The sequence below is a fragment of the Rhizobium sp. ZW T2_16 genome, from assembly GCF_044987325.1.
Classification (GTDB): Bacteria; Pseudomonadota; Alphaproteobacteria; order Rhizobiales; family Rhizobiaceae; genus Neorhizobium; species Neorhizobium cellulosilyticum.
The window spans coordinates 1-57,671 of sequence record NZ_JBJDRG010000009.1; the positions used below are offsets into that span (position 1 = coordinate 1).

Genomic DNA, 57,671 nt, shown 5'->3' on the forward strand with positions numbered 1-57,671 from the left:
CCCGGTCGCGATAGCCGTTACGCTGGGCCAGTCGGAAGCCATTCTTCTCGCCATAGCCCGCACCGGTCTTCGTGCCGACCTCCAGCGCCATCAGCTTCTCGGCAGCAAAGCCGATCATCTCGCGCAGCAAATCGGCGTCGGCGCTCTTCTCAACGAGTGAGCGCAGGTTCATCATGTCGTCGGTCATCGGTGGTGTCCCTCAGGTTGGCTCTAAGCAACCCGACCCTACCGGAAATCACCGATGGCTATGAAATCCAGCTACACCACTCCATGGGACACGATCCCCATTTCCTCCAAATACCGCGACGCGCTTGCTTCAAGGTGGCTGATCCGCAATTCGATCTTGCTGGAGGTGAAGTTGCGATCCCGGTTGTTGACGGCTTTGAACTTGCTTCCATCGATCGCGACATTGCCGCCGCTCAACACACCGATCTGGCGGCATAACTCGACAAATCTGGCGCAGGCCTTACGAATTGCCGAGCCGTTGTCCTTCCAGAAGTCGGCTATGGTTTTGTGATCAGGCACCAGCCGCCCGGTCAACCACATCACCTCAACATTACGCCCCGCTTCACGTTCCAGCCTCCGACTTGAAGGGATGCGGTTCAGGTAGCCATAGATGAAAAGCTTCAGCAACACCGAAGGGTGATAGCTGGGACGTCCGGTTTGCGCAGGCGACATGTGGCCGAAACCTGCGCCCGCCAAATCCATCGCGTCAACGAACGCCTCTATCACTCGAGCGGGGTGATCGTCGTCGATCCAATCATCGAGGCGGTCCGGAAACAGCGTAACCTGATCACGACTTATGCCTTCGATATAGCCTGACATTGCCACCTCCGATCGACGAAGATGATTCTACATCAGGACCGGGTTTTCACACAGCCTCGGCCCAAAGCCGCCATCAGGCCTCCAGTATTCTGCAACCGTCGGCGTCGCAAATGATCGCCTGATCGCCCTCCATCCGCTCAATCCTGAAGCAAAACCCCGCTCAAGAGCCTTGTTGAACACCTCCCGCGGTCGCGCTCCCGAGGGCGCCACCTTGCCGTCGATCACGAAGAGCGGCACCCCGGTTACGCCGATCTCCGGGGCGGTCTTCAGATTCGCTTCAATATTGGCGTCGATGTTGGGGATGAGAGTGCAACGGCGATTTCTTCGGGGCTCAGACCGATGCTTTTAGCGATCCGCTCGATCACGGAGCGCTCGCCAGTGGCCTCGCCGTCATTCATGTAGGCCTCGAAAAAGAACCTCAGCCACTTTGGCGCCCAAGCCTTGTTTCATGCCGCCTCCATATGACTTTTGTCAGGCGGATTGCCCAGTAGTGAATTCTGGGAATAACCCTAAGCAAGAGTCATTTGATGTAGAATATCAGGCTGCCATTCATAGTTCTCTCAACCCATTGAATATCATCTGGTCTGATATTTCTTGCCCTCAGCTCTGCTGCAAGCCATTTGTTCCCTCGCACACCAGATCGATAGCTTCTATTTCTTTTTTGTTCCAGGCTTGGGATGGTGCCCTGTTTCATGCTGCGTGTGGTAATACAAAACGGTGAAGCGTTTACCATGAAACTTACTGACGGATTCAGGCAGATTTTCTGCCCAATTCATTCTCCGATGTTCTTTCCGTGTCATCTCTTGCGCGTTGGCAGATGGTTGCGCCAGGATCAAAAGTGACAGGGCTATCGCAAGATTAAGAACCGATATCCGCTTCTTCATTGGTTGCTCCTTCCCATGGCGTTCTGATTAAGCTCAAATCAGGAAGCACCATGGTGGTGGCTTCTGCGATAGATTTTACCGGATCTTACGCAATTTACTCTGGCTGCGAGGTGAAGAGGGGGCTTTTAATGGGAAAGTTCCGACGGGCGAACACTAGATCGGGTCCAGTCCTCTCACTTCGTCATGAGGCCAGCCTACTGCGGCCACGTGGTGTGATCACCGCTTCAGCGCCAATCAGCGTTTGGCATCGCGTGCCTGTCCAGACGCCCGCAAATCTTCCAGGCTTTTTCCTGCGCAACTGCCACCTGAGAGTGCGTCACCAACCGCCTTTGCCTGCCCGGTCACTGTGATCGTTCCAGCCAGTCGATCGGAGGCCGTAAAGGTTGCCGTTCCGTCTTTAGCTATCCTTGATAGATAGAACACATGATAGGTGTCCTTATTTTGGCAGGTTATGACGAGCGGAAAGTCGTCAAGCGGTCCCTGTGCGTTGGCTGCCGGGCAATGCACGAGCGAGATGGTCGCAGCCGCAAGAATGGAGTTCCTGAGGGAGGAAAAACGCGCCTGTGTATGGTGATATCGCATTGTCTTATCCTCACAAGATTGACGGGGGCAATTTATCTGCGTGGTTGTCTTGCCTCTCCATTGCGGGCGGGCGAGAAATATGCGGGCCAACACTGTCCGGCCCAATGGACACTTACGGCTGAGCTGTCTGTCCTTTGGCGGCACGATAGGCCTGAAGATAGCCGCGCGCGACGGAGCGGATGCCGCGCCCGATGGCTGAATAGGATTCGTCCGGTAGGTTGGCGAAAGACACGCGTACAGACCAGTTCGGCGCCTCGAAGCCAGAGCCGTTCAGAACAACGATACCGTGATCCTCGGCAAGCTTGAACGCAATGTCGAGCGGGTGCACGTTCTGCTTGACCCAGTCCGTGACTTCATCGCCGACATATTTTCGCGCCCAGTATTCGTAGTCGATGACACCGTAATAGCGGTCGAAATAGGGGCGGGCGGCAAACTCGATGCCCATGCCATCCATAAGCATTTGGAAGCGCTTTTCACATATCGCCATACACGCTTTTTGATAGAGTTTGTTCTCGTCCATCATCTCCACAAGACCGAACAATGACATCATGACCTGTTGTGGCAAGGACAGGCCGGCAGTGTGGTTCAGCGCAACATCGCGGCTGTCGGCTACAACTCGGTCGATGAACTTGATGTCGCGCGGCTTCGGCGTGAGCGCCTTGTAGCGGGCGTCCATGAGCTTCTGCGTCGCTTCCGGCATCACCCGGATTGTCTTGTCGAAAATATTGTCTTGGGCGACGGCGACGACGCCGAGCCGCCAGCCGGTGCAGCCGAAATATTTGGAGAAGGAATAGACGCCGATCGTGTTGTAGGGGAGATGTCCCATGACGGACTCGAAATTAGGCACAAAGGTCCCGTAGACATCGTCCGTCAGGATCATCAGGTCGGGCCTCTTGGTGCGCACGAAGGAGACCAGCCTTCCCATGGAGTCTGGATCGATGGCGACGGCGGAAGGATTGCCCGGATTGACGATGAACAGCGCCTTGACAGTCTTGTCTTCCAGCGGTCGCAGATCGTCGTCTGTCAGCTGGAAACGATCTTCCGCTTCCGCCGAAATATGGATCTGTTTGAGGGCGTAATCTTCGAGATGCGGCATTTCGAGATAAGGGGTGAAGATCGGCGTTACGAGCGCGATCGTATCGCCGGGATTGAGCAGGCGAGCATTCTTCAGTGCCTTGAAGATATAGCACATAGCCGCCGTGCCGCCCTCGACCGGGTAGAGATCGAACTTTGCCGTCGGGCGGTGACCTGCACACATCGCCCACATCAGATATTCATGGGTTATGGCCTCATTGTGCACTAACGACCGGTCCGGTACCGGGTAGTGATCGCCGATAATCGAGTCCGTCAGTTCGTTGACGAACTTGTCGGGATCGAACCCGAATTTCATGATTGCAAAATCGACGGCAGCTTGCAGCGTATCGGCTCCCGGTGTCTCGGGATCTGACTTGCGCCTTGAAGTCCACGTCTTGAGACGATCGTAGCAGCCGCTGGTTGGTGGCATGCCGGCCACCCCGGCTTCAGCATCGAAAAAGGTGCGCTTGGATTCCGTGAGGGCGAATTGGCCGAGAAGAAAAAATGCCTCGCGTGCTCGGGTGGCGATCCAGTTGGGATTTCCTCGCCCGGCATTGAGGTAGGCCTTTCCGGCCTTGTCGACCTGCGCAAGTCTGATCAATTCATCCTTGATCTCGAACGGGCTCAGTTCTTCGAATTTCGCATAAATGCTTGCGTCACCCATAATATCCTCCTCGCCAACCCGAACGGGTGGGACGTTTCAGTTCGTGGATCTGTTGAGCGGTTCCGGATGGAAATGATCATCTCCGAAGCCACGGCATATGCGCGGATATGCGGTCGGGCGAACCCGGCCTTACGAAAACGAGCGCCGGCGATCGCTAGGATCTGCGCTTGAACACGCCGAGATTGATGAGCTGGACCCGGCGGTTTACGGATGCGTCTTTCTTACTCCCCTCGATCGGCAGATGCTCTCCGACACCGACGGCGTAAAGCCGCGACGGATTGACTGCAAACGTGGTCGCGAGGACCTCCTTGATCGCATCGGCGCGTCGGCCACTGAGATCGAGATTATGTGCGTCGCTGCCTGTGGCGCTTGCGTTGCCTACGACGAGGAAATTGTAGTCCCAGAGGTTCGGATGATGCAGCGCATCCGCGATCATTCCAAGCGTTCGGTAGGATGTTGGCTGGATAGCAACTGAATCGTTTTCGAAATTGATCTCGACCACCATCTGCGGAAGCTTTGCTAAACGTCCCCAGTTGGGGAGCGCGGACATTGGCTTGTCGCCGCCATTGACTGCTTCCTGGCGCAGGATCTCGATATCGATTGCCGGGGCTGCGGCGGTAAGCTTGCCGAGGCCCTTGACGATCCGCTCCTGGGAAACTTCCTGAGCGAAAGCTGGCTCCGGCACCGCCATGGGCAAGGCCATTATGGAAAGCAGCAGAAGTGCGGCTCTGGAATTCATAGGCTGCATGGCATCATCTCCAACCTGCGTCAGTGATCACCTGGTAGCATTCCGGGCTGACACGCTTTTCCTTCTTGACCAGGCAGGCAAGAACGAAGCCGTCGCCTTTGACGCCGGCGCATCGCGCATTCATGTCTCGCTTGCATGTCTGTTCGTAGGAGGACTGGGCCTCTTCGCGCTTGCTGATGGATTGGAAAACCTGAGCAAAGGAACCTTTGCAGCCTGCCGAGACCTTGGCGGCATTCTGTTGCAGGCACTCCAGGATCCGCCCGTTGCCGAGATTGAGGCCTTTGCAGAGCTTTTGAATGTCGCCTCCGCAGGTGTCGGCCAGCCTGGTGGTTGCTTCGGCATAGCTGAGCGTCTGCGCCGCAGCGGGCATGCCAAAACCGGCCGCACCAGCCACGATGGTGACGATGAGCATTCGTCTGTTCAGCATCTCGCGCTCTCTTTCTGTCGGTGATCAACGCATTTGAAGCGTGGCACGACGAGAGCCGTTCGGGGACGTATTTTACGGTAGTAGACGTGTCATGCCGGCTATCCCTGGCGGTCGAGGTAGCGGGCATGGCCTCGATGAGCCTATACGGCCATCCCGTTCCTATCGAACGAGCTGCTGAGGCTTGAGGTCTTCGTCGAGTGTCGTTTCCGCGGGCGGCCGTTTTGTCTTGGCTGACAACGGCCGCTCGACGATCGTCGCCGGTGCGGCCACGGCGCTTGCGGCAACGGTACCGATATTCGTCACCGTTCCGCCGACAACTGCGGTGATACCCTGACCGAGCGTGACATTGGAATCAGTCAGGGTTTGTCCCATGATAAGGCGTTGCCCTATCAGCTGCACGATCTCGGGGCTCTCGGCGAATTTTCCGTGGTTGAGCCCGTCTTTCGTCTCCACTTTCGTGAGGTCGATTGCGGTGATGCCCCCTTTTTCTAGCCGTGAGCGATAGGGCTCTTCGGCTGGATTGATTGCTCCCAGTCGGGACACGCGTCCGGTTATGAAGCTGGAGGCTGCAAGTGCCTTGTCGTCGCTCGACATGAAGATCGTGAAGCGCGGCCGCGGTTCACCCATTTCTACATATTGCTTTGCGAATACCTGAATATCGATATCGGGTGAGGCAAGGATCACGTTCTTGATTTTCGGATCAACCCGGCCGTCTCTAATTCCCATCTGCCGCAGCGCTTCCATCGCGAGCCATGAGCCCATCGAATGCGCCAGCACGGTTATGTCCTTCACACTGGGATCGCCGGCAAGCGTCCGCAGCGCCTGTTCCAAGCCTGAACGGGAGTAATTTGTGCTTTCCTTGTCGTATAGATAGCCAGTGATTTCCGCGCGTGACGGCCAGGTAAACAATATGGGGGTCGCCTGCATGTTGCTGTCGTGGACGATCTGGGCGAGGCGAAAGACGGCATCGCCATAGGTGTTGTTGAAGCCATGGATGAAAACAAGGGCATGGCTGCCGTTCGCCTGTTGCCTGAACCAGGCGCGGCCCTCGGCAACTGTCTCCATCTGCCTGACATTCGTAACGGCAAAGTCCGTCCTGGGGTCGGGAGGCAATTTCTTTGGCCACTGGACACTGCCCTGCTCACGGCCATTGGGAATTGAGACGGTAATCTCGGTCAAATGCGGTTTCGAGCCACGTTCGCCTTCGAACAGTGTTGCTGTCGATCCGGAGGGTTGGCGTGTCGTCGCGACAAGCATATCGACCTTGCCGGCGACTTTTGTGCCGCCGATCGGTGTCGGAACCGGTGCCATTACTCCTTTCGGATGCCCACAACTCGTCAGAAGAACGATCAGGGCTGCCGTGCCATATTTCTGCATGTGTATCCCAGCGAAATACCCTGATACTGAGTGAGGAAGCTACCATGCAGGTTCGAAGGTGCCCTGTAGCATCGCGTATCATCTACTGTCGTCGACCTGGCTGATGCAGAGATGAGTGAGATCAGTTGGAGGTCGGGTTCGCTGTGAGTGCCAATCCGGCTGCCCGCAAACCAGCGAAAACCTTTTCCTGATCTTCGGGCCTGGGGAGTCGTGCCGTCACTTCCCGTTTTATGTTTGGCATCAAGTTCTGCGCATTCGCATTCAGCCAATCCAACTCCTGGCGGGCCTGTATCGTCTTTCCCGAGGCGCCAAGTATCGAGGCCAGTACCATTCGATGCATGGGGTTATAGGTCAGGTCTGACATCCGCGACCAGAGCTCCGCGGCCTGAAGGTCTCCCCTCATGAACGCACAAAGCGCCATCCCCGCTTCGTAATATCCCGCTGGGCCGGCACCATGACTGACCGCCTTGCTGACAAGATCGCAGCCGGTGTCCCATTTCCCACTCATGGACAACCGCAAGCCATACTCGCCGACGACCTCCGTGTCGTTTGGGTTCAGGGCATAGGATGCTGCGCCCGCTTCCAGGGCGGCAGGGATATCGTTGCTGAAGAAATAGGACAGCATGAGTGCCTGTAGCACACGAGCATTTTGCGAATCGATGGCGAACGCACGGTTGGCGAGTTCAGAGGCCCTTTCTAGCGCATCTTTTGGCGCAACGAGTCCGAGTTTGTAGGCGAAGCGTACCTGGTCAAGATTGGTCAGCGACAGCATCGCGAGCGACGTGGCATCTTCCGGGTATTTCTGTATCAGGGCTGTTAGGCACTGTTGTGATGTCGCCAGGGCGGCTTTTGTCATGATCCTGCGATAACTGTAGTACGAAAGGGTACAGTCATAAGCCTCCCAGCCTCCGGTCGCCGCCACATCGGACGAAAAAATGACGCCGAATGGTTGCGCTACGGCCGTTGCAATCTTTTCGGCGACTGCAGTTTCCGCCTCCAGCACGCTCTGGATGCTGAGATCCGTGTCATAGTTGCTTGCCCAGATGACAGCATTGTCCGACTGGCGAACCAATCGTACGCTGGATCGAATTTTGTCCTCGTGTTTTCGCAGGTTACCCTCAAGCAGATATCTCGCATTCGAAGGTTTCCCTTTTTCTGCAGCTGCGTCGATCACCACGATCTCTTTGAATTTCACGAGCTTGGTAATGAGTTCATCGATGGTGCCCCGCGACATCTTCGACAGGTCCCTGTCGTCGGCAGGATAATCGAATAGATCGACGGCAATGGTCGCGCGGCCGTCACCATTAGTCACGAGCGGGTTACGCAAATCGTGGAGGAAGAAAGTGAGCCCGGCTAGCACCGCACCTGCGGTCAGTCCCGCGATGAAGAGGCGGCTCACTATCAGTCGGCCGTCGGACGACGGAAGATCCACCAAGGGGTGCGGGGCCGGAATAGTTACGCTGCTTGGCGTAACTGCGAGCGGACCATCCGGGTTTTCTTCGATAAAACCTCCTCCCCTCTCGAATGTCGGAACATATCCGCCTTTCGGGATCGTGATGATGACCGGCTCTCGCGGTCCCGCCATGAGATAGTAGCGCTCCAGTTCACGGCGAATGCGGCCAGCTTCTATCCGAACTGCAGGATCGCTTTGCGCATCGAAATTGCGCCTTCCGAAGACCACATCCGCGATCGTATATGCTTTGAGATATATCGAACGTCCCGAAAGCGTTTCAGAGACAACGAAGCGGAGAAATTTGCGTGCGCGTTCCGGTAGATTTACTCGCTCGCTGGAAAGTATTCGTTCAAGCTGTGTGTTTATTTCTTCCGCGCAGGGCTCAATAAAAATCGCCTCAGTGGGTCTTGTATTTTCCATCGCTCCCCCCTCGTACTTTGAAAGTACAGCTTTCTACTCGCGACGCTTCTACATAAGCACAACCTTAAATAGATGACAATATGTCAGTTGTCGCACTGCCGCCATGGACCGCGATTGGGGATGTCAGCGCGACGACCTGGAACTGCTGTCCATCTGCTCTTTCGTTCGACAAAGGCGCCAAGCTGCAGGCAGCAGGCGCCTTGAATCTTCCGGCCGTCATCTACGGGGCGGACCTATATTGATCAATTGCAGTTCAGTGGCCTGTCAGAACCAATGTCTGCACCGGGAGGAAAAGAGCCTGCATGCGCAGGATCATTGCATGCACAAGACCGACTGCATCGATTGCATGCAGGAAAAACCATTGCACCACGCCGATATTCTCGTCCGCGAGAGCCTCGTGATTATTGGTATAGGCATTTGCGATGCAACTGCTGCCGGGTGGAATATTGTCCAGGCCGCCTTCGTAAAGAGGCTGCAGGAAAACCGTCAGTGTTCCGGGCTTGCTCAGTTGTTGGACGTCAAGAAGTTGGTCGGTCGGGCGCAGCTGTCCGGCGGCGATCACGTCCTGGACCTCGGTCACGACGAGAGGGATAATGGTGAAAGGCTTGCCGATGCAGGTCGCCTCTGCGATCATACCCTTCTTCATGACTTGCGCTTCGATCTGCCCGAAACCCGCGACAAGATTACCCCGTCCTGCCTCGGCCGGCACGAGAATGCCCGCCGGACGCAGCATCGTGTTGACCACGTCTCCGACGCGGAGGGTAAACTGCTGTATGGTTCCGGTAACGCCGGCGTAGACAACTGTCTTGTCCAGTTCCACCTGTGCCTGGGCTAGAGATGCTTCGGCGCTTTGCTTTTGCGCCGGCAAAAGGACGTTGATCTGCGTGATGAGAGTTTGCTTCTTTGCCATCGCGGCGCCGAGAGTTCCCTTTCGGGCCTCAATGGTATTCGCAAGCCGCTGAACTTCCCGCCGCGCAACGGCATCCTTTGCCAGTAGTTGGACCTTCATTTCGTATTCGTCGACAGCAACCTGTAAGGAGCCCTGCGCCTCCTGTATCTGTGAATCTGCCGTCGCCAGTTCCGTTTGCGCCACATGCGCTTGGGCATCGATCTCCGCGACTTGTCGTCGAGCAGTTTCGACTTCGGCTTTCTGTTTTGAATCATCCAGCCGGAAAAGAGGTGCTCCAGCGGTAACCTTTTCGTTGATCCCGACATAGATCTCGTCAACACGGCCGACCGTTTCGGGCAGAATGGTCACTGTGCGAAAAACAGCGGTTACGCTTTTGGTCGAGGGATGGAAATAAAAGATCAGCGTGATCAGCGAGATGGTGAGCAACAGGCAAGCCGAGATACCCCAGCGAAGTTCATACCACATGGTGTAGAGCGTAATTTCGCGACCGATGAGCTTATTCTGCCCAAAGCGCCGATAAAGGTAGTCCGGGAAAATTGTCAGGAGGGAGCAGAGCATCAGTTCCAGCATTGTCAAACTCCCTCGCTACCAGGTTTGTTTTTCAAATTGGCGTCGTCCGGAGGTGGCGTAATTTCCTCCTCGGGTCTGTCGTCAAGCTCCATGCGGACATCGCGACCGGAAAGCTTTCCGAGCGATTCCGCGATTGAGTAAAGCGGCGTGGAAAAGTCCGGGATCTGGATGAAGGCGAGCAGCAGGCCAGCGATCCAGAAGAGATGATTGTGCGTGAAAAGCGAAATCAGGGCGAGAACCGCGACAACCTCCATCTGCACCTTGCTGGTGCGATGTGCCAGTCGTTCAGGCACGGCGTGAAGCTGGAAGTAGAGGTTGCCGATGACCAGAATGGCCACGATCAGGAAGACGACAACGGCGACGAAGAGGTAATCAGCCTGGCCTGGCTCGGTAATGAACGCTGGCAGGTGATCGATCGCCGCCGGATGAATGTCTTGCGCCATTGCGATTTCCTTTAGCAGAATAAGTCATAATCAAAACGGGACCTGCCGAAGGTGCTTGATCTGCCGTCTCTCGCGACGTCGACCAGCCGTAGGACTCCCGCGAATAGGCGTCTGCACAAGCGACCTTGGGGTTCATAACGACGATACGCGCCTAGTGGGGTTTCACGCTCGTAACATCGTGTAATTTACGGCGGATTCGCTTCTGGTTTTCCGGCATTTTCCCCGCCGCTGTTAGGGGAAGTAGGAGAATTGACTGACTGGTGGATCCGTATCGGTTTCGTTGCGGATAACCGAACAACATCGCGAGGCCGATAAGGACACTGCGGCCTCAACAGATGCACTTGAACGCCTGAGGGTATCTTGCCGCCTCAGCCGTTTTTCGTCCTGCAGGACGCGTCAAGGGCGAAAAGTAGGATCGCGTAAACTACGCCCCAGCGCCGATTTGGCGGTTTATATGTGCCCTGGGCTGCCGCAACGTCCGTTGCTGCCGAACTGCGTCGAGACATAGAGATTTATCCTCTGTGTCCCATACTTTGTGACGCGAACGCGACCTCTCCAGCCCACAAGATCTTTCATTAAACAGGATGAGGTTGACGAGTGATGAAATCGAAAAGCTTCACGTTGGTCGCCGGGCTGTCCGCGCTGACACTTGTCTCGTCATATCCCGGCCCGCCTGCCTTTTCCCAGGCGCCGGTGCCCCAGCCTAATCCGGCCGCGACATCCGTTCAGGCGCCTGCGCAACCCCCCTTGTTGTCGGAGGACCAGCTCGAAATTCTGGTGGCGCGGATAGCACTCTATCCGGACGAACTGGTTGCTGCGATTTCCGCCGCTTCACTCCTCCCGTTGCAGATCGTCGAGGCTGATCGGTTCCTGCAGGCCAAGCAGAAGAACAAGGACTTGAAGCCGAATGAAGGGTGGGATGGAAGCGTTATCTCGCTTCTCAACTACCCCGACGTCGTCAAGATGATGAGCGATGATCTTGCCTGGACACAAGCACTTGGAAATGCGCTGACCTATCAGCAAAAGGACGTGCTTGTGGCCATCCAGCAGCTTCGAGACGAAGCAATGGCCAAGGACTTGATCAAGACGGATGAAAAGATCACCGTCGTCGTCGAAAATGAAAACGTCATCATTCGCCCCACGGATCCGGAAAAGGTCTATATCCCACAATATCCGCCGCAGATGCTCTATGAGCCGGGCTATGCCGCCCAGCCGGTTTATTATTCCGATAGTTATTACGACAACTACTACTATCCCGGCGCCGCATTTTTCGCTGGGGCGGTCACAGGCATCGCCTGGGCAGCCATCGTCAACTGGGACGACTGGGGCGTCTGGGGCGGAAGATGGAACGGCGGCGATGTCGATATCGACTGCAATAACTGCTTCAACGACCGGAATTTCAACGGCAAACTGAAATGGAACGACGTTGATTGGAGCAAGGTAGATCGCAGCAAGCTGAATATCGGCAAGGACCAGTTCGCAAATTTCGATCGCTCCGCGATAAAATCCGGTCTGGTTTCGGACAATCGTAATTCCCTCAAAAATCAGGTCCGTGATCGCAAGGCTAGCGACGGAATTGCAAACAGGCAAAACCTGTCCCGCCCCGACGACGTTCGCCGGAAGACTGCTGAGGGGCTGAAACAGGGAACCAGACCCGCAACCAACAGGGCTGCCGAAAATCGGCCCGCAGCAAACCGTAGCAACCAAGCGGCCAGTCGGCCGGCCGCAGAACCGCGTCGCAGTTCGCAGTCCGCTCCGAAGGCCAAGCAGGCGAATAAGCCTAAAATGGCCGCCCGGCCCGACAATCGCGCGCGGCAACCGAATGCGCTCGGCAATGTCCAGTCGGGACGGCGGGAATCCGTCGCCTCTCAGCGTGGAGGACACAGCATGGGCGGCGGACAGCGTGGCGCCCCGCGCGCGGCACCCCGTGGCGGCGGACGCCCCATGCATCACGGTGGCGGTCGCGGCGGCCGCGGCGGCGGTGGTGGCCGCAGATAAACGTTCCTAACAGTGTTTGGAGACAGATCATGAGGCAGAAGATTAGTTTATTGGTTGGACTGACTGTCATGGCCGCTGCAGTAGCCATCGCGACACCGTCAGAGGCCGCGCAGAAGACAAACCTTCAGGAATTCAAAGGCGAGATACCACCATCCTTCGTGGAGCCCTCAGCCGCGATGGACGAATTCGGCAAGGTGCTGAAGGCGCAGGATGTCGACGGCTTGGCAAAGCTGCTTGGGCTCAATGCCAGCAAGCTACGTGACAGCAGCGAGGCCATGACGAGCCTCGATCTGATCCGCGAGGGGGCAGCGAGACAGTTGCGCCTTCAGGACGTGAGGGGATTCAAGGTCGTTGCCGTCGGAGATATCCTGTGGCCTTTGCCATTTCCGCTCTCCAAGCAGGCCAACGGGCAATGGTCGTTCGACACGGAGATAGGGCTGGAAGAGATCGTTAACCGACGGATTGGCGAGAATGAACTCGTCACGATCGATACCATGCGTGATTATGTCGACGCCCAATACGAATATGCCCGGATAGACGAAGACGGGGATCAGATTGTCGAGTTCGCTCAACGGCTGATCAGCTCGCCCGGCAAACGCGATGGACTATATTGGCAAGCCAACGACGATGAAGAGGAAAGCCCGGCAGGGCCGATGCTCGAATCTGCGGCCTTCAGCAAGGCCAAGCAGGGTGAAGGGTATTACGGTTACCGATACCGTATTCTGACGGGGCAGGGACCGAATGTGCTAGGCGGCGAGTACAGCTATATCGTGAATGGTAACATGACGAACGGTTTTGCACTGATCGCCTGGCCGGTTACCTATGGCGTCACGGGCGTCCAAACCTTCATCGTCAACTACTCTGGGGTCGTATACGAGAAGGACCTGGGAGACGAAACGCAAGAACGTGCGTCGCAAATCCGGTTGTTCAATCCGGGTGACGATTGGGATATCACGATGGACTAGCCTCTGGTGGATGCGGTTCCGTAAGACTTAAAACAAAAGCGACAGCGCGGGATCACGCGCTGCCGCGTTCTGCGCAATGGGTAGCTTCCGAGAGAGACTTACCGCTATCGTGCTCCATGCGTTGCCCGGCCCGAAGCGGGTTGCTGAGATACTTTCAGGCTTTTGATTGCGACACTGGAACTATCTGGCGCCTCGTCGAATTTTGTCGGAGAGGTTGAACCAAGGCAATCGGGATGCAGTCTTCCAATGCCCGCAGCGGGCGCAACAAACTCATGTTGAAATTGCCTGCACTGCGAGATCAGCTCCGCAGCCATGTCAGCGACACGATTGCCGATCTTTTCGAATCCTACGACCTCGCGACAATCGCGCTAGATCGTCTACGATTGGAGCGGCCAACTGACGTGAAACGCGTTCATGAATACGAAGACCTCTGCCGTGAAATCGAACGCGAAGTTTCTCGCTATTGCTCTGAGATGAGTTGAGCATGTTGGGTGCGTGTTGATTTCAGCTTCCGGGTAGATTTTCCGACCCGATCTCATCGGCTGATTTTATGATAGAGGTGGATGGTTGTGAAACGGGCGGTTGCGGCCATGCCCAAGCGACGATCAAATCATAAAATACGCCCAAAACGATCGGACCGATGAAAAGTCCCACGAGCCCGTGGGTCAGCGTGCCGCCAATAACCCCGACCAGAATGACGGGCATGGGCGTCGAAAGTCCTCTGGAAATCAATATAGGTTTCAAAATATTGTCCACCAGCATGACCGGCACGATAATTGCCGTGAACAGAGCGGAGACGTTGAACGGCCAAGAAAACCAAATCCAGACAAGGAGCGGTAACAGGATGAGGGCTGGCCCAATCTGTATCAGGCACAAAATGAATACGCCGTAGGTTAAAGCCCCTCGCACCGGCACACCAAAGGCCATGAAGATCAATCCGCATAAGATGGCCTGGAGCAGTGCGACGCCAATCACGCCGCGCGAAACGTTCCTAACCGTCGTGCCCGCCAGTTTCGCGAATCCTACACCTCTTTCGCCAGCGATGCGGCTTGCCAAGATCTGAATGCCCGAGGCGAGGCGAGGCGCCATGGTCAGGAAAACACCACACAGAATTACCGAAACGATGAAGCTGAGGATCCCACCGCCGATTGATAGAACCCTGCCCAGAATGACCCCACCCGCCTCACGCAACGGCTGCTTGAACGACAGTATCGCTGCGGCCACGTTGGTGGCAGCCTCATTCCAGGCAGAGTAGAGTTTTGTTCCGACGATCGGAACCTCATTCAGTCGCTCTGGCGCCCTCGGTATGTGGAAGCCGACGGCATCCGAAAAAAATGTCTGCAGGGTATCGACAAAGTTCACCGCAGCGAGCGCCAGAGGGCTGATGATCACGATAAGACATGCGGCGACGAGAGTGGATGCTGACAGGAACTGCCTTCCCCCGAGGAGCTTGGTCAAAAGGTTGAACAACGGATAGAGCGCCACTGTCATTATTGCCGCCCATATAACGATCAGGGCGAAGGGCGCGATCAGTTGCGCCGACCAATAGGTGAAGGCCGCAATGACCCCGATCCGGACGATATCGCTTACGCGCGCCTCGATCGATATATGGCTTGCCGCGACGGGATGCGGCTCCTGCTTATCGGCTGGGGCAGCGGCGTTCATGATCTGGCCTCGCTGGCTGACGAACGGGCTCAATTACCGTGGCGTGCTGATCGGCTGATGTCAGGCACGATATGTCGAGGACTTTGATCTTCGATATAGTCGTTCGGCCGCTTCTGGCGTTTGCCGAGATCAGGGATCTTGAACGCTATTCTCTCATAGGGAATGGATGAGAGAATGTGGGCGATGCAGTTCACGCGGGCACGCTTCTTGTCGTCTGAGGGGACTATCCACCAAGGCGCGTGCTCGGTGTCGGTCATGCGTAGCATTTCGTCATAGGCCTGAGTGTAGTCCCACCAGCGCCGGTAGGATTCGACATCCATCGGGCTCAGTTTCCACTGCCGCAGCGGATCTTCGATACGCTTCTTGAAACGGCGTTCCTGCTCTTCCTCGCTGACGATGAGAAAATACTTCAGGAGCAGAACGCCGCTTTCGACGATTGCGGCTTCGAAACGTGGTGCGAGCTCCAGGAAACGGCGCGCCTTCTTCTCGCTGCAAAAGCCCATGATCCTGTCAACGCCGGGCCGATTATACCAGCTGCGGTCGAAGATCACGATCTCACCGGCGGCAGGAAGATGCGCAATATAGCGTTGCATATAGATCTGAGACTTCTCACGCTCTGTCGGAGCCGGAAGCGCGACAACCCGAAACACTCTGGGGCTGACCTTCTCAAGGATACGTTTGATGACGCCGCCTTTGCCGGCCGCATCGCGTCCTTCGAATATGATGACGACCCGCATGCCAGAATCCTTGACCCATGCCTGAAGGTGAGCAAGTTCCACCTGGAGCCTCTTGAGCTCCTTGTCGTAGTTCCACGACTTCTTTTCCTTTTTTCCGATCTCGTGATCCGCGTCATGCAACTGGTTCATCCTAGCCTCCTGTACTGCCTGAATATGCCGGGCCATGATGAGGCCGAGCCGTGATCGGAAAACGCAGTCCAGACGGCAAAACCATTGACGGTGTTGAGAGTGGGCCTCAGGAAGAAATGAACAACACGGCCAAAAAATAGCGGTATGCTGTCGCGTCGATTGCGAGCCTTCGGTTAATCTAGTGCGGCCCGTTTCGCGTGGCTCGTAACTTCCCGTAATCTCTGTGTTACGGCGTGTCGCGGCGAGCTAACGGTCGTGAGTTCGACGATCGCATGCCTTCGATCGCATCGGATCCGGCGATGCAATGACGCGATGGCTGTCGGACAGGTCAGGCGGCCGAGGAGAGGTCTCCCGTCGGAGGCTTGGTAATTTCGAGTATAATACGTCACGCTTTCCCGAACCGCGCTACGATAATCAATCTGTCGCAATCGAAGCCTTCGTGGGGGTGTGATGGGATCCAGCTCAGATAAGGCACCACATTCGCGCGGACTTGCCGCAGCTCGCGAACGATTTCCGGATTTGCTGAGACAGATAGATAACCTGTTCGAACTCGATGAAGAGTTCAGGGTTCTTTGCGAGGACCTTGCGGATGTCAAAACCGCTCTGAACGAATGTCGGCATCTGCCTGCCGTTATCAGAGATGCAAGGCGGCTCGAGTATGAAGAGCTTATCGACAGCCTTGCCAAGGAAATCGAACAGGCCCTCTCACGAGCCAATGTCATCCTGTTGCGGCCGCCGCGTCACTAGCCGCATGCACGATTTGCGGACAGGCTCTCTGGCTCGGGGTGCGCGCTTGTAACCAGTGTCAGCCGCCGCGGTATAATACCGTATTCTACTTCGCGAACACTCTCCGGTGAGCGACCCTGAACTCGGCGCTCCACCCACAAGCGGTTTGGAGCAAAGGAGAGCCGTCCGGGTGCATTCAGAGGGAAACGACCTCCCATGCCCCTGTGATCAACCGAGAGAGGGACCGATGGTTGACTGGTTCGTAAACACGCTCCGCACCTATCCTGAAATTGCAATCTTCCTGTCGCTGGGCCTTGGCTATTACTTCGGCTCATTCACCTATAAAGGGCTGGGTCTGGGTGCCGTCACTGCAACGCTGATTGCCGCGGTTCTTATCGGCCAGCTCGGCATCACCATTTCCCCGCCATTGAAGTCGACATTCTTCCTGATGTTCCTTTTCGCGATCGGGTATGGGGTTGGCCCCCAGTTCGTGAGAGGGATCGCGAAGGACGGAATTCCGCAGGCAGTCTTTGCGGCCGTGGTCTGCCTCTTCTGCCTGGGGGCTGCCTATTTCGGCGCACTCATCGCCGGTTATGACATAGGCTCCGCCGCCGGGCTCTATGCAGGTTCCCAGACGATTTCGGCCTCGATGGGGCTGGCGACGGATGCCATCAACCGTCTTGGCCTTCCGCCTGAACAGAGCAAGGCGATGCTGGATGCAATGCCTGTCGCCTATGCTGTCACCTATATTTTCGGGACGGTGGGCTCCGCCATTGTTCTTGCGCTGATCGGGCCATCCCTGCTGGGCATAGATCTGGAAGCGGAATGCAAGCGTTACGAACTCGAGCATGGCGGCAAGAAGGCTCTGGGTGGTGCAGGGACTGCATGGCATCATTACGAGCTGCGCGCCTACCGGGTGAAGGAGGGGGGACGAGCCGCGGGCCTGACCGTACTCGAGGCAGAACGTATGCTTCCGTCCGAACGCGTATTCATCGAACGCATCAGGCGCGATGGAAAGGTGCAGGACGCAACCGTCGATACCGTAATCGCCGCCGGCGACATTCTCGCCGTGGCAGGTCGACGGGAAATCCTCGTCGATCTCATCGGCAGTGTGGCGGAGGAGATAAACGACCAGGAACTGCTCGCAGTCCCGGCCGGCGGTGTCGATGTCTTCGTCACCAACAAGGCGGTGGACGGCAAGACGCTTGCCGAGCTTGCATCCATGCCGCTCGCCCGCGGCGTCTTTCTGCGCAAGATTGTTCGCGGTGCAACTGCAACCGAAATTCCTATCCTGCCGAACACGCAGGTGCAGCGCGGCGATATTCTGACGATTGTCGGGCGCACACAGGATACCGCTGCGGCAACAAAGGCTCTTGGACGGCCGGACGCACAGACGGACATTGCCGACGTGGCTTTCATCGGCGCCGCTATCGCAATCGGCGCTTTGATCGGGGCGATGACCTACAAGGTTGGCAGCGTACCCTTGACGCTTTCGACATCCGGCGGGGCATTGATTTCTGGCCTTTTCTTCGGATGGCTTCGATCTGTCCGTCCGACATTCGGGCGCATACCTTCGCCTACCGTCTGGTTCATGAATTCCGTGGGTCTCAACGTTTTTATCGCCGTGGTCGGTATTTCGTCGGGACCTGGCTTCGTCGCCGGTCTGCAGCAACTCGGGTTCAGCCTGTTCCTCTGGGGTGTGATGGTAACGACGCTCCCGCTGATCCTTGCGATGTATGTCGGCAAATACGTTTTCCGGTTTCATCCCGCAATCCTGCTGGGATGCTGCTCCGGCGCGCGCACGACGACGGCCTCCCTCGGAATGATCAACGACCGGGCAAAAAGCCAAATTCCGGGCTTGGGCTACACGGTGACTTATGCCGTCGGAAACACGTTGCTGACCATCTGGGGCATGGTTCTGGTTCTGCTTCTGGCCTGAAGCAGACAGCAGGTCGAGGGTGAAGAAGTTCGTCACCCTCGGCGATGCGCAAGTCTTTGCATCTGCAGTTTCTTTCATCGCGGGCGGCGGGAAGTGCGGCACGGTTCGACCAGTGCCGCCAACCATAATCGGGAAACAACGGGAGCGTGAAATGTCAAATCGAAACGTACAGATCGACCAGTTCCTCCTCCTCCATTCGGCGCGTGCAGACAAATGGCGCGAACTGACGACAATGGCCGATGCCTGGGCGAAACAGCAGGGTGACAGGTTGAAGCTGGAAGCAATCTTGAGCGCCCTGGAGGCCGTGGAGGAATATCACGCCTATCCGGGGCCACAGCTTCTTGCAGCGCTGCGGGAAAGTATCGCGGCGAATGATGCCGGCGGTGCTGCACGATTGGCCCGGCGGATCTCCAACGGCCTGCTCACAGATGCATATCGCAGCCGGTCAGCGGAATGGGACGTTCACGACGAAATGTCGGCGTCTGAGGTTCCCGACATCCTGCCGCCCTCGACGAATGATGCCAGTGAACGGCGTCCCTATTTCGAGGTCCTGTTCGTCAACAGTCAGCCGGCTGCCAGATGGCCGGCCTTTGCACGTGAAATACGCCGGTTGCGGCGGCGCGAGGATGCCTTCATCTACGAGCCGGTGATGGTTGGCTCCTTTGAAGATGCCATCTGCGCGACGATCCTCAACCCCAACATCGTTGCAGTCGTTCTCGCGGAAGGTTTTCCCTATCGCTCGCGTCACGATGCGCCGATCCTGCGTTCCGTACTTGATCCGCTCGGCGAGGTGGAGAGTGCAGACGCTTCTGCCCTTCGTCTCTCCAGTGCCCTGCGGAGGCTTCGCCCGGAACTCGACGTCTATCTGCTTTCCGATCGCGAGGTGGAGAAGATCGCGGGCGACCCCAACGCGAAGGGCGTGCGACGCGTCTTTTACGCGGTCGAAGAGATGCTCGAATTGCACCTTGCCGTGTTGGAAGGTGTTTATGCACGCTACGAGACGCCATTCTTCGACAACCTCAAGAAATACGCCCGCCGGCCGATCGGCACATTTCATGCTTTACCGATCGCCAGAGGAAAGTCGGTCTTCAAGTCGGACTGGATCCGCGATTTCGGCGAATTCTACGGCCTGAACCTGTTTCTGGCCGAAAGCAGTGCGACGACTGGCGGACTGGATAGCCTTCTGGAGCCAACGGGCAATATCAAACGATCTCAGGAAATGGCGGCAAGGGCGTTTGGCGCTGACCACGTCTTCTTCGTCACTAACGGCACGTCAACCTCCAACAAGATGGCCGTGCAGGCGCTGTTGGCTCCGGGCGATATCGCCGTCGTCGACCGCAACTGCCACAAGTCGCATCATTACGGAATGGTTCTGTCGGGCGCGCAGCCCTATTATGTCGAAGCCTTTCCTATGACGGAATATTCGATGTACGGGGCCGTGCCGCTTGCAACGATCAAGCGCGCGCTGCTGACCTTGAAGGCCGAGGGACGGCTCGATCGGCTTAAGCTTCTGGATTTGACCAACTGCACGTTCGATGGCCATATGTACAATGTGCGGCGGGTGATGGAGGAATGCCTTGCGATCAAGCCGGATCTGATTTTCCTGTGGGACGAAGCCTGGTCGGGTTTCGCCCGCTTCTCGCCCTTCCTGCGCCCAAGAACAGCGATGGGTGCCGCGGAGGAAATCGAAGACTGGCTGCGTGATCCGGCGTCTTTGAAAGCATTCGAGGCGCAGAAAGCGCAACTAGGCGAAAACCCAGGCGATGATGCCCTGCTTGCGGCGCAGCTCATTCCCGATCCGCGTCTTGTCCGGTTGCGTGTCTACCAGACGAATTCGACCCACAAGTCGATGTCGGCTATTCGGCAGGGGTCGATGCTTCTCGTCAAGGACGTCGACTTCCATACCGTCGCGGCACAATTCCGCGAGGCCGTGTTTACCCACGCATCGACGAGCCCCAATCAGCAACTGATCGCAAGCCTTGACGTTGCTCGCCGGCAGATGGAGCTGGAAGGCTACGGGCTGGTGATGAACGCGATCGAGATTGCACTCAAGATCCGGCGTAGCGTCAACGAGCACAGGCTGATCTCGAAATATTTCAGGGCGCTCGACGCCGATGATATGATCCCCAAATCCTATCGTCAGTCGGGGTTTGAGGGATACATCCGCGACGGCACCACCTGGGCGGATGCCGTCAAGGCAATGCACGAAGACGAGTTCTATCTCGACCCGACGCGTATCACGCTTGTTTGCGGCACGGCCGGCTTCGACGGCACGCAATTCAAGGGCCTGCTGGCCGAGAAATACGGCATCCAGCTCAACAAGACGTCCCGCAACAGCGTGCTGCTGCAATCCAACATCAACAACACCCGCAGCGATGTCGCGCATCTGATCAGGGTTTTGGTTGAGATATGCCAGTCCATCGAGGAGCGCCTCTCCGATGGCGGGGAAGGCGAGCGCACTGCCTTTGCTGCGCGCGTGAAATCGCTCATGACGGACGTACCGGATCTACCCAACTTCAGCCACTTCCATGAGGCGTTTCGTCACGATGCAGGCCGCGACACGCCGGAGGGCGATATCCGGACGGCGTTCTTCAAGGCCTATGATGCGTCGGTATGCGAATATGTGCCACTGTTCGGTACCGAATGCGACAAGCGTCTCAAAGACGGGCCGGAAATGGTCTCTGCCAATTTCGTCATTCCCTATCCGCCCGGCTTTCCGATCATGGTTCCGGGCCAGGTCCTGACGCAGGAGACGATCGACTTCATGCGTAAACTGGATGTGAAGGAAATCCACGGCTTCGAAAAGGCGAGGGGGCTGAAGCTTATCCGTTCAGACGCGATCGCGGTGGCTGAACGACCACGAAAGAGCAAGGACGAGAAGCGATCGCATTGAGAATGGTACCGGATCTTCGGCGTCGGGCATTCTGGCCCGGCGCGTTCCGGGAACAGACAGGGCTGGTTTTCAATGGTCTGGACCGAACAATTCCTTATCAAGTATCCGGAACTTGCGGTGTTTCTCGCGATCAGCATCGGCTATCTGATCGGGACCTTCAAGATTGCAGGCTTTAGCCTGGGGCCTGTGACCGGTTCACTGTTTGCCGGTATCGCGATCGGACAACTGGCCGATGTGCCGATTGCCTCCATGGCAAAGTCCTTCCTGTTTCTCCTTTTCCTCTTCGGAACAGGTTATTCGGTCGGCCCGCAGTTCATGAAGTCGATCAGGCGGGACGGGTTGAAGCCTATGCTGCTCGCCGTGGTGGTCACCGTCACCGGGCTGGGCCTGGCGATCACTATCGCCAGGCTGCTGGATCTCGATCCCGGCTTCGCGGCTGGTCTTCTCTCCGGATCGCTGACGGAAAGTCCGGCGATCGGCACTGCCGCCGAGGCGATCAATGCATTGCCGTTACCCGATGCGGAGCGCGAACGACTGGTGGCGCATATCGCTGTGGCCGATGCGGTATGTTACGTTTTCGGCGCCTTAGGCGTGATCCTTTTCTGCAGTGTCGTCGCTCCCCGGCTGCTCGGGATCGACCTGCCCGCCGAGGCGCTGAAACTCGAACGTGAACTGGGTATCGTCCGCCGATCCGAGGGGGTGGCGTCCGCATGGCGTCGGTTCGAGTTGCGGGCATATCGGGTTGCCGAAAACGGACTGGTCGCGGGTCTTTCGATCGCTGCCGCCGAACGGCAGGCTTCGGGCGAGAGACTGTTCATTCATCGGCTGCGTCGAGGCGATGCCCTGATCGATGCGACACCCTCGATGGTGATCGTTCCTGGCGATGTTCTTGCCGTCTCCGGGGAGCGCGCGAAGCTCGTGAGATTGATCGGTCCGCATGCCGAGGAGATCGAGGACAAGGCTCTGCTCGATATGCCGGTCGTCTCCACCGACGTCATACTGACCAACCGCGATCTCGATGGGCGTACGATTACACAATTGGGAGAGGGAAACCTCGCCCATGGCCTCTACCTGCGGGGGGTTACCCGTGGTGGAAACGAGGTGCCGATCGCGCCCGGCGTTACCGTGCAGCGTGGCGATATTGTTGGACTTGTCGGGCCGGAAGCGGTGGTCGAGAAAGCTGCCCGGCAAATCGGGACAGTCATATCCGCAACGCAGACGACGGACTTTTTCGTTCTGGGACTGGGGATTTTCCTAGGTGGGCTTGTCGGCGTCATCGTGACGTTTCCAGTCGGCAGCATGCAGATTTCGCTCAGCACCAGCGTCGGTGCCTTGTTGTCAGGCCTGCTGGTCGGACATTTGCGCACGCGCTTCCCGCTTTTCGGCCGGATACCGGACGCTGGTATCTCGCTGATGACCGGCCTGGGGCTTTCGGCGTTCGTGGCGATGATCGGTTTGCATGCCGGACCTGTCTTCTTCTCGGCGATTGCTGAAGCGGGATTGGGTCTTCTCTTAGGAGGCATGATCGTAACGATAACGCCATTGATCGTCGGGCTGTATTTCGGCCGCTATGTCCTCAAGATGAACCCCATCCTGCTTCTTGGCGGACTTGCGGGGGCGCAGACAATGACGGCGGCCATGGCGGCAGTTCAGGAACGTTCCGGTAGCACAGTCGCGGTGCTCGGGTATACGCCGGCAGTGCCGCTCGGACACATCCTGCTTACGACCTGGGGAAGCGTAATCGTCAATGTGATCGCAGGTTAGGGATCACCGATGCCGGACGATCTCGTGAGCGAATATCCGGTTTGGCGGGAGAAAGGCAATTTCCGCCATGATTGTAAGGAACGGTAACGATGATCGGGCCATCATCCTCTGGCAGCACTGCCGATCTGTCCCCCGCAGGAGGCATCCGGCGAGATGTCATCGCTGGCTTGACGGCGGCAGCTGTCGTCCTGCCGAAGGCTATGGCCTACGCGACGGTTGCCGGATTGCCCGTGATCGTCGGCCTTTATACGGCATTCGTGCCGATGATCATTTATGCCTTTCTCGGTTCGTCGCGGGTGTTGAGCGTCAGCTCGACGACAACCATCGCAATCCTGACCGCAGCTGAGCTGCAGTTAGTTGTACCCGATGGGGATCCAAGCGAGCTCATCGTCGCTACCGCGACCTTCACGGCTTTGACGGGCGCGCTGCTGCTCATTGCATCTGGTCTGCGGTTGGGCTTTGTTGCCAATTTTATCTCGGTGCCGGTGCTGACTGGGTTCAAGGCAGGTATCGGTCTGGTAATCATCCTGGACCAGTTGCCGAAGCTCTTCGGGCTTCATATTACCAAGGCCGGCTTTTTCAGAGACATATTGGCGTTTGTGGAACAGCTTCCCCAAGCATCGGTAATCACTGCAATTGTAGGACTTACGGCGCTTTTCCTGTTGTTATTGGTAGAATGGATCCGTCCTCACTCTCCGGCGCCGCTTGCTGTCGTCGGTGGCGCCATTGCCGCCTCATGGATGTTGGGCCTGAGCGACAGAGGAGTTGCCATCATCGGCGAGATTCCACGGGCGCTGCCAACGGTGACCGTGCCCAATCTCGATCTGATCATGATGCTGTTGCCTGGGGCGATCGGTGTGGCACTGATGAGTTTCACCGAGACCGCGGCTGCAGGACGCGCTTTCGCAATTTCTTCGGATCCTCCAATCCGCCCTAATAGAGAGTTGTTCGCGATCGGTGCGTCCAATCTCGGAGGCGCATTTTTCGGTGCCATGCCAGCCGGGGGCGGGACGTCGCAAACCGCGGTCGTACGGGCAGTCGGAGGGCAAACCCAGCGCGCCTCACTGGTCACGGCCGCGGTTTCCGTTGCGACGATGCTGGTGCTCGCTCCCCTGCTGGGGCTTTTGCCTCAAGCAGCGCTTTCCGCAATCGTCATCGTCTATTCACTCGGTCTGATCCGGCCCAGTGAGTTCAGGAGTATACTCCAGGTTCGCAGGATGGAGTTCCGCTGGGCCTTGGCTGCGCTGGTGGGAGTGCTGTTCTTTGGCACGCTCCAGGGTATCGTTGTCGCTATCATCGTCTCTTTGCTCGGCCTATCCAGCCAATCCGCAAACCCACGGATACATGTAATCGGTCGTGCTCGCGGAGACAGGGTTTTGCGGCCCGTTTCTGACAAGGACGATGAAGAGAATATTGTGGATGGGCTATTGATCCTGCGCCCGGAAGGGCGGCTTTTCTTTGCCAATGTGCAGCAGGTTGCCGATCGAATCCGCGACCTAGTACTGCAAAGAAAGCCGAAGGTCCTGTTGCTGGATCTGAGCAGGGTGTTCGATATTGAATATTCCGCGATGCAGATGGTAATCGCGAGCGATCGAAATCTCGCGGATCAGGGAGTGACATTATGGCTCGCGAGCCTCAACCCCGATGTACTCGACTATGTCCGCGCCTCAGGCTTCGCTGAAAAACTTGGTACAAGCCGCATGTTCAAGCGGTTGGATGACGGGGTTCGCCACTTTCAGCACAGTATCGAGGCACCTGTCTCAAGCCCGATGAAGCCCGGTCCGCATCATAGCTGAAAGAGGGAGCGGAAACGCGAATATGTGATTGCCGATCAGCACTTTATACAGGAAACGGGGCATCCTTCATGTTCATGGTCATCCTTCTTTCTGCCGGCATACTGTTTTTCACCATCATCATTCACGGGCTGGTCGTGACATGTCTGTACAGCCTGTGCATAGGCGCGGTCAGAAATGCTCGAAACCTATCCGGCATAGCCCGGCTTTGCCTCACCTACGTCTTTGTCTTGGGGTTTGTTTTTGCCCATTTTTTTGAAATCTTCATCTGGGCTGTGGCCTACCGGGCATTGGGTGCGCTCGAAAGCATGGAGGAGGCCGTCTATTTTTCGGCCGTCACTTTTGCAACAATTGGCTATGGCGACGTCACGCTTTCCGGTGGCTGGAGGATCGGCAGTGCAATCGAAGGCGTGAATGGCATCCTCCTTTTCGGCTGGACGACAGCATTCCTTTTCAAGGTTTCGGGAACGCTCTGGTTCTCTGAAGACAGTGAGGAGCCGAAGGCGGGTCAGAGATAGACATCTACGGTGTCAATGAACGACAGAGGGCATGCCAGTTCGTACGGCTCGCCAGTAGGTTACGGTATTCTACGTATACGCAGGCAAGGTCCGCGATATCATTCGGCACAATAACTTTTACTGAGTAGCTATCCAGGACATACGGATAATGAAGTGGCTGGCGCTATCGCTGTTTCTGCTTTTAGCCGCCGCGCCTGCCTATTCGCAGCCGGCGCCCCCTCTGCCCGAAAAGATCGAAGCGCTTACAACACTGCTTCAGGATCCCGAGGTCCAGTCGTGGATCAAGCGGGCCGAGGATAAAAGCACGCCGCCTCCAAAACCATCTTCCGAACCTTTGATCTCGACGTGGGAAACGGCCATCCGGGCCCGCATGGACAGGATTGCCGCGGCAATCCCCCGGATCCCAACCGAAGTTCTGAAAGCTGCCAAACGCGTCAGGGGGGATGCTGTCTCGAACGGATACGCACCAGTCTTCCTGATGTTTTTCGGGCTTATCCTTGTCGGAATGATTGTCGAGCGGCTTTATCTCCGAATGCGGTCACATGCCGACAATGGCGTTTACGGCCTGCTGTCCGTTTTCGTTTTTGCCTTGCCGCTGGCCATCATATTCTTCGCCGTTCACTGGCCGCCACTCGTGCGTGTTGCTCTGCTCGTCTACCTGATTGCCTTCGTGGGCTTTCGGTTGGCTTCTGCATTGGTTGTGCTTGCAGTCCCAAGGGAGGGCCTGATACGGGCACAGCTTCTAGTGGGAGCCGCAGTGCTGGCGACCGCGAATTCGGTCGCCGGTTCCTTGATCGGTATCGATCAGGACGTGGTGGATGCCTTGTCCTATCTCAGCTCGATCCTCCTTCTGGCCTTGCTGCTGGAAGCTGTCTGGTCGGTGCGGACGCGCAGCCTGCAACGTAGGTTCACGTTGACTTTTGCCATCGTCGTCATCTGGGCGCTTTGGTGTCTGGGATTAAAGGGGCTTTTCTGGATCGGGTTTTTTGCGCTGATCCTGCCTGCTACCCTCCAGTCCGTGGGAAAGGCAGCACTGCGTCTGGTGCCGAATGCCACAGGGATGCGTAGCGTGCTTATCACACGCGGCGCGCGTGCCGCGATCATCGTCGTTGCCTTGGCCTGGCTCGTCTTTGTCTGGAAGATGAATCCGGAAGGGCTTGCGCAGCGGGATCCTGCGCTCTCGGCGGTCTTTTATGGGCTGTTGAAAAGTGTCGCAGTCGTGCTTGTTGCCGATCTTCTGTGGCACATGGCAAAATCCTGGATCGACGGACAGCTCGTCACAAGTGACGATGCAGGTTTAACAGCTCAGGAAACGTCGCGCCGCGGTCGTCTACGCACCTTGCTGCCGATACTGCGAAATGCGCTGGCGGCGGTCGGCCTGACGATAACCGTGCTTCTCGTCCTGGCGGAACTCGGGGTGGAGATCGGCCCGCTGATCGCCGGAGCAGGGGTTTTCGGGGTTGCGATCGGCTTTGGGTCACAGACCTTGGTGAAGGATGTTATCAGCGGTGTCTTTTATATGCTCGACGACGCGTTCAGGGTCGGAGAATACATTCAGGCGAAGAGTTACAAGGGTACCGTCGAGGGCTTCAGCCTCAGGTCTGTCCGTCTCCGGCACCACCGGGGGCCTATTTTTACCGTCCCATTCGGCGAACTCGGTGCGGTGGAGAACATGAGCCGGGATTGGGGTGTGGTGAAATTCCGCATTTCCGTCGGCTTCGACGCCGATGTCGAGAAGGCGCGGAAATTGACGAAAAAGATCGGTGCCACGATGCTGGAGGATCCCGAGTTCGGCCCAATCTTTATCGAGCCCCTGAAGATGAAGGGCGTCGAGGAATTCGGCGATTACGGAATGGTGCTGAGTTTCGGGATGACGCTCAAGCCTTCTCCGATGCAGTCCTTCATTCGAAGGCGTGCAAACCTTTTGTTGCGTGAGGCTTTCGTCTCGAACGGAATTCAGTTCGCACAGCCAACGGTGAATGTCGGAGGAGAGGGGGCTGCGGGCAATGCGTCAGCGGCGGCATTACAGGCATTGAACAAGCACACGCAGCTAGCCGCAACCATCGATGGAAGCCCGCCATAAATACGAGGCCGCTCTGAATGAACGGGCGTCAATCAGGAATGAAACAGGAAGCCAGTGATTTTGGTGGTGGAGGCGAGACACAACCGGCAATGATTTCGGGTTTGTCTGCGAGGTAACGGATTGTGATCGCTCGGGAAACAGATGTTGAGGCGCTGTGGAGCAATCTTTCTCACAGACAACGTCAAGCGGTGTTGGGAATCTTGCTTCGAGATATCGCTGAAGCGTATCGAATGTCGGACGACGAGTCCAAAATGCGGTGGTCCGGGCCGATCCTGAAGCTGATCGAGATGTTGGAAAGACTTAGACGTGATCCTGCCGATAGCAACCGAGGCGCGGCGCTTGAGGCGATAGAGCTTGGCTGTCGCTTCACCAGCCAGATTTTGCCGAAATGCCAAGCTCCATCTGGTCGAGAGACCCAATAGAGTGACTGCGTTCCGAAAAGGCCCAGCTTTGCTTGGCGGGGTCGTACGCAAATTGCATTGGCCGGCTTGACTGCAGGATAGCCAAGGCTTCCGGTCTGCCCTACCATTTTTCTATTGCTTCAGGTTGTTGCCCCGGTGGACGAAGAGGGCTCCGGAACTTCTCAGCGAGGACGATGCCTGGACGAGGAGGAAATTATGGATACACCACCCATCATCAACCAGTATGCAGGGATAATTCAGACATCGTTGGCTCCTGTATTTCTGCTTGCCGGGACCGCAGCATTCGTGAGTATCTACAGCCTGCGACTGGGCAGAGTTGCGGACCGCCTGAATGAAGTCGGGGACAAACCCGACTTGGGAGATAGAGGGGTGCAATGGATAACCTATTTGAGCCGTCGCACGCTTATTCTGGAGGTAGCAGTTATCTTTGGAGTGGTATCGGGTTTGTGTACTTGTGCCGCAATCCTTAATCTTCTTGCAGGCGGCCTTTCCATTCGGCTTCGACCGGAAAACCTGCCATGGCTTTTTGGCGGGGCGATCATTTGTCTGATGCTCTCGCTGCTCGCGTTCCTCCTGGAGCTTGTTTATGCGGGCAGGAGTATGCTCCAGCAAATCCGCGAGCGGCGCTAGCCAGCTGAGCTTTTCACGCCAATCCCCGTCTCGGCTTGCTCACGAACCGCACCACAATCTCTTGGATATCGCCGTACTTCGGGTGCTGTTCGGATAAGCTGGTCTCACTGACGAACCTGGCACAAAGCCTGGTCTGGTCTTATCAATAGCTTGAGCTTGAAACCACGAGTGCGCTGGCCATTTCGCAGCGTTTCCGTACATCGCGACTAGGTGGATGGCCCGAAGCTGTCTTGAGTGGAGTCGTCGGCGGGATGATTGCGTGCGGCATCATTTTTCCTTCGGCCGAAAATGGGCATTACTTGAAGTCGGATCCACGGTGTTTTTCTGTTCATGTCGCGTTGCGCTCGTGGATGAGCGCAACGCATTGAGGCTCTCCTGACCTACGATACAGTTGCGGAACTCATTTCATCAGGCGGCGCGCATTCTTGAGCCTTGGACAGCTGCTTGACGCATCTCAAAACGCATTAGCAGCTCTGAAAGGCGGCCGCTTTCATCAGCAAGGCCAGCGCCGGCGGCATTCATTTCTTCCACCATGGCGGCATTCTGCTGGGTTACCTGGTCCATGTGATTGACCGAGGTGTTGATTTCAGTCAGACCCGATGCCTGTTCCCGCGCGCCGAGGGCGATCGCGTCCATGTGCTGGTTGATGGCGGAGACGAGATTCGCAATCTCGTTCAGCCCGTTACCGGTATCGTTGACCAACGCCACTCCTTGCGTGACCGCGGCTTCCGAATTGCCGATCAGCGTCTTGATCTCCTTGGCTGCGTTGGCGGAACGCTGCGCGAGTTCACGGACTTCCTGAGCAACGACCGCAAATCCCTTGCCCGCTTCGCCCGCACGGGCAGCTTCCACACCGGCGTTAAGGGCCAGAAGGTTGGTCTGGAAGGCGATGTCGTTGATGACACCGATGATCTGGCCTATCTGTGTGGACGCTGCCTCGATCTTGCTCATTGCATCGATCGCGTTCGATACGACCGAACTGGAGGAGTTTGCGCGCGCGCTGGCATGGCGAACCATCTCGCGAGCCTCGGAGGCTCGTTCCGACGTCTGCTTGACGTTTGTCGTAACCTGTTCGAGCGCCGCTGCCGTTTCTTCCAGCGAGGCGGCCTGCTGTTCGGTGCGCTTGGCGAGTTGGTCCGAGGCAGTGGAAATCTCGTCGCTGCCGCTGCGAACCGTCAGTGCCGACTTGGCGACACCTTCCAGCGCAGTCCGCAGTTGGCGGATCGAGCTATTGAAATCGTGGCGCAGGGCTTCGAACTGCTCGGAAAACTCCTCTTCGATTTCGCAGAGCAGATCACCGGCTGCAAGACGGCGCAGGCCGGAGGCGAGGCCGGAAGTCGCTTGGGTGAGGCGGGCTTCGGCTTCGCTTTCAGCGCGTTTCTGGAAGGCAACGCGCTCGGCTTCGGCCGCCTGGCGGGAGCCGATTGCTTCTTCTTCAAGCTGGCGATTGTGGATTGAGGCCTCGCGGAAAACCTCGACGGCGCGGGCCATGTCGCCTATTTCATCTTTGCGGGTGGCACCATCGATCTTGGCGGAGAGATCGCCGGCGGCGAGCGTGCGCATGGCGCCGGTCAGGGCGGTGATCGGGTTGGCGATACGGAAGATGATGGTAGTGAAACCGACGATGGCGAGCGCAAGAGCAAGAAGCGTGGCAACGCCATAGATGACGATCGACCGTGTAGACGCGGCCGCATTGGCACCGGTCAGAGCCGTCATTTCCTTCAGCGATGCCGAGGCGATATCGGCAAGCGATGCCTGCGCCGGGCCGGCGGGCTTGCGCCAGTCATCGACATTCATGGCAAAGGGCTGCCCGGCCTGGAACTGCTTGATGGCGGACGACTTCTGTTCGGCGTAGGCGCCGGAGAAGTAGGTGTTCTGCGCGACCTTGTGCAGATCGCGGATGGCGGCCGGCGTCGTGTCGCTTGCGACAATCTGCGAAATCACGTCCCAGGCCAGAAACACGCGGGCGTCCTGCACAGCGATTTCGGCCAGCTTTTCTGCCGAAAGCGGCTGCTTGGAAATGATGGCACCAACGATCGAGGAATTGGCGGTACCGAGCTGCGTGCGGGAGGTCCAGGCAAGCGAACGCAGCTGCGTGAACATGATCATGGCAGGCCCGCGAGCATTGATGACCGCTTCGACCTGATAGGAGGCCTTTTCGAGATCGACGAGCATCTGGTCGGCAAGGCCGAGTGCGTTCTTTCCGACACTGGCATCGCGATCCTTGACCGGAAGGGCGAGTCCTGCATCCACCTTCGCGCGAAGATCCAGCCATTTGCGGTAGTTTTCGAGAACCGGGCCGAGGCTGATCTTCAGGCTCGCCGGTTCGACCCTGTCGATGATTGATTTGGTATCATTGAAGGCGGCATCGAGATCACGTCTGCCATCCTCGATATTCTTGCGGGTGGAGGCCATATCCACCGGTTCCAGCTTGACGGCTGAGCTGATGGCGCCGCGTTCGCCGCGCATGCCGAGCAGCGCATCGAACAGCGATTTATCGAGCGAGGCCAAGCCTGCCAGTTGGGTGGATACGCGCTGGGTTTCGATCTGTCGCAGCAGCTGCTGCAACATAAGACCCATAACTGCGAAACTGAGAACCGCAAACACGGTGACGAGTATGTTTCGAACCGAAAATTTCATTGCAATGCCCCCAAAGAGACCGGCACGGAACGCAATTCCCCTTGCACACGCCGATCCAATATCCTCCGCGCGATCAAGGCGATCTCGCATTACAAGATCAATGTTCAATATTGACTAAATCTTTCCTAATTCACGCCCGTATCGATCGAATTATTGTGCGTATTTGTTGTGCGGCGCAACATTCGGCATGCGGGTGATGGAGGGTGTGCGCATAGGTTTGATTACCGCGTGCCCTATCGACTACTTACAGATGATCCGAAGTCGTGGCGACAGCCGAGCGTTTCCCGAGTTCCTGTCGTAGGAGGACTGCAGACGTTCTTGGAATACAATGTCAGGCATCACGGAATGAAGTCATTGGCTGAAACAAGCGCAAGGACCAAGGTTTCGATGGCTCCCGCTGCCTCTCACTTGGCCTCAATGAGGCCAGGAACGCGACACAAAGCGTTGCGGCAGCGCCCGGAAAGGCAAGGTCGCGGCAGGAAAACCACCGGGAGTAATGGTCAGATTCACGATCTTCTTATGTAGTTCCGCGGTTCAGCGCAGATGTGTGCTGCGGCAAAGGCGTTCTGAAGGGCAGTTGACAGCTAAAACAGAGACTTCACGCTTCAGAACCATGAGCTTTCCAGATCCGTCTTTGCGCGCCGGGCTTCTTCGAGCTGCAGCAAACCGCCGATCCTATTCAAGGGAAGGCGGTTTATGTTGCGCGGCTCCAGCTGACAGGTGTGTGCTGCGTCCTTTGGCGCAGGTGTTACCTGTCAAGCCAGGTAGCTTATGCCGGTTGCAATGCGCTTAGCGTCAGATTCAATCCGGTATCCGCATCGAATATGTGTGCCTTGTCCATCACGAAACCGAGTGGGATCGTCTGGCCACGTTCTGCTTTGTCGATCTCGCCGGCAAAATCGGTCGGGACGCGGGCGGCAAACTCGTGGCCGCCAAGATCGAAATAGGTATAGACCTCGTTGCCCATATGCTCGCGCAGGCGGAAAGTGCAATTGGCGACGGAAGCACGTTCCTGCGATCCCGCAGCAAAAATGCTGCGTGGCGTGCCGATATTTTCAGGGCGAATACCGAACTGCACCTTCTGGCCGATCCGATTGCCAAGGGCATCGGAATATGCAGCGGGAAGCGGCAGCATCGTATCGCCCATCTCAACGCCCAACCCGCCGTCGCGCGCCACCACCGTTGCCGGGCGGATGTTCATTTCGGGCGAGCCGATGAACCCGGCGACGAAGGCGTTGACGGGACGATCATAGAGCGTCGTCGGCGTGTCCACCTGCTGGATCGTGCCGTCTTTCAGCACGCAGATGCGTTCGCCCATGGTCATTGCCTCGACCTGGTCATGGGTCACGTAGATTGCCGTCGATGGCTGTCCCCGGTCACGCAACTCGCGATGAAGTTCCGTCAGACGCACGCGCATCGAGGCACGCAGCTTGGCGTCGAGGTTGGAGAGCGGCTCATCGAAGAGGAACACTTCCGGCCGCTTGACGATGCAGCGGCCGACAGCCACGCGCTGCGCCTGACCACCCGAAAGCTGGCGCGGCAGGCGATCGAGCAATTGCTCCATTTCCAGCATTTTGGCGGCCTGGGTGACACGTTCGTGGATTTCCTGCTTGGGCAGACCTGCCAGCTTCAGGCCGAAGGCCATGTTGTCATAGACTTTCATATGCGGATAAAGCGCGTAGTTCTGGAATACCATGGCAATCCCGCGCTCCTTGGCGCGCAGGTTGTTGACGACAGTATTGCCGATCTTCAGTTCTCCGCCGGAAATCGATTCCAGCCCAGCGATCATGCGCAGAATGGTGCTTTTCGAGCAGCCGGACGGGCCCACAAAGACCATGAATTCGCCATCGCGCACTTCAAGGTCGACACCGTGCACGGCCTCGAAACCGTTGGGATATGTCTTGACGATCTTTTCGAGATTAACGCTAGCCATGATGGCTCCTTCTCCTCAACCCTTGATACCGCTCGAGGTTGCGCCCTCGATGAAATAGCGCTGCGCCAGGAAGAACACGGTCAGTGACGGCAGCAGGGCTACGATGGAAATTGCAATAATATTGGCCCACTCGACTTCGCCGCTGACGTCCATGCTCATCTTGAGCGCGAGTGACACAGGGTATTTCTCGACGGTGGAAATGTAGATCAGTGGCCCAATGAAGTCGTTCATCGTCCAGATGAACTGGAATAGAGCAACCGAGATCAGCGCCGGTTTTAAAAGCGGCACGACGATGTGCCACAAAAGCTGCAAGGCGTTGCAGCCGTCGATGATCGCCGCCTCTTCCATGTCGCGAGGCGTGCCGCGCAGGAACTGGACGACAAGGAAGGTAAAGAAGGTATCGACGGCAAAGGCCGATGGCAGGATCAACGGCCAATAGGTGTCGATCATGCCCAGTTCCTTGAACATCAGATATTGCGGCACGCGCAACACGATCGGCGGCAGGAGCATGGTGCCGATCATGATGGAAAACAGGAACTTTTTCCCCGGATATTCGAAGCGTGCGAAGGAATATGCCACCAGCGTGCACGAAATCAGCGTGACGATGACCCGCGGGATGACGATGAGGAACGAGTTCAGGAAGTAGGTTGCGAAGGTAAACTCGGTCCGCGTCATCCAGCCATTGTAATAGGCGCTGAAATCGAGCAACTGGGTAAGGTCACGCGGCAGGAACCAGATCGTGGTGAAGATTTCCTGGTTCGATTTGAACGATGCTCCCAGCAGCCAGAATAATGGATAAAGCATCAGCAAGCCGACGCTTCCCAGTATCAGATAGCGCAAGGCGAGTGAAATCCGCTCCCTGCGTTGTGTGCGCAGCACTTCCGCGTTCGACGGGATTCGCGTTTTCGGCAGCGCGGTTGCGACTGTGTCACTGCTCATCGCGCTTTCTCCTTTTCCCCTGAATAGAAGACCCAATATTTCGAGGACCAGAACAGGACGCCTGCAATCGCGACGATCAGGAAGAACAGGACCCAGGACAGGGCGCTGGCGTAGCCCATGTTGAAATATTTGAATGCTTCGTCGTAGATGTAGATGGCCATGAAGTAAGTGGAGTAGAGAGGGCCGCCTTCGGTAATCATGTAAGGCGCGTTGAACTCCTGGAAGCAGTTCACGATCTGCATGATCATGTTGAAGAAGATGACCGGCGTGATGATCGGCAGGGTGACACTGCGGAACTGCTGCCAGAAGGATGCACCGTCGATTTCGGCTGCTTCGTAAAGCGATTTCGGCACACCCTGGAGCGCGGCCAGAAAGATCACCATGGCGGCGCCGAACTGCCAGGTGTTGAGCGCGACAATGGTCCAGACCGCATAACGCTCATTTGCCAGCCACGGGATCGGATCGATGCCGACGGTATCGAGGATGATGTTGACCAGCCCCTTCTGCTGGAAGAGGAACTTCCACATCACGGAGATGGCGATCGAGCCGCCGAGAATGGTAGGCAGGTAATAGGCGGCGCGGAAGAAATTGATGCCGCGCAGCTTGAAGTTCAGCACCTGCGCGATGAAAAGCGCGACCGCCAGCCGGGCCGGAACGACGATGAGGGCGAAGGACACCGTAACCGTCAGCGACTTCCAGAATAGATCATCGTCGAAAACCATCTTTTCGTAGTTTTCCAGCCCGATATAGGTCGGCGATCCGATCAGCGGATAGTCGGTAAAGCTCAACGCGAACGAGGCCGCGAAAGGGAATAGATTGAAGGCGAGGATGCCCAGAATAAAGGGCATCACAAAAAGATAGCCAAGGCGTTTGCTTTCATACATCCGCATCACCTGAGAAATGTTCGGCCGATGGCCGCGTGGAAGGGTGAGTGCGCCGACAGCAGCCGTCGCACTCTTCCGGAAAGGTCGGGCTCATCCGGGCCTCACGGGCCGGTGACCCTTGTCGCGCTATAGGCGGGACAGTATCCGGGTGGCTTCCTTGATCAGCTTCGGCGCAGCTTCCTCCGGTGTGGTCTTGTCGAAAGAAAGCTCCTCGAAGGTATTGAACAGAAGCTTGTAGATCAGCGGATGTTCGAAATAGAGCGAGAAGCGTGGCACAAGTCCCTCCTCATTGAGCTCCATGATCTGACCTGTTCCGATCTTCTGGATCGGCGGGATGAGATTTTCCTTGGTCAGGACATCCCATTGCGTTTTGGAGGCGGGGATGGCGCGTGACGTGCCGATGATGCGGGCGGCTTCCGCATCCGTTGTCAGGAAGTTGATAAATTTCGCCGCCGCCTCCTGCTGCTTGCTGTGCTTGCTGATCGAATAGATGAAGCCGGTACGGCTCATGGTGCCCGCTGTCTTGGCGTCTGGCAGCATGATGTAAGGGCCGACTTCCAGCTGATCGAGACCGCCGGTCAGGGTATCGGCGCGCGATGTCAGCGTTGAATCCTGCGAATAGACGCCGCCCCACTTACCTTCCACCCAGTCGGGCATCTGCGATGTAGGCTTGTTTGCACCGCCCATGGCGGTACGCGCCTTGATGCTGACCAGAACATGTTCGTTTTCCAGTCGTTTGAAGAAGCGCAGCCAGTCGGCCACCTGTTCCTCGCTCATCGACACCTTGGGTTCGTCCGGATCGATGAAGTTTACATTGTATTTCTGCATGGCCCAGGACAGCGAGATCAGGAAGCTGCCCTGTGTGGTCGGATCGAGCGGGTAATAATCGTCGCCTAGACGCTCGCGCATCAGTTTCCCGGCTTCGAACAACTCGTCCCAGATTTTGGGATAGTCGATTTTGGCCTTCTGCCACGGTTCCTTATTGTACAGGAACAGGAAGCCGGTCGAGCCGATCGGCACGCCCTGCATCTTGCCGTTGATACTTACCTGCTCAAGCGTGGTCTTGGGGAATTCCTCAAGATTGATCAGGCTGGAGAACTTGTTGATGTCTTCAAAGCCGTCGCCCTTTTTCGAGAACATCGGCAGCCAGGCCAGTAGTACCTGCATGACGTCCGGTTCAGTTCCGCCGGCAAACTGAGTGCTCAGGCGTGTCTGGTAACCATCATAGCCGGAATATTCGGCTTTCACAGTGATGCCCGGGTTTTTCTCCTCGAAAAGCTTTATGACTTTAAGTGTATTTGCGGCGCGTGCTTCGTTACCCCACCAGGCGAAACGGATCGACGCGTCCTCGGCAAAAGCCGCAGATGTAAGTGAAACAAGCGCTGTGAATGTCAGCGCCGCAAGTGTCTTTCGTTTGAACATGGTCTCCTCCTAAATTTCCTCTTCAGCTTGTTATGATCGCCTCCCGGCGGTCAGGCATGTGCGCATGAGACTGCGGCCGACGGGTATGGAGCCGAGCAAGGCAGGCACTGCGGAATGGGGGTGGACAAGATTGGTGTTCGGCGCACAGGGCAGCACGCGGCGCTTTAACCTGCCATCGAGATCGCGCAGGTCGCTGAACAGCGTCAAACCTTCAGCTACCGGCCTTTCCTCGGAAGACCCTTCGCTTTCGATCACCTGCTGCAAGGACTGCGGCGCTACCCACAGATCTGCCGCATGGCCCGTTGCAAGAACCTGCAGCGGGAAATCTGCCTCGATCGTACTCTCGCGCAACTCTCCTGCATCTCTCGGTCGCTGTCGTGTCGTCACGCGGCAACCGGGAAAGGGTGACCAGACCGCTTTCAGTTCACCGTCTTCGAGAACGGCTTCGTCGATCTCAGTGCGAAATGCCCAGGTAACGCCATCGCGACTAAACGCGAGCAGGTTATCGCCGGCAAAGCCGCTTGAGATCCAATCCAGCGATTCCACGCAGAAGCCGTGATGTGAGGAATAGGCAAATTTTGCGTATTTATCGGCGACATGCCGGATCTCTTGATGTCTCGGCGGCGGCGCGACCAGATAGGAAACGCCGTTGGAGCGCCAGGTAATCTGGCGCGATACGGCAACTGCATGGAGAGCAGGCGGAGTGTCCGCCTCCTCCGCGGTGCTCCAAAATGGATGGTCGGCAGGAAGGGCCAGCGGAGCGAAGGCTTTCAACGCCCAGAGTGGTGATTGCGCACTGTTGTAGAACTCGCTCATCAGCAGGTTAGGGTAGGCGTAACCTACGGTCAGGCGTCCTTCCGTGTCGAAGATCGGCTGACCAAGCCACCAGCGCATCGCCCGCGACCAGAGGCCACGCAACTTTCCTGCACTCAGTTCAGGATGGCCGAATTCGGCGAGGAGGCCCCAGAAACCGGCGGTTCCGAAGCGATAGGTCATCGAGCGGCCATAGGCGATAGCCGCACCATCTTCTGCAAACCAGTGGCGATACGAGAGAGCAAAGGTTCTCGCCCGCTCGATATAGCGCGCCGACCGCTCGGGATCGTCAACCGCGTGCCAGCGCGCATAGAGAAGCCCGTAGAAATGGAAGGCGAAGGGATTGTAGTAGTCGAACCGTCCCACCTCAGCGCCGTCCTTGTACCATCCTTCACCGACATATTGGCTGTCGATGAAATCAAGCTCTTCGGCGAGGCCTTTCCTGTCGACCGGCCAGCCGACGCTGGCAAGCGCATCGATCACCAGAATTCTGAAGAAGCGCCAGTTGCTTGGGTTGATGCGGGCGTGCTGAATTTGCGATAACCAGCGGAAGAGGTTTTCGCGGCAAGCCTGCGACATCAGTCTGTTCAGGAGCTCGGGTTGTTCACGCAGGAACACGGCAAGCGCTGCCATCTCGACCAGCCGCTGATCCATGTCGCCGGCTTCACCCCAATAGGCAGGATGATCCGGGTCGGAGCCGTTGGCCAAACCTTCGACGATGGCCTCAACTCCGGGCACTGAACAGCCGCCCGCGAGCGCTGGAATCACACCCCATAACAGGCGTGAAAGCCCCTCAAGGCGCGCGGCGCGTTCATCATAGGCAGCAACCGTCGATCCGAGCTTGAGCCCGGCATTGCCTTGCGTGAACGCGCCGAGATGGTTGCCGACGAGCCGTGAGAGGAGATGCGCGGCGGCATTCCGGTCGATGGCGGCATCTGGATTGATTGGTGGCGAAGGACGCATCGTCGGTCTCACCAGCAGAAACGGGAATGGCCGAGCGACCGCATGAGCGCTTCCATGAAATAATAGTCGCCATAGGGCAGCATGTTGCGCACCGAGCCGCGCCGTACATGGGCGGCGCCATAATCGAGCAATCCCTGCGCCCCTTCAATTTGCGTAACGTCGCAAGTCTCGATCAGCCCATCGAGCAGTCGATCGGCAAAGGCGCGCCAGCGGATTTTCTCTTCACCGCTTGTCACATCCGCCAGGATGAAAAGCCCGGCCGACAGAATGGCCCCTGCCGAACTGTCGAGATATTGCGGCTCATCGGCCGGAAGGCGCAAATCCCAGAGAGGCACCTGGTCATCGCCCATAAGCTCCTCTGCCTTGGCCGCGACCAGCCGAGCCGCATCGAGATATTCGGGATTGCCCGTCGTGCCGTAGGATTGTGCAAAGCCATGCACCAGCCAGGCCTGGCCACGGGCCCAACAAGAATCATGCGCATAACCCTGATGGGTTTCACCGCGTAGCGGCGCACCGGTCGTGGCGTCGAAAACGAATGTATGGAAGGACGTGCCGTCTTCCCGGATCAGATTGCGGCGGGTGGTTTCCGCATGGGCGTCGGCGATCATCTTGAAATCGGGCGCGCCGGTTTCTGCATGTGCCCAGTAAAGCAGCGCAAGGTTCTGCATCGTGTCGGCAATGATGCGTCCAGCGACGAAGGTGGAGCGCGTCGTATTTTCCGTACCATGCGAGTTCCAGGCCTGGATATAGCCGCCGGCGGGTCTGAAGCGGGCGCGCAGCGCTTCTGCAGCGCGCAGGGCCATCTGTCGCGCTGTCTGCGATCCGGTCAGTTTCCAATCGGCCACGCAGTTCAGTGAAAAGATGAAACCGAGATCATGATCCTGCGCAGCGAGGTTGGACAAAAGCAGGTTAAGGTCAGACTGACGGGCTCGGGCGAGATTGGCCAATCCAGGTTCGCCACCGAACTGATAAGCGAGCCAAAGCTGCCCGGCATAAAAGCTGATGACCCAGTCGAACGGATTGCAATACTGCCAGCCGTTTTCCACGCTGCCGATCTGAGGGTTGCGCAGCCCGAAAATACGCGATGTCGACTTCACCCGTTCGACGCACCGCTCCAGGACCGCCTGGCGACCATTTGGTTTTGCCCTGGCAGGAGATTGGACGGAGTGTGGAAGGGTGGCGGTGAGCATGCAGGTTTCCTCGCTGTAGATGCGAAGACTTTGGCATGTGCGAAAATTTTGTCAATTAAGAAAACTTTTCGCACATGCAGCGAAAAATCCTTTCGCAAATTGTCGATTGCTAGGCGTGCCAATCATGTAGAACTATCTCGCGTGTTGATTTAAATGCGAAAATTTACGAAAATCGCGGAAGAAGGCGCACAGCTTTAATACCGAAAATTTTCGTGATAGACATTCTGTCGGGGAACCGATCGCGGGCGTTAAGAACCGCAGAGACAAAGTGAATGATGAGCGATCCAGACTCGTATCTTTCAACGGCGACACTTCACGATGTTGCAGCTGCAGCCGGCGTTTCGGTTGGCACTGTATCCAAGGCGCTCAATAGACGTGGTGGCGTAAGTCCGAGCGTTGCAGCGCAAATCATTGAGACGGCACGCCGGCTCGGATACCAGAAGCGCCAGCTGCCACCGGAACCCGCATATAACGTGGCGTCCACGACGATCATCACCTTCGACCGGTTCGTGGTGAGCGGTCAGTTTTACGGCGAGATCCTCGACTCGATATTGAAGGAAGCCGAAAGGCGCGGCATTGCCACCAATGTAGAGCTGCTTCCTTCCGTCGAAGTTCCAGCACTGCTAGCCCAGGAAAGCTGGTTTGGACGGCAGCGCCCCGAAAGTCTCATCGTGCTTGGCATCGATACGCCGGAAATGCTGGATGCGATTAGCGAACTTGGCTGTCCTGCCGTGATTGTCAACGGTGCCGACCGCCGGATGCGGATCCCGAGCGTGTCGCCCGACTATCACTTCGGCGGGTGGTTGGCGGCACGGCATCTACTGGAGCAGGGGCATCGCAAGATTGCGCATGTGACGCATCCCTGGCGCGTGTCATTTGCGCTCCGGCTCGACGGCTTTCGTGATGCGCTTTCGGATTTCGGAATCACTTTCGATCCCGAAATCCACCTTATTGACACACAGAGCCGGGCTCTGATGAGCCTCGATGCGCGACGTGCCGTCGAGGAAAGGCTGGCGGCCGGCAGGCTGGATTATACCGGCTTTGTCTGTGCTGCAGACATGTTGGCGCTCGGCGTCATACAGGCTGCGACCGCGGCCGGTCTCTCGGTCCCCAATGACATCTCGGTTATCGGCTTCGATGATCTGCCTGTGAGTAGTCACTCAACGCCTCCGCTCAGCTCGATCCGCATCGACAGACAGGAAGTCGGCCGCACGGCGGTCGATCTGCTGCTTGAGCGAGCTGCGATGCCGGATCGCGTTGCGCGGCGGGTCGGCATCGGCGTCTCGCTTGTCTCGCGTGCTTCGGTTGGCACTATTTAGTCGTTGCTAATTGATTGTTCGGGAAACAATGGCCTTCATAGGCATTGATCTCGGAGCGATTGGACCCGCGACATGCATTGACGCTATTTGGACAGTATGTAACTGCCATAGAAAATCGCGTAGCCGCAGAAGGCTAGAACCCAGAGCAGACCGGCGAGCGGCAGAAGCAACATCGTGTATTGTGGCGCAAGCGCTGCAGCGATGCGTAGTGCGGCAGCGATAACGATTGGCAGGTAGATGACGAAAACCGTCGAAGCCGGCGCATGCAGCGCCTGACCGGAGTGGCCACGGGTTGCGCGGGTCATAACCGCGAGCGTCATGGTGCCGATCGCCCCCGATGTCCAGGCATGGATACCGGCCGAGGCGAAGCTTGAATCATAGGCAAGCAGGGCGATGCCGGTCAAGACAAAGCCAAGTGGCACGAATAGGAAGGCGACGTGGAGAATGGTGACGAGCGGTTCGTAGAGCGTGCGTTCGGGACACCAGCGCGCCTGTCGGACCAGTTGAAGAGTACCGGCGAGCAGCATCAGGATTGCAGCCGGTTTTGCCAGAGCGTCCCAGTGCGACGCCAGCGGCCAAGTGGCAAGCGCTATGGTCGAGATCACCATTACGAAAAGATCGAAACGACCGAAGGGTGGCGGCTCGCGGCCGGGATTATTCTTTCTTAGCCAGTTGCCGGTAAAGGTGGGAATGATGCGGCCGCCGACGATAGCGATCATCAGGATGATGGCGGATATGGCAAGGCGTCCCGCGACATCGACATGGGCGAAGCGGGAAAATTCATAAAGGAAAAGCGCCTGCGCTGCCGCGATCAGGCCGATCACGGCCGCCAGTTTGTAATTACGTTTGTTTCTGGCTGCCACGACTTCGCGTAGCGCATAAAGGCCGAGCACGACCAGGAAGGCGAGGTTGATGACGCTTGCGGCGGTGAGGCCGGTATATTCCGAGAGGAAGGTCGCTAACCGTCCCGCTAGCCAGAGGGCAAACAGAAGAACGAGCGGCGTGCCGGTCAACCGTTTGCGTTTGGTCCAGTTCGGCATGGCTGTCAGTAGGAAGCCAGCGATAATCGCGGGCACATAACCGAACAGAAGTTCATGCTGGTGCCATGCGATCGGCGACAGTGCCGTCGGCACATGCAGAAAACCGAGATACCAAGGCACCCAGAGCAGGATCGACAGTGCAGCATAAAGTGCGCCGAACAGAAAGAACGGTCTAAAGCCTTCGAGCGCGAGGTTTGAAAGACGGATTTTCGGGGCGGAGGTGTTCGACATGGTCAACATCTGTCCTGGTCGATTGTGGTGGTTGACCACAAGAGGGGAATATAGGCGTAAAGCCAGAGAAGGAAGGCGGCAGCCCAGGCGAGGGCAGACGGGCCATATTGCCCACCGGGCAGGATGAGAGATGGCCAGAACTCCGGTGTGACACGCAGCGCCACAGCAGTTAGAAGGCAGAGAATGGCAGCGCGGGTGAGGCGCGAAAAATCGAGTGGCTGGCCGGTATGCAACAGACCGGCGATCGACAGGACCTGCAGCACACCGAGGCCAAGACCACCCATCAGCATCAGGTGCAGGCCCCCGAGCGTCGGGATATCGACGCCGATCCTGCCAAGGCCGATGAGGAGAAGGCCCAGGCCGGCAAGCAGGCTGGACAGCCAGAGGCCTGCGACCTCGAACGTCCAGCCTTCCCGACCGATAAAACCTTCGGCGACGCGGTCGAGAAAGGCAGCGCCCGTCGCCAGTACCAGGTAACCGCAAACAGCATCGGAAAACCCCGAAAACTCGGCGGCGATCAGCAGTCCTGCAAGCCCCGGCGCGAGATTGATCCGGCCCGGATGCGGCCGGTACGGCGAGGTTTCCTCACTTGGATCGAGAACGCGGTTGGTAATCGGCACGCTGATGCGGGCCAGCGCCAGACCGAGAAGACCGAGAAAGGTATATTGCATGAGCCTTATAGCGCGCTCGGCCAGATCATAGGCATCCGTCAGCATGGAAAAACGCAGTAGGCCGGCGGCGATTGCCAATGTCGCGAGCAGCAGGACGAAGCCGGTCAGCGCCATCGTCCGTTTTTTCCAACCCAGACAGGCAGCGTAACCAACAAGGAAAACCAGCCATATCTGATCAAAAATGCCGCCGAGAAGGATTGCGGCGTCAATGCCGAACAGGCCGATGAGCCGGGCTGAAGTCCACAGACCTGCGAGGATGAGCAGTGGCCTTCCCGAAAATCCCTTCGTATCCGTCCATTCCGGCAAAGCCGAGGTGAGAAACCCGAGCAATGCGGCTCCGAACGATCCAATCAGCATTTCCTGGGCATGCCAGTGGGCCGGCAGGGTGTTGTGAGCGAAGGGCAGGCCGAGTTGCCAGCCTGCGACCCAAAGCAGTGGCCAGAGAGCTGTGTGCAAAGCGGCAATCGGGAAGAACAACCGCAGCCCTTCGGCGGTCGCGGCCCGCAGGATATTGCGCCATCCCGAAGTTGTATCAAAGGGCATCACCGTCATCCCGCCCTCCGTTCGTCGAGTTCCTCAACATGTCGAAACAGCGGGTCTTGCTTCATGAAGTGCTGAACGGTCTCGAAAACCATCCGCTCGTCACGTTCTCCAGGCATGAGCGATATGTGACGCTTCCCTGATATTCCGTTTCCGCGCCGGTCCAGCGCGACGACCCGATGAGCGATCCGCACGGCCTCTGCCATGTCATGGGTGATGAAGAGGCCGCCGCGTTTGCCGCTGCCCACATGGCCGATGACGATATCCTGCATATGGCGGCGAAGCGCGGGGTCAAGCGCGGTAAACGGCTCGTCGAAAAACAGAAAATCGGCTTCGCTTGCCAGCGCGCGGGCAATCGCGGTTCGCTGCTTCATGCCGCCCGAAAGCTGGACCGGATATTTGTCGAGATCTTCGCCTTCAAGAGCGGCCGCTGCCGCTGCAGAGAGGATACGATCGTGACGGTCGCGAACCGAGAGCCTTTCCGGAAGCGCCATGCCGATATTCTTGCGCGCCGTGGCCCATGGCAGGAGCCTCGGTTCCTGAAACACGACTGCGTGTCGTACATAGGTCCGGTTGATGCGGCCATGTCGCGGTTCGACAAGCCCGGCGGCGATATGCAGAAGCGTGCTCTTGCCGCAACCGGATGGCCCGACCAGGGCCACCAGTTCGCCTTCGCCGATGTCGAGTGTAACCCGATCAAGAACCGTGCGGCCGAGAAAGGCGTGTCCGATGTCGTTGAGGGTGAGGGCGCTCATCGCTTGACACCCCATGGCCGGGCGGCATGGCGCCATGCTTCCAGCTCGGAACGTGTCGGCTGGATCAGCCCATATTCGACGGCAAGCAGTGCACTTACCGATAGCAGGATCCAGGCAAGTGCGTTCGCCACGTCGAGATTGGAACGCGAGACCGCAAGCGCTTCGCCGATCCCTCCGGCATTGGCGAGAAGTTCGGCCATCACGGCGGCCTTGAAAGCGGTTCCGAGCGCCATGACGAGGATCGGGAAGAGGCGGTTCAGCATTTGCGGAACGGTGATGCGAACAAGTCTGCGAACCCGCCCCATGCCGAGCGAGAGCGCCATGTCGTCAAGCAGCCTGTCGCGGCTGGCGATACCTTCCGCCGCACCGAGAAAAACGATTGGCAGGCAGGCGACGGCAGCTGTCGTCGTCACCGTCGCTGAACCGGTGCCGAACCAGATCATCAGAAGCACGATCCAGGCGATCGGCGGCACGCCGAGCATCAGGGTGATCTGCGGTTGAACGAGGCGCAGGATCGCCGGATGAAACCCGGCAAGGCATCCGGTCATGGTGCCGATCACACCGGCAAGCGCGAAGCCCGAGAGTGCGCGTGACGAGGTGGTGAGCAAAAGCTGCCAGGCGGAAGCCTCGCCCAGAAGGGCCCACGCGGCGGCAAGCGTTTCCAGCGGCGAGGGCAGGATGAAGCTGCCATAGGCTTCATGCGCCACCTGCCAGAAGGCTGCAAAGACGCTCAATCCCGCAAGGCCGGACCAGCCGGACCAGAGAAATTGTCCCGTTCTTGAGGCGCGCTCGGAAAGTGAGGGCATGGTTGGGCTCACAGATACAGCGTGTCGTCGGGTAGTTTTCCGCCGATCATTGGTGCGTTGGTCTTCGCGATAGCTTCAAGCAGCGCCTCGATCTCGGGGCGAGCCCTAGCTGCGGGCGTTGCGACGAGATTGGAGAAAGGCACGGATTTTTCGATGACCGGCCAGGGCAGTTCCAGCGCCGAAGCGGCGTGGCCAGCCGCGGCTGCCGGGTTGGCAACGACCTCTGCTGTCGCTTTTTCGAGACCGGCGAGAAGGGGGGCGATCCTCTCCGGGTAGTCGCGCAGGAAGGCAGGCGCCAATGCCAGTCCCGCCTGCGGCATGATGGCCGCAAGCCCTGTCACTGCGCCCCATTCCTTTTGCATGTCTATTGCGCGATGGACGGTCTTGCTCGTACTCGAGGCCTTGATCATCGCCGCGGTCGCGGCCGGTTCTGGCACCAGTGCCGTTTCGATCCGGCCGGAAAGAAGCAGCTGGATCGCCTCGATCGGGGAGCCGGAACGGCTGACCTTCACCTTGTCAGCCAGACCGTGATGCGCCAGCACGGCGTCGAATACCAGTGCCGGCGTATCGTTGGGGAAGGGCACGGTGATTTCTCTGCCGGACAGGTCGGCAATGCTGCGAATTTCGGGGTTAGTCGAGATTACATAGAGAAGGCCATTGGTCATCACATTGGCGAGCTTGACGCCGAAGCCACGGTTGCTGAGGTTTGCCGCTGCCGTCACCGGCATGACCACGGCCTGCATGGTGCCGGAGGTAAGGCCTGCGCGCATTTCGTCCGGCGTGCGCCAGATGCGGAAACGAACCCGCTCGGCGACATCGCGCAGCAGGCCGGCGCCAACGGCATAGGCAAGCGTGATCGAAGGGCCGGCCGGAGGTCCGTAAAGCACGAGTTCATCGAGTGTGGCGGCATTGACGCGGCTGACGAACGGAAGCGCAAGCGCTGCAGTTGCGGCCGTCCTTAGCAGGGAGCGGCGGTCGATGCCGTTCAAGGTGCTGGAATTCTTCTCGGGTTTTGCAAAAAGGTTCACGACGGATTCTTTCCAAGGGGGCGATAAGGATCTTATCCGGTCATCACGCCGGCTCTTTGCGTAAGCGCAAGAAACGGCGCGACAACAGGGGCGGATTTTCAGAAGCGGCTCCTGAGACCGGCATAAAAGCCGCGACCGTCGCCCGGAATGTAGGCGGCCTGTCCCGCGGTCGCCTGATCGACCACCAGCGTCGAGGAAGCGTATTTTTCGTCGAACAGATTGGTGATCTCGCCGAAGATCGAGAGTTTGTCGTTGATGCGGTATTCGGTCTTCAGATCGATCACGGCGTAAGGATCAGCCCATAACGTGTTCATGTTGTCGACCGGCGTCTCGTCCGGCACCCATTTCAGGCTGGTGGAAATCGTCCAGTCGTCGGTCGCCTGATAAGCGAGCGCCAGGTTGACGATGTGGCGCGGTGCGCCGGCAAGATAGTTGTCGCCGCGCAACGGATCGTCGACGAAGCGGAAATCCTGGAACGTGTAGGCAATCCGTCCGGTCAGACGGTCGGTGAGATCAGTGGATAGGCCGATCTCGATGCCGAAATGGCGGGTTCGATCAGCATTGATGGCGCCAATGGGTGCGCCGGTCGCATCGCGCAGGCTCAGAAGCTCATTGTCGATCCAGGAATAATAAGTGGTGAGGTCCCAACCGACTCTACCGGTCTGGCCGCGCCAGCCTCCTTCGAGTGTCGTTGCCGTCTGAGCTTCTAGAGCGGGCGTGATGAAGGCGTTGGAGGGCAGAGACGGGTTCGCAGGTGCCGGGCGTCCGGGGCTGCTGTTCGGGGTACCGTTGATGGTCGCCAGCAGATCGTCATGGGTCGGTGGTTCGAAGCTGCGGCTTATGGCGGCAAAGAAGATGTGATCGGCGGACGGTTCGAAAGTCACACCGAGGCTGGGGCTCCAGGCCGTATAGCTGCGATCATAGCTGGTATCAGTCGCAGTTATGGCGCCGTTCGGCAGGCGTACCGTCGGGTTCATCGGATTGTAGGCGATCGTCGGACGCGTTGCCGACGAATAGGTATCGCTATTGCGCCGCGAGGCATGCGCGTATGAAATGGCAGGCGAAACTGTCCAGCCGTCGGCGACCGGAATGTTGAAACCGGCATGCAGCGACAGGCTCGAGGCGTCGAGGTCGTTTTCACCGAACAGGCTGCCGCGTGTACCGGATTCATTGAGGTAATAACGGCGGTCCGCCGAGCCGATCGTATAGAGCGCCGAGGTTTCGAACAAAGGCAGATCGCCAAATCCGTCCGGTGCATAGCTGTAGCGGGCCATGCCCGTCAGGTCGCCGCCAACCGTTTCGCGAATGCCGGCGGAAACCGGAAAACGGAAGCTGTCGTCGGTATGGGTGTAACCGAGGCCGAGATCGATGCGGTGTTCGCCGAGATCGATCGTGGTACGGGAACCGAGCATCACCTGCGTTGCATCCCGGCGCGGCTTGTCGCGCAGCACATTGGGGCCGGGATTGGTGGCGACACCACCGACGATGACCGGGCCTGCCGAAACCTGGCTCGGATCGCTGTCGAGCGCCGCCTTGTTGATCGGGCCGGCGACGTCAAAACCGAGATCGGTGTAATCGAAGAACACGCGGGTGGTCACGACGTCGGAAAGCTCGGCGACGAAGCTGCCGCCGAAACTCACGCGCTCGGACGAATTGTAGTCACGAAAGCCGTCTCGTCGTGTCGCATCGGCATAGATCGAGGCGCCGAGGCTTTCATCGCCGAAATTGGCGCGCGCCGTGCCGCCGACCTGGCCGAAGCTTCCGCCGCCGGTGCTAATCTCGACGCCGGGCGCGCCGGTGATCGGTGGTGACATGAAGTTCATGGCGCCGCCGAGCACGGTGGCACCGAGCCGGTTCGCCATGTAGCCACGATAGACTTCCACGCCCTGCGCGGTCGAGGGATTGGCAAGCCCGACAATATAGGAGCCGTCGGCGCGGTTGATCGGCAGGCCGTCATGCAGCATCAGGATGCCGCGCTCGACCGGGTTCTGCTGCAGGCCGGAGCCGCGGATCTGGATGCGCGGCTGGTCGTTGGCGCAGAAGAAATCCTGCACCACGACGCCCGGAACTCCAGCCAAAACATCCGACAGGGTCGGCGCAATCACACCTTGCCAGCTGTCGGCCTGAACCAGCGTGACGCCGCCGGCCATCCTGTCCATCACGCCATTGGACCAGCCGGTAGTCGTTTTCTGCCCGGATTCCAGAACGATCGGCTCAAGTGCGGTTGACGAACCTGGCACCGCGGATTGCGCCAGCGCTGTCTGGCTGAGCGAGGTGGAGGTAATAAGGAGAATGAGCGTATGGCTTGCGAAACGCTTGACGCCAGCGTTTCGCATGAGCGGTGTCTGGACGACGCGCTCTTGTGTAATGGACATGATGAAAGGCCCCCGGACTGCATGTTTTGGATGCCACGCCCGTGCGCCATCAGGCGCCGCGAGGTGGCTACGGACAGAGCGAGGGGAATTCTTGGGGAAGGAGCACAGGCGCAAATGTCATGTAGCCAGCGTTAATTGAGCGCCGGTCCGGCTTCTTTGTCGGAGCGCAAACAAGGCTGACAAACCGACCTTCGTCAGGACGTTCTATATGGTAGCCATACTCAGCGGATCGGCGCCGAACAAAAGGGCATGGCCGCCGAGGAGAAGCCAGAGGGTCATTGCCGCTGTCAGTGCAAATGCAAGCGCCATCGGGGCATCGACCTTGATCCTTTTTCTGCCGGTCGCGAATGTGGCCAGAGGCAGCAGCGGATGGTCCGCGCAAAATGTGCTCCAGCCCTGGCCAAGCCGACGCTTCGCGCGCCTGTCCAGCATCAGGAAACCGGCTGCGGAAAATAGGCCAAGTCCGCCAAAGAGGATGAGAGACCGCAGGTCGCCATTCGCAATCACGTGACCACCAGACCAGAAGAGGAAACCCCACAGAACCGGATGGCGCGTGACCGCGACAAGGGCGCCCGGTCGATCACCGTGCCGGAAGGTTATCGAGGCGGGGTTGGGTGTGAACAGGCCGGCAAGGACGAGAAATATGCCAATCGGAGCGAGCACCAGTGCTGCTGTCGCATGGCTGCCTGATGGCTCCCAGAGTTCCACATAGGGCGTATTCAAAGCGGCATGGAACACCCAGACGAGCAGCAGAGTCGAGACGACCGAATAGATCAGGAGATAGGTTTTCCGGCCGAAAATAGCGATTGCGCCGTTACGAACCGGTGGGAGTGCCGGTACCGAATGCAACAATATGAATGCGATCAGGGCGAGATAAAGCTGGCTCAAGCGAAAATCTCCCGCTCTTCCGCCTCCGCGGCCAACAGGGCTTCCATCATCAGTTTCTCGGTGGAGACGTGGCGGCGCAGGCACTCCAGGAAGCTACGTAGCATTCTTGCTATCGTGTCGAGGTGAAGGGCGCACCGGCCTTCGGAAAGCGCCGTGAGGGTCAGCCGCAACTCTTCTCCCGCCAGTCTGTCGTAACGGTGCTCGGCCTTCAAATGTTCGATAATCATGACCGAAAAACACGAACCTGCGCGATGGTCAAAGCCGGGAAATAGAACCCGCTCCTCCAGATCATGCGCTTCCCTGAGCAGCAGGAATATGGAATTGGAAAGGCGTTGCAGATCGACGTATTTCGGATCGGTTCCAATCTCTTCCATAGCCTGCTCGAGCTGAAGACTCAGACTGAGGAGCTGCTGGTGATTGGTTTCGAGCCGGCGAATATCCGGTGCGTTCAGTGCAGTGACTGAGACTGTCATGACGCTTCTTCCCTTATTGTTGCAGGAACAGAATGCCGGCGATGATGACCGAGGCTGCAACTGCCGAAAGCGTGCCGGTGCGCTGAAGCACACCCATGCGCTGCAGGGTGAGCGCGAAGCCGATGATGATGGGTGTGGCGACGAGGAGGCCGACCTGTGCATCCGTCATGATAGAATTCCTTTCGATGCTCCCACCATGCCTTGGTGATGCGCAATTCTCTTTGCCGAAGCGCAAAGAAGGACATTTTCGCGACGCCTATCGTCGGGCATGACCATGCAAAACGAGATATCAGGTGGCGCGCTGCATCAGACGTCCAATGAAGCGGCTGTCGATGAAGATGTGCTGCTCCTCTGGATTCTGGTCTGGAGTGAACTTGTCGCCTTCGGCATTCTGCTCACGGCATTTCTCATCATGTCAGGCATACACGCAGACGACTTTGCGGTCGCCCGCATTCACCTAAACCCCGGCCTTGCGGCGGCAAACACTCTCGTGCTTTTAACCAGCGGCTGGCAGGCCGCGATTGCGGCACGGCGGCGGGCGTCGCCTTCAACAGCGCGGATTCCACTTTGCCTGGCCGCGGCCTTCGGGTTTCTGTTCGTCGTGATCAAATGTATCGAATACGCCGCCGAGTTCCGTTATTCTTTCGATGCGACCTTCTCCTATTTTTTCCAGCTTTATTTTCTCATTACCGGGTTTCATCTTCTCCATGTCGTCTTCGGCAGCTTCGTCCTGCTTCTCGTCGCGTGGCGACCGGCGCGGGGCAATATCCTTCTCATCGCCACACTCTGGCACGCGATCGATCTTGTCTGGCTGGTAATGTTCCCGATCATCTATCTGGTTTGAACGATATGCATGACACCCGTTTCCCAATGCTTGGGACATTCATTCTCGTTCTTATTCTGGCTTTCGGTGGTGCCACGATCGCGGCTCTCTCTGACGGAAACCCGATCGCCATCGGTACCGTGCTGTTGATCGCTTTCGTCAAGGCGCGGTTCGTCATTCTCGACTTCATGGAACTGCGTCATGGCCAGCGTGGCATGGCACTCTCACTGTTGGCATGGTGCGCCCTGTTGCTTCTTGTGGCCCTGGCGCGGCCGCTTCTAGTTTCATATCTCACCTAAGCCAAACCGCTCCCTTCTTTGCCAATGCACAAAGAAGGCTTTTCCCTGAACAATAGAAAGAGGACGTCCCGCATGGCCGGCGAGGTGATCGTCCGGCCGTAACATGGCGGGGGATTTCGAGCCGTGGTCACTGACTGCGTCAGATGAGAGGACGTAAGGTATGGCAGAACGCCTCACCAAGACCGGAGCCCGCAACGTCTTTTACGGCGGGTCCATATTCTTCTTCGCGATTTTCGTGGGGCTGACAGCCCATAGTCACTGGTACATCCGCACGACCTCGACGGATGAAACGGCGCTCACCGACAGCGTTGCCCGCGGCAAGCATGTCTGGGAAAGAAACGCCTGCATCAACTGTCACACCTTGTTGGGGGAAGGGGCCTATTTCGCGCCCGAGCTGGGCAATGTCTGGGTTCGTTATGGCGGCAAGGACGACCCGGAAAGCGCCCGCGACAGCCTGAAGGCCTGGATGGCGGCGCAGCCCTCGGGCATCGAGGGGCGGCGCCAGATGCCGCAGTTCAACCTGACCGAACAGGAACTGAACGACCTCGCCGACTTCCTCGAATGGACGAGCAAGATCAACACCCAGAAATGGCCGCCGAACGACGCCGGTTGATGAGCTCGGACCCAAGGAGAAACATGCGATGAAATACCAAACTCAAAAGGTCGCGATGCTGTATTTCTACGGCGCGATCGGCCTCTTCCTGGCGCAGGTGCTGTTCGGCGTTCTGGCCGGCACGATCTATGTCATGCCAAACACTCTTTCCGAACTTCTGCCGTTCAACATCGTCAGGATGATCCATACCAATGCGCTGATCGTCTGGCTGCTGATCGGTTTCATGGGGGCAACCTACTATCTGCTTCCCGAAGAGGCGGAAACCGAACTCTATAGCCCAAAGCTGGCAATCGCGCAGTTCTGGATCTTTCTCATCGCCGCGGCCGTTGCCGTCGTGGGCTACATGTTCAAGATCCATGAGGGACGCGAATTCCTCGAACAGCCCTTTGCCATCAAGGTCGGCATCGTCATCGTCTGCCTGATGTTCCTCTTCAATGTCACCATGACATCGCTGAAGGGCCGCAAGACCGTCGTCACCAATATCCTGATCTTCGGTCTCTGGGGCATCGCGATCTTCTTCCTGTTTTCCTTCTACAATCCGGCCAACCTCGCGCTCGACAAGATGTACTGGTGGTATGTCGTCCACCTGTGGGTCGAAGGCGTGTGGGAGCTGATCATGGCCTCGGTCCTGGCCTTCCTGATGATCAAGCTCAACGGGATCGACCGCGAAGTGGTCGAGAAGTGGCTCTATGTCATAGTCGGCCTGGCGCTGTTTTCCGGCATTCTCGGCACCGGCCACCACTATTACTGGATCGGCGCCCCGGGCTACTGGCAGTGGATCGGTTCGCTGTTTTCGACGCTCGAAGTCGCACCCTTCTTCACCATGGTCATCTTCACCTTCGTGATGACATGGAAGGCCGGACGCAAGCATCCGAACCGCGCCGCTCTTCTATGGTCGATCGGTTGCTCGGTCATGGCATTCTTCGGTGCCGGCGTCTGGGGTTTCCTGCACACACTGTCCTCGGTGAACTATTATACCCACGGCACACAGGTGACTGCAGCACATGGCCATCTCGCCTTCTTCGGTGCCTATGTCATGCTCAACCTTGCCATCATGGCCTATGCCGTTCCGGAAATCCGTGGCCGCAAGCCCTATAACCAGTGGCTGTCCATGGTGTCTTTCTGGATGATGTGCACGGCCATGTCGGTGATGACCTTCGCGCTCACCTTTGCGGGTGTCCTGCAAGTTCATCTGCAGCGCGTGCTGGGCGAAGGCTACATGGACGTGCAGGACCAGTTGGCGCTTTTCTACTGGGTCCGCCTGGGCTCCGGCGTCTTCGTCCTCATCTCGGCACTGATGTTTGTCTGGGCCACTCTTGTACCCGGCAAGGATCGCGTCCCGGCGATTAGCGGCATCGCTGAGCCGGCCGAATGAGTGACTTCCCGGCTCGCGATCCTGAAGCGCGGGCCGGGAATTATCCTTTCATCCTTAAGGAAATCTCCGATGAACATGCATCTGCGTCACTCGACCTCCCAGATCCCGGCCTATGCGCCGGCTGGCAATGAATGCGCCCTGTTCGAAACCGCCTGGACACGCCAGCTGCCTCTACTGCTGAAAGGCCCGACCGGTTGCGGGAAGACCCGCTTTGTCAGCCATATGGCGGCAAAGCTCGGCCTGCCTTTGACCACCGTGTCCTGCCATGACGATCTCGCCGCCGCCGACCTTACCGGCCGTTATCTGCTGAAGGGCGGCGATACAGTGTGGGTCGATGGTCCGTTGACGCGGGCGGTGCGCGATGGCGGCATTTGTTACCTCGATGAAGTGGTTGAAGCCCGCAAGGATGTTGCGGTCGTGCTTCACCCCTTGACCGACGACCGCCGCATTCTGCCCTTGGAGCGCACCGGCGAACAGCTGGAAGCGCCGGGTTCGTTCATGCTCGTCGTTTCCTACAATCCCGGTTACCAGAGCCTGTTGAAAACGCTCAAACCCTCGACACGCCAGCGTTTCGTGGCGATCGAGTTCGATTTTCTGCCCAAGGCACGCGAGATCGAGGTCGTAGTTGAGGAAAGCGGTCTTGATGCGGCGCGGGTCGAACCGCTGGTCGAACTCGCTCGCCGGCTGCGGGCCCTGAAGGGCCATGATCTGGAAGAGGGCGTTTCCACCCGTCTCCTGGTCTATTGCGCAAGCCTGATCGATGCCGGCCTTGAACCGCGTGATGCGGTGCGCTCTGCGATGATCGAGCCGCTGACTGATGAGCAGGATGTGCGCTCGGCGCTTCTCGAACTGATGCAGGCGGTAATCCGCTAAGGGGAGGACGCGATGCTGGATTTTCTCGAGCTCGAAGAAACCGTGGGGCGCGCCTGGCACAATTTTGCCGGCAATACCCGCACCTGGCCGCGATATGAGGCGGCGGCGGTGAAGCTGGAAGAGCTGCTTCCGGTGATCTCCCTCTGCTTCCGTGGTTTCGGTGGCGAGCGGGCGGTACAGCTCGTTCCCGCCCGGGGCAAGGCATCCGCGCATCGCCTGAAACTTCGCCAGCGCATGGGTTTGGGAGAAGAAAAGCTCGTCCACCCGGCCCGCGACGAGGCATCGTTGATGTTGCCGCCGGTGCTAGACCTGATGCCGCAGCGCGATCTCAACCGCGATCTCTATCTGTGGCTCGCGGCGGTCATGGCGCGGATGGATCTTTCGCCGATCCATGAAATCGATCCGCTTCGCCGCGATCTTGCACTGCTTGAACAGGCGGCGCACCGGGTGGAGGATGTGCTTGAAGCCTTCCCAGGATTGATGCCGCGTTATCAAAATCTCTGTCTGTCGCTGATCGAACAACGCCAGCGCGGAAAGCTGCCGCGTATCGAGCAGATGGTGGAAAATCGCATCAGCGATCTGTTGCGGCATGGCGCCGGTCTTGCGCCGCTTTACCAAGCGGGGCCGTGGCCGCTGAAGGCGCCGCCCGGTTATTTGCCAATGCTGCCGGTGCCGCTCTGGCCGGATGTGTTTTCGCGGGAGGAGGCGGAACCGCGGCAGGAGGAGGATCGTCCCGCCGGTGGCGCAACGCAGGATGCCATGGCGGGTGGCCGCCATATCGCCGTGCGCGAAAAGGATTCTCAGAGGAAAGGCGAGCGCAGCCCTTTTATCCTCAACCGTTTCGAAAAAATCCTCGCCATGGCGGAGATGGTTAATGTCGATCGCCCCGGTGACGATAGCGACGATCATGACGCGGCGGCTGCCGACGAATTGGACGAGATGACGCTCGGCGAGCGAAAGGGGCGACCATCGGCAAAATTCCGTTTCGATCTCGACCTGCCGCCGGAAGCGCTGGTGCATACGCCTCTTGTCGCTGAACTCACCTATCCGGAATGGGATTATCGTCGCGGCGTCTATATGCGCGATCATTGCCGGGTGTTTGCCGGTCCGGCTCCGCTGGAGGGCGAGGACTTCCAGCAGTCCGAGCAGGTCAAAAACCTCATTCGCCGGGTGCGACGGCAGTTCGAGGTGATGCGGCCGAAACGTGAAATGCTGCGCGCCCAGTTCGATGGTTCCGATCTCGATCTGGATGCCGTGGTGCGCAGCCGCACCGACTTGAAGGCCAGCGGCGAATGCTCGGACCGCATCCATCTGATGAGCCGCCCGCAGGCGCATGATCTGGCGGTAACGCTGCTGGTCGATGTGTCGCTGTCTACTGATTCCTGGTTCAACGACCGCCGTGTTCTCGATGTGGAGAAGGAAGCGCTGATGGTGCTGACGGAAGGCCTCTCCGCCTGTGGCGACAACCACTCCATCCTGACATTTACCTCGCGGCGTCGCGACTGGGTGCGGGTGGAAACCATCAAGGCATTCGACGAGCCGATGAACCAAGCTGTGCGCCGCCGTATCGCCTCGCTGAAACCGGGCTATTACACCCGTATCGGCGCTGCCATTCGCCATGCGGCGGCAAAACTGTCCGAACAGCCCAACCGTAAGCACCTTATGCTGGTGCTGACCGACGGCAAGCCCAATGATGTCGATCACTACGAAGGCCGGTTCGCGCTGGAGGATACGCGGCGTTCGGTGATCGAGGCGCGTCGCAAGGGTGTGCAGGTGTTCGGGGTTACCGTCGATCAGGATGCCAAATCCTATGTGCCGGCGATTTTCGGTCAGCATGGATTTTCTGTCGTGCCGGATATCCGCAAGCTGCCTTCGGCACTTCCGGCCATCTATCGCGGGCTGGTCGGTTAATCGCCCAACCGACTCCAGCGAGGACCCGGCCTTACCCGAAGGCCGGGTCCATCTTTTACAATGAGCGTTTAAGCCGCTTTGGAATGGGTGCGGCCCGCCTGAGCAAGATAGGCGTCGAAACAGGTAGCAACTGCCCTCACCAGGAAACGCTCCTCGCCGCGCAGGAGCAAAACCCCATTCTCCAATGTTACGATTTCATCTGCGAGCAGGCGTTGAAGCTGCGGATTCCCATTCACGACCGTATCTGCCGAGACACCGTGAGATTGGCATATCGCAGCAAGATCGACCGAAAAATCGCACATGACCCGCTCGATGATCTCCGCTCTCAGCCGATCGTCGGCGGTCAGCCGATAGCCTTTGGCAGTGGCAAGCTGGCCAGTGGCGACCGACTGCGCATATCGGCCGATAGCGACCTCGTTTTGCACGTAGCCATGAGCTGAACGGCCGATCGCAGAAGCGCCGAAGCCGATCAGGGTCTCACAGGCGTCCGTCGTATAACCCTGGAAATTCCGATGTAGCGATCCGGTTTTGGCAGCTATCGACAGGCTGTCGCCGGGAAGGGCAAAATGGTCGAGCCCGATCTGCCTGTATCCGGCATCGAGCAAGGTCTCGGCAATCGCCTCGGCCTGTGCATGGCGTCCGGCTGCGTCTGCGAGCGCTGCCTCATCGATAAGGCGCTGATGTTTCTTGAAGGTCGGGACGTGGGCATAGCCAAAAACGGCAAACCGGTCGGGGCGCATGGATATGGCGGTTTCTGCCGTTTCGATTGCGGAAGCGACGGTTTGATGCGGCAAGCCATAGATGAGGTCGAAATTGATACTTCCGACACCGGCGGCGCGTAGGCCTTCAGTTGCAGCGCGGGTCTGCTTTGGCGTCTGAATGCGGTTGATCGCTTTTTGCACTTTCGGATCAAAGCTCTGCACGCCTAGGCTCGCACGCGTGACACCGGCCTTGCCGAGGGCAGAGATCATCTTATCGGTCAGGGTGCGGGGATCGATCTCTACCGCCAGTTCCGTTTTCTCGACAAAAGCGAAACGGCTGCGCAGGTGGAAGTCGAGATCCAGAAATTCATTTGGTTCCATGATCGTCGGCGTGCCGCCACCGAAATGGATCGTGGCTATTTCCGGCTTTCTCGGCATGGCGTCAGCAACCAGACTTATCTCCCGTTTCAGGACATCGAGATAATCGAGTATCGGCTGGTCTTTCAGGGTGATCGTCGTGTGACAGCCGCAGTACCAGCACATCGACCGACAGAACGGAATATGGACATAAAGAGAGATGGGATCGTCGCCCTCGATCTGGGACAACCAGTCGCCATAGGTTCCACCACCAATGGACGGAGAAAACCGCGGCGCGGTCGGATAGCTGGTGTAACGCGGCAGGCGGGCGTCGCCATAGCGCTCAAGAATGCTTCTCTTCATCGTTCAACTCCTGTGACAGGAGCAACATTAGAGGTCGCACACCTATCCTTCTTTGCCGAATGCCAAGCAGCGAACGGATTGGCTGGATCTGAAAGATCTTTGAGCCGAAACAACGAGGGGGCGTTTTGCGTGTGTTAGCGAAAGATCATAGGCCGCGCCCCAGGCCCGACATATCTCGCGGGCAGATGAAGGACGATAAACACGATGACTGCAAAGCTTGGTGAGGTTCTCTCGATCGATGTTCGCGAAATTCCGGGGGCTCAGCGCCATCGGCGCATTTTCGGCACGCTCGAAACGCTTGAGCCTGGTGAGGTGCTGCACATTACAGTAGATCACGATCCGATCCCTTTGCGCATGCATCTCGATACTAACTTCGCCGGCCTGTTTGGGTGGGAATACCTCGAGCACGGCCCGCAGCTTTGGAAGGTTGAGCTCAAGCGGCTCAAGCATGATGGTTGCGGTTGTTCCTGCGGTGGCAATCACTGATATAAGGCGGCTGTTTTGAAACTGTCGGGTTAATTGCAGCGGCCCACATTCCTTTATTAGGAGAATCCGCATGTCGCAGGTTTACAAGGAACTCGATGTCCGCCCTATTCTGCGCGAAGGCGGGGAGCCTTTTCAGGACATCATGGCGGCTGTTCAGTCATTAGCGCCAGGAGAGGGGCTGCGGCTTCTCTCCACATTCAAGCCGACACCGCTTCTGCCGCTGATGAGCAGACAGGGTTTTTCAAGCGAAACCCTTGAGCTCGATACCGGCGATTGGGAGATTATCTTTTCGCCGATTACAAAACAGGCGGCTCATGTCGC

General features: G+C 58.0%; 49 protein-coding genes and 1 pseudogene (1 of these 50 running past the window's edge). 20 read left to right on the plus strand and 30 right to left on the minus strand.

The annotated features are described in order from the left end of the window. From ACI3K0_RS19870 to ACI3K0_RS19920, 11 genes and pseudogenes are all read right to left on the minus strand, one after another. Positions 1-187 (minus strand): transposase (locus tag ACI3K0_RS19870; protein WP_029869893.1); only part of this gene is annotated, 187 nt, incomplete at its 3' end. A 107-nt stretch (positions 188-294) separates the two neighbouring features. Beyond that, a pseudogene (locus ACI3K0_RS19875) lies at positions 295-825 on the minus strand (transposase); the annotation flags it as partial. 650 nt (positions 826-1,475) lie between these two features. Continuing rightward, a complete protein-coding gene (locus tag ACI3K0_RS19880) occupies positions 1,476-1,709 on the minus strand; it encodes a hypothetical protein (protein ID WP_206827703.1) in 234 nt (77 codons plus the stop codon). 234 nt (positions 1,710-1,943) lie between these two features. Continuing rightward, positions 1,944-2,291, minus strand: coding sequence for a hypothetical protein (locus tag ACI3K0_RS19885; RefSeq protein ID WP_210303846.1), 348 nt, complete (start codon positions 2,289-2,291; stop codon positions 1,944-1,946). 112 nt (positions 2,292-2,403) lie between these two features. After that, positions 2,404-4,029, minus strand: a complete 1,626-nt coding sequence (locus ACI3K0_RS19890) for a bifunctional aspartate transaminase/aspartate 4-decarboxylase (RefSeq protein ID WP_206827701.1) — start codon at positions 4,027-4,029, stop codon at positions 2,404-2,406. A gap of 154 nt (positions 4,030-4,183) precedes the next feature. Beyond that, entirely contained in the window at positions 4,184-4,732 is a 549-nt protein-coding gene (locus ACI3K0_RS19895) for an OmpA family protein (protein ID WP_404946129.1), read from the minus strand. Between the two features lie 49 nt (positions 4,733-4,781). Further along, the gene (locus ACI3K0_RS19900) at positions 4,782-5,204 is read right to left on the minus strand and encodes a cysteine rich repeat-containing protein (protein WP_183827895.1); all 423 of its coding nucleotides are present in this window, start codon (positions 5,202-5,204) and stop codon (positions 4,782-4,784) included. 159 nt (positions 5,205-5,363) lie between these two features. Beyond that, a complete protein-coding gene (locus ACI3K0_RS19905) occupies positions 5,364-6,581 on the minus strand; it encodes an alpha/beta hydrolase (protein ID WP_206827695.1) in 1,218 nt (405 codons plus the stop codon). A gap of 121 nt (positions 6,582-6,702) precedes the next feature. Further along, on the minus strand, positions 6,703-8,454 hold the full coding sequence (locus ACI3K0_RS19910) for a hypothetical protein (RefSeq protein ID WP_206827694.1): 1,752 nt from the start codon (positions 8,452-8,454) through the stop codon (positions 6,703-6,705). Between the two features lie 253 nt (positions 8,455-8,707). Next, a complete protein-coding gene (locus ACI3K0_RS19915; protein WP_148144271.1) occupies positions 8,708-9,934 on the minus strand; it encodes an HlyD family secretion protein in 1,227 nt (408 codons plus the stop codon). Positions 9,935-9,936: 2 nt separating this feature from the next. Continuing rightward, entirely contained in the window at positions 9,937-10,377 is a 441-nt protein-coding gene (locus ACI3K0_RS19920) for a hypothetical protein (RefSeq protein ID WP_404946063.1), read from the minus strand. Positions 10,378-10,977: 600 nt separating this feature from the next. Here ACI3K0_RS19920 and ACI3K0_RS19925 point away from each other — a divergent pair. The 3 genes from ACI3K0_RS19925 (at position 10,978) to ACI3K0_RS19935 (ending at position 13,822) form a co-directional block, all read left to right on the plus strand. Beyond that, the gene (locus ACI3K0_RS19925; RefSeq protein WP_206827692.1) at positions 10,978-12,375 is read left to right on the plus strand and encodes a DUF3300 domain-containing protein; all 1,398 of its coding nucleotides are present in this window, start codon (positions 10,978-10,980) and stop codon (positions 12,373-12,375) included. A gap of 29 nt (positions 12,376-12,404) precedes the next feature. Then, positions 12,405-13,340, plus strand: coding sequence for a DUF2950 domain-containing protein (locus ACI3K0_RS19930; protein WP_206827691.1), 936 nt, complete (start codon positions 12,405-12,407; stop codon positions 13,338-13,340). Positions 13,341-13,573: 233 nt separating this feature from the next. After that, entirely contained in the window at positions 13,574-13,822 is a 249-nt protein-coding gene (locus ACI3K0_RS19935) for a hypothetical protein (protein ID WP_148144268.1), read from the plus strand. 22 nt (positions 13,823-13,844) lie between these two features. On the opposite strand, the gene ACI3K0_RS19940 is transcribed toward ACI3K0_RS19935, so the two are convergent. Together ACI3K0_RS19940 and ppk2 are read right to left on the minus strand one after the other, a co-directional pair. Beyond that, entirely contained in the window at positions 13,845-15,005 is a 1,161-nt protein-coding gene (locus tag ACI3K0_RS19940) for an AI-2E family transporter (RefSeq protein WP_148144267.1), read from the minus strand. 29 nt (positions 15,006-15,034) lie between these two features. Next, positions 15,035-15,871 (minus strand): polyphosphate kinase 2, encoded by an 837-nt coding sequence (ppk2, locus tag ACI3K0_RS19945; protein ID WP_148144266.1) that lies wholly within the window; start codon positions 15,869-15,871, stop codon positions 15,035-15,037. Between the two features lie 450 nt (positions 15,872-16,321). On the opposite strand from ppk2, the gene ACI3K0_RS19950 reads away from it, so the two are divergent. From ACI3K0_RS19950 to ACI3K0_RS19985, 8 genes are all read left to right on the plus strand, one after another. Further along, entirely contained in the window at positions 16,322-16,618 is a 297-nt protein-coding gene (locus ACI3K0_RS19950) for a hypothetical protein (protein ID WP_404946064.1), read from the plus strand. Positions 16,619-16,844: 226 nt separating this feature from the next. Then, complete coding sequence (gene aspT / locus ACI3K0_RS19955; RefSeq protein ID WP_148144264.1) at positions 16,845-18,536, plus strand: aspartate-alanine antiporter; 1,692 nt, start codon at positions 16,845-16,847, stop codon at positions 18,534-18,536. A gap of 151 nt (positions 18,537-18,687) precedes the next feature. Further along, positions 18,688-21,429: a decarboxylase gene (locus ACI3K0_RS19960; RefSeq protein ID WP_183686796.1), complete on the plus strand. Its 2,742-nt coding sequence runs from the start codon at positions 18,688-18,690 to the stop codon at positions 21,427-21,429. A 72-nt stretch (positions 21,430-21,501) separates the two neighbouring features. Continuing rightward, positions 21,502-23,193 (plus strand): aspartate-alanine antiporter, encoded by a 1,692-nt coding sequence (aspT, locus tag ACI3K0_RS19965; RefSeq protein WP_404946065.1) that lies wholly within the window; start codon positions 21,502-21,504, stop codon positions 23,191-23,193. Positions 23,194-23,282: 89 nt separating this feature from the next. Continuing rightward, positions 23,283-24,989, plus strand: a complete 1,707-nt coding sequence (locus ACI3K0_RS19970; RefSeq protein WP_206827687.1) for a SulP family inorganic anion transporter — start codon at positions 23,283-23,285, stop codon at positions 24,987-24,989. 68 nt (positions 24,990-25,057) lie between these two features. Then, positions 25,058-25,504, plus strand: coding sequence for an ion channel (locus tag ACI3K0_RS19975; RefSeq protein WP_206827686.1), 447 nt, complete (start codon positions 25,058-25,060; stop codon positions 25,502-25,504). 148 nt (positions 25,505-25,652) lie between these two features. Further along, positions 25,653-27,587, plus strand: a complete 1,935-nt coding sequence (locus tag ACI3K0_RS19980) for a mechanosensitive ion channel family protein (protein WP_206827684.1) — start codon at positions 25,653-25,655, stop codon at positions 27,585-27,587. Positions 27,588-28,204: 617 nt separating this feature from the next. Beyond that, positions 28,205-28,639: a DUF2721 domain-containing protein gene (locus tag ACI3K0_RS19985; protein ID WP_148144258.1), complete on the plus strand. Its 435-nt coding sequence runs from the start codon at positions 28,205-28,207 to the stop codon at positions 28,637-28,639. Positions 28,640-29,047: 408 nt separating this feature from the next. On the opposite strand, the gene ACI3K0_RS19990 is transcribed toward ACI3K0_RS19985, so the two are convergent. The 7 genes from ACI3K0_RS19990 to ACI3K0_RS20020 all read right to left on the minus strand — a co-directional run bounded on the left by ACI3K0_RS19990 (position 29,048) and on the right by ACI3K0_RS20020 (position 39,423). After that, a complete protein-coding gene (locus ACI3K0_RS19990) occupies positions 29,048-31,279 on the minus strand; it encodes a methyl-accepting chemotaxis protein (RefSeq protein ID WP_404946066.1) in 2,232 nt (743 codons plus the stop codon). A 769-nt stretch (positions 31,280-32,048) separates the two neighbouring features. Continuing rightward, positions 32,049-33,212 (minus strand): ABC transporter ATP-binding protein, encoded by a 1,164-nt coding sequence (locus ACI3K0_RS19995; RefSeq protein WP_206827681.1) that lies wholly within the window; start codon positions 33,210-33,212, stop codon positions 32,049-32,051. A gap of 15 nt (positions 33,213-33,227) precedes the next feature. Next, positions 33,228-34,151 (minus strand): carbohydrate ABC transporter permease, encoded by a 924-nt coding sequence (locus ACI3K0_RS20000; RefSeq protein ID WP_148144255.1) that lies wholly within the window; start codon positions 34,149-34,151, stop codon positions 33,228-33,230. Then, positions 34,148-35,035, minus strand: coding sequence for a carbohydrate ABC transporter permease (locus ACI3K0_RS20005; protein ID WP_148144254.1), 888 nt, complete (start codon positions 35,033-35,035; stop codon positions 34,148-34,150). Before ACI3K0_RS20005 ends, ACI3K0_RS20000 begins: the two co-directional genes overlap by 4 nt. 126 nt (positions 35,036-35,161) lie before the next feature. Beyond that, complete coding sequence (locus tag ACI3K0_RS20010; protein WP_404946067.1) at positions 35,162-36,457, minus strand: ABC transporter substrate-binding protein; 1,296 nt, start codon at positions 36,455-36,457, stop codon at positions 35,162-35,164. 30 nt (positions 36,458-36,487) lie between these two features. Beyond that, complete coding sequence (locus ACI3K0_RS20015) at positions 36,488-38,233, minus strand: DUF2264 domain-containing protein (protein ID WP_404946068.1); 1,746 nt, start codon at positions 38,231-38,233, stop codon at positions 36,488-36,490. 8 nt (positions 38,234-38,241) lie between these two features. Then, entirely contained in the window at positions 38,242-39,423 is a 1,182-nt protein-coding gene (locus ACI3K0_RS20020; RefSeq protein ID WP_148144251.1) for a glycoside hydrolase family 88 protein, read from the minus strand. Between the two features lie 275 nt (positions 39,424-39,698). On the opposite strand from ACI3K0_RS20020, the gene ACI3K0_RS20025 reads away from it, so the two are divergent. Continuing rightward, entirely contained in the window at positions 39,699-40,742 is a 1,044-nt protein-coding gene (locus ACI3K0_RS20025) for a LacI family DNA-binding transcriptional regulator (protein WP_206827679.1), read from the plus strand. An 83-nt stretch (positions 40,743-40,825) separates the two neighbouring features. Here the strand turns inward: ACI3K0_RS20025 and ACI3K0_RS20030 are convergent, their stop codons facing one another. From ACI3K0_RS20030 to ACI3K0_RS20070, 9 genes are all read right to left on the minus strand, one after another. Then, on the minus strand, positions 40,826-42,013 hold the full coding sequence (locus tag ACI3K0_RS20030) for an NnrS family protein (protein ID WP_404946069.1): 1,188 nt from the start codon (positions 42,011-42,013) through the stop codon (positions 40,826-40,828). A gap of 2 nt (positions 42,014-42,015) precedes the next feature. Next, the gene (locus tag ACI3K0_RS20035; RefSeq protein WP_404946070.1) at positions 42,016-43,227 is read right to left on the minus strand and encodes an NnrS family protein; all 1,212 of its coding nucleotides are present in this window, start codon (positions 43,225-43,227) and stop codon (positions 42,016-42,018) included. Positions 43,228-43,232: 5 nt separating this feature from the next. After that, entirely contained in the window at positions 43,233-43,979 is a 747-nt protein-coding gene (locus tag ACI3K0_RS20040; RefSeq protein ID WP_148144247.1) for an ABC transporter ATP-binding protein, read from the minus strand. Next, a complete protein-coding gene (locus ACI3K0_RS20045; protein WP_148144246.1) occupies positions 43,976-44,785 on the minus strand; it encodes an ABC transporter permease in 810 nt (269 codons plus the stop codon). The genes ACI3K0_RS20040 and ACI3K0_RS20045 overlap by 4 nt, the downstream gene beginning before the upstream one ends. Before the next feature lie 8 nt (positions 44,786-44,793). Beyond that, entirely contained in the window at positions 44,794-45,813 is a 1,020-nt protein-coding gene (locus ACI3K0_RS20050; protein ID WP_404946071.1) for an ABC transporter substrate-binding protein, read from the minus strand. Between the two features lie 98 nt (positions 45,814-45,911). Further along, a complete protein-coding gene (locus tag ACI3K0_RS20055; RefSeq protein WP_404946072.1) occupies positions 45,912-48,188 on the minus strand; it encodes a TonB-dependent receptor family protein in 2,277 nt (758 codons plus the stop codon). A gap of 204 nt (positions 48,189-48,392) precedes the next feature. Beyond that, a complete protein-coding gene (locus ACI3K0_RS20060; RefSeq protein ID WP_404946073.1) occupies positions 48,393-49,076 on the minus strand; it encodes an NnrU family protein in 684 nt (227 codons plus the stop codon). After that, a complete protein-coding gene (locus ACI3K0_RS20065; RefSeq protein ID WP_404946074.1) occupies positions 49,073-49,549 on the minus strand; it encodes a hemerythrin domain-containing protein in 477 nt (158 codons plus the stop codon). Before ACI3K0_RS20065 ends, ACI3K0_RS20060 begins: the two co-directional genes overlap by 4 nt. Before the next feature lie 13 nt (positions 49,550-49,562). After that, positions 49,563-49,718 (minus strand): hypothetical protein, encoded by a 156-nt coding sequence (locus ACI3K0_RS20070; protein WP_206827671.1) that lies wholly within the window; start codon positions 49,716-49,718, stop codon positions 49,563-49,565. Positions 49,719-49,823: 105 nt separating this feature from the next. Between ACI3K0_RS20070 and ACI3K0_RS20075 the strand changes: the two genes are divergently transcribed. The 6 genes from ACI3K0_RS20075 (at position 49,824) to ACI3K0_RS20100 (ending at position 55,443) form a co-directional block, all read left to right on the plus strand. After that, a complete protein-coding gene (locus ACI3K0_RS20075) occupies positions 49,824-50,393 on the plus strand; it encodes a cytochrome c oxidase subunit 3 (protein ID WP_404946075.1) in 570 nt (189 codons plus the stop codon). A 26-nt stretch (positions 50,394-50,419) separates the two neighbouring features. Continuing rightward, positions 50,420-50,671, plus strand: a complete 252-nt coding sequence (locus tag ACI3K0_RS20080; RefSeq protein WP_404946076.1) for a cytochrome C oxidase subunit IV family protein — start codon at positions 50,420-50,422, stop codon at positions 50,669-50,671. A gap of 160 nt (positions 50,672-50,831) precedes the next feature. Next, positions 50,832-51,284: a cytochrome c gene (locus ACI3K0_RS20085; RefSeq protein ID WP_148144240.1), complete on the plus strand. Its 453-nt coding sequence runs from the start codon at positions 50,832-50,834 to the stop codon at positions 51,282-51,284. Positions 51,285-51,312: 28 nt separating this feature from the next. Then, positions 51,313-52,659, plus strand: coding sequence for a cbb3-type cytochrome c oxidase subunit I (locus ACI3K0_RS20090; protein ID WP_404946077.1), 1,347 nt, complete (start codon positions 51,313-51,315; stop codon positions 52,657-52,659). Between the two features lie 69 nt (positions 52,660-52,728). Beyond that, complete coding sequence (locus ACI3K0_RS20095; RefSeq protein WP_206827665.1) at positions 52,729-53,532, plus strand: CbbQ/NirQ/NorQ/GpvN family protein; 804 nt, start codon at positions 52,729-52,731, stop codon at positions 53,530-53,532. 12 nt (positions 53,533-53,544) lie between these two features. After that, the gene (locus tag ACI3K0_RS20100; RefSeq protein WP_404946078.1) at positions 53,545-55,443 is read left to right on the plus strand and encodes a nitric oxide reductase activation protein NorD; all 1,899 of its coding nucleotides are present in this window, start codon (positions 53,545-53,547) and stop codon (positions 55,441-55,443) included. Positions 55,444-55,511: 68 nt separating this feature from the next. Here ACI3K0_RS20100 and hemN read toward each other — a convergent pair whose 3' ends face one another. Further along, on the minus strand, positions 55,512-56,864 hold the full coding sequence (hemN, locus tag ACI3K0_RS20105; RefSeq protein ID WP_404946079.1) for an oxygen-independent coproporphyrinogen III oxidase: 1,353 nt from the start codon (positions 56,862-56,864) through the stop codon (positions 55,512-55,514). Positions 56,865-57,068: 204 nt separating this feature from the next. Here hemN and ACI3K0_RS20110 point away from each other — a divergent pair, with 204 nt between their 5' ends. Together ACI3K0_RS20110 and ACI3K0_RS20115 are read left to right on the plus strand one after the other, a co-directional pair. Beyond that, positions 57,069-57,350, plus strand: a complete 282-nt coding sequence (locus tag ACI3K0_RS20110) for a DUF2249 domain-containing protein (protein ID WP_148144235.1) — start codon at positions 57,069-57,071, stop codon at positions 57,348-57,350. A 70-nt stretch (positions 57,351-57,420) separates the two neighbouring features. Further along, positions 57,421-57,671, plus strand: partial view of a DUF2249 domain-containing protein gene (locus tag ACI3K0_RS20115; RefSeq protein WP_404946080.1) — the 5' end (the start) only. Its footprint extends 259 nt past the window's final position; 251 of the gene's 510 nt are visible here — the first part of the coding sequence; it begins with the start codon at positions 57,421-57,423; its stop codon lies beyond the right edge, outside the window.

What these genes read in the sequence shown, in the direction of transcription:
- ACI3K0_RS19880 (WP_206827703.1), bottom strand. Translation starts at nt 1,709, where the DNA reads ATGAAGAAGCGGATATCGGTTCTTAATCTTGCGATAGCCCTGTCACTT.
- ACI3K0_RS19885 (WP_210303846.1), bottom strand. Translation starts at nt 2,291, where the DNA reads ATGCGATATCACCATACACAGGCGCGTTTTTCCTCCCTCAGGAACTCC.
- ACI3K0_RS19890 (WP_206827701.1), bottom strand. Translation starts at nt 4,029, where the DNA reads ATGGGTGACGCAAGCATTTATGCGAAATTCGAAGAACTGAGCCCGTTC.
- ACI3K0_RS19895 (WP_404946129.1), bottom strand. Translation starts at nt 4,732, where the DNA reads ATGGCCTTGCCCATGGCGGTGCCGGAGCCAGCTTTCGCTCAGGAAGTT.
- ACI3K0_RS19900 (WP_183827895.1), bottom strand. Translation starts at nt 5,204, where the DNA reads ATGCTGAACAGACGAATGCTCATCGTCACCATCGTGGCTGGTGCGGCC.
- ACI3K0_RS19905 (WP_206827695.1), bottom strand. Translation starts at nt 6,581, where the DNA reads ATGCAGAAATATGGCACGGCAGCCCTGATCGTTCTTCTGACGAGTTGT.
- ACI3K0_RS19910 (WP_206827694.1), bottom strand. Translation starts at nt 8,454, where the DNA reads ATGGAAAATACAAGACCCACTGAGGCGATTTTTATTGAGCCCTGCGCG.
- ACI3K0_RS19915 (WP_148144271.1), bottom strand. Translation starts at nt 9,934, where the DNA reads ATGCTGGAACTGATGCTCTGCTCCCTCCTGACAATTTTCCCGGACTAC.
- ACI3K0_RS19920 (WP_404946063.1), bottom strand. Translation starts at nt 10,377, where the DNA reads ATGGCGCAAGACATTCATCCGGCGGCGATCGATCACCTGCCAGCGTTC.
- ACI3K0_RS19925 (WP_206827692.1), top strand. Translation starts at nt 10,978, where the DNA reads ATGAAATCGAAAAGCTTCACGTTGGTCGCCGGGCTGTCCGCGCTGACA.
- ACI3K0_RS19930 (WP_206827691.1), top strand. Translation starts at nt 12,405, where the DNA reads ATGAGGCAGAAGATTAGTTTATTGGTTGGACTGACTGTCATGGCCGCT.
- ACI3K0_RS19935 (WP_148144268.1), top strand. Translation starts at nt 13,574, where the DNA reads ATGCAGTCTTCCAATGCCCGCAGCGGGCGCAACAAACTCATGTTGAAA.
- ACI3K0_RS19940 (WP_148144267.1), bottom strand. Translation starts at nt 15,005, where the DNA reads ATGAACGCCGCTGCCCCAGCCGATAAGCAGGAGCCGCATCCCGTCGCG.
- ppk2 (WP_148144266.1), bottom strand. Translation starts at nt 15,871, where the DNA reads ATGAACCAGTTGCATGACGCGGATCACGAGATCGGAAAAAAGGAAAAG.
- ACI3K0_RS19950 (WP_404946064.1), top strand. Translation starts at nt 16,322, where the DNA reads ATGGGATCCAGCTCAGATAAGGCACCACATTCGCGCGGACTTGCCGCA.
- aspT (WP_148144264.1), top strand. Translation starts at nt 16,845, where the DNA reads ATGGTTGACTGGTTCGTAAACACGCTCCGCACCTATCCTGAAATTGCA.
- ACI3K0_RS19960 (WP_183686796.1), top strand. Translation starts at nt 18,688, where the DNA reads ATGTCAAATCGAAACGTACAGATCGACCAGTTCCTCCTCCTCCATTCG.
- aspT (WP_404946065.1), top strand. Translation starts at nt 21,502, where the DNA reads ATGGTCTGGACCGAACAATTCCTTATCAAGTATCCGGAACTTGCGGTG.
- ACI3K0_RS19970 (WP_206827687.1), top strand. Translation starts at nt 23,283, where the DNA reads ATGATCGGGCCATCATCCTCTGGCAGCACTGCCGATCTGTCCCCCGCA.
- ACI3K0_RS19975 (WP_206827686.1), top strand. Translation starts at nt 25,058, where the DNA reads ATGTTCATGGTCATCCTTCTTTCTGCCGGCATACTGTTTTTCACCATC.
- ACI3K0_RS19980 (WP_206827684.1), top strand. Translation starts at nt 25,653, where the DNA reads ATGAAGTGGCTGGCGCTATCGCTGTTTCTGCTTTTAGCCGCCGCGCCT.
- ACI3K0_RS19985 (WP_148144258.1), top strand. Translation starts at nt 28,205, where the DNA reads ATGGATACACCACCCATCATCAACCAGTATGCAGGGATAATTCAGACA.
- ACI3K0_RS19990 (WP_404946066.1), bottom strand. Translation starts at nt 31,279, where the DNA reads ATGAAATTTTCGGTTCGAAACATACTCGTCACCGTGTTTGCGGTTCTC.
- ACI3K0_RS19995 (WP_206827681.1), bottom strand. Translation starts at nt 33,212, where the DNA reads ATGGCTAGCGTTAATCTCGAAAAGATCGTCAAGACATATCCCAACGGT.
- ACI3K0_RS20000 (WP_148144255.1), bottom strand. Translation starts at nt 34,151, where the DNA reads ATGAGCAGTGACACAGTCGCAACCGCGCTGCCGAAAACGCGAATCCCG.
- ACI3K0_RS20005 (WP_148144254.1), bottom strand. Translation starts at nt 35,035, where the DNA reads ATGTATGAAAGCAAACGCCTTGGCTATCTTTTTGTGATGCCCTTTATT.
- ACI3K0_RS20010 (WP_404946067.1), bottom strand. Translation starts at nt 36,457, where the DNA reads ATGTTCAAACGAAAGACACTTGCGGCGCTGACATTCACAGCGCTTGTT.
- ACI3K0_RS20015 (WP_404946068.1), bottom strand. Translation starts at nt 38,233, where the DNA reads ATGCGTCCTTCGCCACCAATCAATCCAGATGCCGCCATCGACCGGAAT.
- ACI3K0_RS20020 (WP_148144251.1), bottom strand. Translation starts at nt 39,423, where the DNA reads ATGCTCACCGCCACCCTTCCACACTCCGTCCAATCTCCTGCCAGGGCA.
- ACI3K0_RS20025 (WP_206827679.1), top strand. Translation starts at nt 39,699, where the DNA reads ATGAGCGATCCAGACTCGTATCTTTCAACGGCGACACTTCACGATGTT.
- ACI3K0_RS20030 (WP_404946069.1), bottom strand. Translation starts at nt 42,013, where the DNA reads ATGTCGAACACCTCCGCCCCGAAAATCCGTCTTTCAAACCTCGCGCTC.
- ACI3K0_RS20035 (WP_404946070.1), bottom strand. Translation starts at nt 43,227, where the DNA reads ATGCCCTTTGATACAACTTCGGGATGGCGCAATATCCTGCGGGCCGCG.
- ACI3K0_RS20040 (WP_148144247.1), bottom strand. Translation starts at nt 43,979, where the DNA reads ATGAGCGCCCTCACCCTCAACGACATCGGACACGCCTTTCTCGGCCGC.
- ACI3K0_RS20045 (WP_148144246.1), bottom strand. Translation starts at nt 44,785, where the DNA reads ATGCCCTCACTTTCCGAGCGCGCCTCAAGAACGGGACAATTTCTCTGG.
- ACI3K0_RS20055 (WP_404946072.1), bottom strand. Translation starts at nt 48,188, where the DNA reads ATGTCCATTACACAAGAGCGCGTCGTCCAGACACCGCTCATGCGAAAC.
- ACI3K0_RS20065 (WP_404946074.1), bottom strand. Translation starts at nt 49,549, where the DNA reads ATGACAGTCTCAGTCACTGCACTGAACGCACCGGATATTCGCCGGCTC.
- ACI3K0_RS20070 (WP_206827671.1), bottom strand. Translation starts at nt 49,718, where the DNA reads ATGACGGATGCACAGGTCGGCCTCCTCGTCGCCACACCCATCATCATC.
- ACI3K0_RS20075 (WP_404946075.1), top strand. Translation starts at nt 49,824, where the DNA reads ATGCAAAACGAGATATCAGGTGGCGCGCTGCATCAGACGTCCAATGAA.
- ACI3K0_RS20080 (WP_404946076.1), top strand. Translation starts at nt 50,420, where the DNA reads ATGCTTGGGACATTCATTCTCGTTCTTATTCTGGCTTTCGGTGGTGCC.
- ACI3K0_RS20085 (WP_148144240.1), top strand. Translation starts at nt 50,832, where the DNA reads ATGGCAGAACGCCTCACCAAGACCGGAGCCCGCAACGTCTTTTACGGC.
- ACI3K0_RS20090 (WP_404946077.1), top strand. Translation starts at nt 51,313, where the DNA reads ATGAAATACCAAACTCAAAAGGTCGCGATGCTGTATTTCTACGGCGCG.
- ACI3K0_RS20095 (WP_206827665.1), top strand. Translation starts at nt 52,729, where the DNA reads ATGAACATGCATCTGCGTCACTCGACCTCCCAGATCCCGGCCTATGCG.
- ACI3K0_RS20100 (WP_404946078.1), top strand. Translation starts at nt 53,545, where the DNA reads ATGCTGGATTTTCTCGAGCTCGAAGAAACCGTGGGGCGCGCCTGGCAC.
- hemN (WP_404946079.1), bottom strand. Translation starts at nt 56,864, where the DNA reads ATGAAGAGAAGCATTCTTGAGCGCTATGGCGACGCCCGCCTGCCGCGT.
- ACI3K0_RS20110 (WP_148144235.1), top strand. Translation starts at nt 57,069, where the DNA reads ATGACTGCAAAGCTTGGTGAGGTTCTCTCGATCGATGTTCGCGAAATT.